Raw genomic sequence first — 57,671 nt, 5'->3', positions numbered from 1 at the left:
GGTTGGCGTCAAGGTCTGGGATGTGGAGGGCAAGACCGGGGTGGACACGGTGGACGTGGTCGTGTCGAACCCCCCGCCCCCTCCTCAGCCCAAGCTGGTCGTCACAGAACACAAGGCCACCCGGCTGGGGAACGGGCTCGTCGTGACGCTGACGGTGAAGAACGTCGGGGCGGCGGCGGCGAAGAACATCTATATCCAGGACTACATGCGGGCGTTTCAGCCCATCTCCCGTCAGACCACCACCCCCACCTTGATCAAGTACGAGGCCCGCTACAGCTCGACGAACAAACGCGCCGACTGCGCGATCCAGGACTATACGAGCCTTCCCCAGGGGGCTTCACGGGCGTACAGCTACGGCGTCGTCCCGGTGCTCATGTACCCCAATCCGCCCACTCCCTCCATCGGCGAGTCGGTGCGGATCTGGTATGAGGGGCCGGGCGGGATCCGGCACTACCAGGAGCTCAACCTGAAAATCCTGCAGACCACCAACGGCGAGGCGATCCCGGTCGCCCACCGAAACGCCACCGGGGCGGCGGACTATCTGCTGGTGACCAACCCGGCGCGGCTGTTCTCCCACTACCTGTCGAATGAGGTGGATGATCTGCTCTCCGATATGGCGCAACTGGCCGTCTACGAGCTGGGCGCGCTGGGATATCTGGACGTCTACAACGCCTCCACCCTCAAGAGCCTGATCAAGCCCGGCGGCGCCTGGGCGAAGCGCATGAGCGCCCGGTTCTCGCAGCCCATGAGCGGATATCTGCTGATCGTCGGCGAGACGGAGATCGTCCCCGCGTGGTCGGGCAGCGGGTTCAGGAGCAAGCTGCCGGTCGATTACAGCGATCATCCCTACGCCGACACGGGCGGCAGCCCGGCCCCGGACCTCATCGTGGGCCGGACCATCGGCGACAGCGCCGCGGTCCTGGCGAAGCCGATCAAGGCCAGCATCGGCGTGTACGCGCACGACTCAAACTACGCGTTCGACCGGAATCACGCGTTGCTGATCAGTGGCCCCGGGTTCGGATCGTTCGTCAAGGACGTGAACGACGTGGCGCAGATCCTGGCGCCCAAGTACGCCACCGTACAGAAGATGCACTGGGGCGAGTATTTCCGGGTCTCGAGCTTCTCCCGGACCTACGAGACCCGTGACGGCTTCGCCATAGGGGACGTGACGGGAGATGCCAAAGAGGAGATCGTGATCGGGGACATGGATCAGAACACGATCTCGATCTATACGGCGAATGGGACCGCGGCGGGCTCGTTCCAGCGGGACTTCGCCCAGGACGACCGCTTGGCGGTGGGGAACGTGACGGGCGGGAGCAAGGCGCAGATCATCATCGGCGACGCCAGCACGGGCAAGATCGCCGTCTATAAGGCCGATGGAACCCTGGTCCTCGAGTTCAACGCCTACTTCGCGAGCGGAGATGAGCTGGCGGCGGGCGACGTGTTGGGGCAGGGGACGGATCAGATCGTTCACGCGGATGCGAGCGCGGACGCCATTCACACCTGGGAGATTCGGAAGCTGATCTCCGGCAATTTCGTTGTCGTCCTCGTGGATTCGCTCGGCGCCTCCTTCGACGCATACGATCGCCTCGCCGTCGGCGATGTGATGGGGGATTCCAAGGAGGAGATCATCACCGCCGACATCAGCCTGGACAAGGTCTACGTCCGGCGCAGGGACAAGGGGAAGTGGTCATGGTTCCAGTATGGCAACAAGCTGGAGCCGGGCGACGGGTTGGCCGTCGGCAACGTGTATGGAAGGAATCAGCCGGCTAAGGATCAGATCCTCCTGGCTGATGTCTCCAGTCGCATCATGGTCTATGAGTGGAACGAGAATCAGAACAAGTGGATCGCGGGCAATCCCAGCATTCCCAGTACATTACATAAGTTCGATGGCATCGCGGCCGGCGATGTGGGGAATTTCGGGGGGAACAGGGACGAGGTGTGTGTGGCCAGTCCACAGTATGCGACGAATGGGGGCGTATCCTGCTTCGACTCCTGGAACTGGATCAAGCGGGTTCACGATGCGCTGCCGGGATTCACACGGAACAAGGACGTCATCTTCTGGTCCGGTCACGGCAACATCAACAAGTGGTCGGATGGCATCAATTCCCATCTACCATCCAACCATCCGTACTCTGTGTTCCCGCTCGATTTCAACAAGCATACCCCCTTCGTCCTGGCCATGTCCTGTCTGACGGGGAACTACGACGCCGGATATCTAGAGGAGAAGAACATCGCTGAATCCTTCCTGGCCAGCGGGGCGGCCATCTACATCGGCTCCACCCAAGAATCGTACGGGTATGAGAATCGAGAGGCGGCTAAGAAGCTCTATCGGGACTGGCGCGCCTCTGAATCGGTGGGGGAAGCGTTCACCAAGCTGGAGCGAGATGCCTGGATCAGCGGCGGGAAGAACGTGAAGAGCGACTGGTGGTTCTGGGTGTGGGAATACAACCTGTACGGCGATCCCAAGTTCGGGGTTATTTCGCCGGCCGGGAGCGCGAGCCGCGGGGAGCGCACCCTGGCGGCGCAGGCGGAGCCACCTTCGTTCCTGGAGGTCGAGGTCCCCGACTACGTGGTGCACCGGGATGCCTTCGGGGAGGGTCTGGACGATGTCGAGATCCCCGGAGGCCAGCTATGGCTGGAGCCGGGCCAGTTGCGGGTGCCCTTCTACACCGTCTCCGTGGACTATCCACGGGGGTACCGGATCCAGGACGTGGGCCTGGCCGAGAGATCGGGGCTGGTGACGGATACCGGCCTGAACGTTCCCATGACGCCCATCACTCCTACCGTCTGCCAGTGCGAGCCGCAGACCTATGCGGGCCCCGTCGAGGGGTGGTTCCCCGGGAAGGACTACGCCTGGGAGGTGATGGAGAACCCGGACGGCACGAGCACTCTGAACATCACCGTGTACGCCTTCCAGTATAACCCCCTGACGACCGATGTCCGGTTCTATCGCCGCTACGGCTTCGACATCGCCTACACCGTCTCCCCGGCGACGGTGGCGGAGTTGACGACCGATAAGCAGGAATACGCTCCAGGCGAAACGGTGACCGTTGAGACACGATTGGATCAGACCGAGGGGGTTCAGGACGTGGTCGTCGGCGCGGTGATCCGGCGGTACGGCAGCGATGAGCTGGTGGATTCGCTGTTCCTGCGCACGCTGGCGGACCTGGCCGGGGCCGCCTCCTTCTCCACGAGCTGGAGCAGCGAGGGCGTGGCGCCGGGCGTCTACTATGTGGAAGTGACGCTGCGGGATCCGGAGGGACGCACGCTGGACAGGCGGACCAGCACGTTCACGCTGGGCGCTCCCTCCGGGGCGGTCACCCGCCTTACGGCCACGCCGGAGCGCTTCCGCGTCGGCGATCCCATCCAGATCTCGATGACGTTCGCCAACACGGGGCCGGTGGCGCTCGACGGCGTTGCCGTGATCCGGGTCCTGAACGAGTCCGACGAGATCGTCCGGGAGTTCCGGCACGAGATCTCCGATCTGGAGCCGGGCGGGACGATCCCCTTCGAGGATGTCTGGGACACGTCGGGTCTGCCGGAGGGCACGTACAGGATCATCGGGACCGTCGCGTACGAGAGCCAAACGGCCGATCCGGTGACCGTGGTGGTAGGCACCGGGCGGTCGCGAGGACGTCTCTACTTTCCCATCCTGTTGAGGGGTTCATCCTAGTGTGGCTTGTCCTCCACGGGGCGTGATCTGCGGCGGCGTACGCGCCGTATCGCCGTCGCGTGCATGTCTGGCGGGGGAGCCGAAGGAGGAAATGCTCATGGGCCGTCTCGGAAAGCACCGCCGGGTTGGTTGGCTTTTGGTGATCCTGCTGTTGGGGCTCTTCGTGCTCCTGCCCTACTGGGTGCAGGCGCTGGAGCGCACGGAAAGCCCGGCAGCTTCCCGATTCCAACACGCCCCCGCCGTGCCCGACCAGGCCTATACGTTCTACGGCCGGGTGTACGAGGGCGAGACCGGGGTGGAGCCCCCAAACAGCACCCCCATCGAGGGGGTGACCGTCAGCCTGTACTGTTCCAACGACGCTATGGTGTGGGGCACCAAGCTGCGGGATGCCGTCACTGACTCCACGGGGCAATACAGGCTGGATGTGTACGATGGCGACGTGTGCGAGTACTACCATATCGTTGAGACGGATCCGCCGGGCTACACCTCCAATGGGGCCACCAGCGTCGGCGGAGATGTCGTAGACGCGAACTGGATCCGATATGACCTCCCCCTGGATGGCAAGACGCTGACGGGCAACAAGTTCTGGGATCTGGCTCCGGCGACGGATACGCCGACGGCGACGCCGAGCCCGACCTGGACGCCCACGCCCACCCCCGTCCCGACGGCTACCCCCACTCCCACCTCCACGCCGACCGGCGCCCCAACTCCCACGCCCACCCCCACACCCACCGGGACGACGCTGCCGACGGATACGCCTACCCCCACGCCGAGCGCGACCGCCTCGACGCTTCCATGGCGGTTCATGGGCCGCGTGAACACCCTAACCGACCCGTCGTTTCCGGAGCCCATACCGGCCGAGGGCGTGTTGGTGGCATTGTATGGCTCCGCTAACCCGGAGGAGATGGGGACGTTGCTGACCAGCGCCCGATCGGGAGAGGACGGGACGTACAGCTTGACCTCCGATGGTGGCGGCGGGACCGTCGCCTTGCAGGACTACGAGTACTGGCACATCGTGATCGCGGATCCACGCTACCGGGTGTTGGAGGCGGTCTCCGGCAGCGGCGGCCAGTCTACGGATCAGGGATGGATTCGGTTTCAGGATCCCCCGCCGGGGGACTATGCGGACAACGACTTCGTCGTGGAGCTGAAGGACACGGTCGAGCGGGTCTTCGTCGGATACGTGTATCGCAGCGAGCCCGGCGAGAGAAATCGGCCCTGGCCTCGGGTCCCTGTGGGCCTCTTCAAGGCGAACATCTCGTGCGAGGAAGGGATCCTGGTGGCCGAGGTCGAGACCGACGATTTGGGTCGGTTCACTATCCCGTACACCACCCCGGCGGAGGAGGATGCGCCCTACTACAACCTGATCGTGCGCGGCGACGATATCCACGTCATCGGCGCCCAGTCGGATAGCGGGGGATATGCGACGAATCAGGGCTGGCTGCAGTTCGAGCAGCCACCGCCCGGCGAGTTGGCAGGGAACGACATCTTCGCCCGTCCCGTGCTCGGGGAGCAGCTCATCCGCGACGCGAGCGCCGACGCCTACGTGAGCGCGCAGGCACCGACGGGCAACTTCGGTAAGGCGCCGGTCTTGCTCACGGGATTTAGCAGCGGTCCTGATCCCTCTCGCAGCCGGACGTTCATCCGCTTCGATCTCTCCTATATCCCCAAGGACGCCGTGGTGACCCAGGCCTCGCTGAACCTGTATCTGGAGCAGTCAGGAGGCCGGGAGAAGGTGTGTATCTCGGTGCATCGAGTGCGGAGCTCGTGGCGGGAGGCGCCGCCCTGGTACCCGAACATCACGTGGAGCAACCAACCGAGTTATCACTCCGTCCCCGCCGCCACCCATTATGTGGACAAGTCCACCGGGTACAAGAGCTGGGATATCACGACGTTGGTGCAAGGGTGGATCGATGGCAGCGTGCCGAACTACGGTGTGGCGGTGGTCGGCCCGGAGGAGGGGAGCGCGTGGGGCCGAGGCTTCTCCAGCCGGGAGGGAGGGCATGCCCCGCTCCTGGTGGTCCGTGTGGTGACGAGCAGCTCCTTCCAGACGCCCACACCGACGCCCACGCCGACGCCCACACCGACCCCGACGCCCACGACGCCCCCCATCAGCCGACATGTGCAGGTCACCGGCGTGGAGATCACCCAGGCCATCCAGTGGGCCAATGGGTTTGGGGTTCCCCTCATCGCCGGCAAGACGGCCGTCGTGCGCGTCCACCTGCGGGTGGCCGATGGCAAGGGGGATATCCCGAACGTGGGCGGCGAGATACGCTATCCCTACGGGGCGGGAGGGAGCATCTTCTACCCCCTGAGCACCGTGACGGTCCGCTCCAACCCTCAGCGGAGGGTGTTCAGCCATTCCCTGAACTTCGTGATCCCCGCGAAGTATGCTACGGGATCGGGCGGGATGCTCATACGTATATTCCCACCCCCGGGTGTATCCTTCTCGGCCATTGGCGAGCTGCAGGAGACCCGGATCGTGAATTTCCTGCAGATGCCGCCGCTGCGCGTGGTCTTCGTGCCCGTCACGTACAAGCTGGGGAAGACCGTGCGCATGCCGGACGCAAACGCCATGAATAACATCCGCAGCTGGCTGCGGCGGGCGTATCCGGTCCCCAACGTGGTCACCGCGCGACATCCGGTTACGCTGACGCTTCCTGTGAAACCTGCTGACTTGTGCGGTAGCGGCGGCTGGGCGAAGCTGGACAATCAGATCGCAAAGCTGCGAACTACTTCTACGACCACGCTGGGAGCCAACACGCTGTACTATGGGATGGTGCCTTATCACTACGAGTATAGCTGTAAAGGCACCCATGTCGTTGGTAAGGCGAATGGCATTCCTAGCAGCGAGGCGGCAGGGGTCGTGTTTCCAGCCAATGTCTGGATCAATAGCGTTCGTGGGGATGAGTGGACGGGGGCGCTGGCCGGGCATGAGTTGGGGCATTGCCTGAATCGCTATCACGCCGAGTTCTGCGACGCTAAGGGAGGGAAACCGTATCCCTATGCGCACGGCATGATCGGCGAATATGGGATGGACATTCAGAGCTTGCAGGTTTACCCTTATAACACGTACTATGACGTCATGACTTACTGTGATCCGCAGTGGATCTCGACCTTCACCTACAATGGATTGCGGGCTCGCATCGCTCAGTTCCCGCTGCTCCCGGCCCGGGCGGCCGCGCCGCAGGAGGTCCTGCTGGTCAGCGGGGTGATCAACAAGACGACCGGACAGGCGGAGCTGGATCCCCTCTATCGGATGACCTTGCCCGCCCCCGAGCAGCCGACGGGAGGTTCCTGCGCGATCGTGCTGTGGGACGCCGGGAACCGGCTGCTGGCCGAGTACCCCTTCACCCCAAGGGCGGACACCGATCCGGTCGAGGGCGAGGATGAGTACCAGACCATCTACGAGCTGGTGCCCGATCACCCGGATCTGGCGCGGGTCGAGGTGCGGTGTGAGGATCGTGTGCTGGCTTCCCGAGAGGTAAGCGCGCATCCGCCGTACGTGCGCGTCCTCTCGCCCAACGGCGGCGAGACCTGGGAGGGCGGCACGCGAGAGATCGTCTGGGAGGCTGGCGACGAGGACGGGGATCCGTTACGCTTCCTGGTGCAGGTCAGTGCGGATGGCGGCGAGACCTGGACGACCCTGGCCACCGACCTGGAGGGGACCCGCTTCAGATTCGATTCGGCGCTGTTGGCCGGGAGCGCTCAGGCGATGGTGCGCGTGGTGGCCAGCGATGGGCTGCTGACGGCGCAGGATGTCTCGGATGGGACGTTCAGCGTGGCGCGCAAGCCGCCACAGGTGGAGATCAGCTGGCCATCCGAGGGCGGCTTCCTGCGCCCGGGGCAGCCGGTGATGTTTGAGGGCTACGCGTACGACCCGGAGGACGGGCCCCTGACCGATGCCTCGTTGAGCTGGGCATCGGATCGGGATGGCGCCCTGGGCACCGGCGGGGAGGTGATGGCTACGCTCTCGGCGGGCGAGCACCGCATCACGCTGACCGCCGTCGATCAGGACGGCATGCGGGCCACCGCCAGCGTGCGGGTCTCCGTGCGGTATCCGACCTACATGCCGGTGTTCCTCCGACGTTAGCGTTGCGAAGCGGGTAGAGGCGATTCATGAGCCGCCTCTATCCGCCCAGGCAATGGATATCACAAGGAAGCGGCTTGCCATAGCCGCCCGACTCGAGGGGGCGGATATGAAAATCTGCCCTGTCGCTTGGGCTTTCCATCATGTACCGGGCGTGTTTGGAGTAGGCGGCCGGGGAAGGTCCCCTCTTTTCGTGTAGTGCATTAGGTGTGGTGCATCCCTGAAGGTTTCCGGAGGTTGGAGTGAGGGGATGGGGCGGCGTTATTGGGGCTTTCATCGTCGTGTGGGTCCTGTCGTTTGGCGTTCTCGCCATGGCCCGGTCGGCAGGCGATGTCGGGGGGAGCCTTCCCGGCGTGATCGCCCATGGGGGGCAGGGAACGGGCACGCACCGTTACCTGCCCTGGATCTTGCGAGGCGATGGATCCGCCCCGGGCCCCACACCTACCCCCGCCTTGACGCCCGTTGCACCCGGACACATCGCCCACGTCTGGGCCAACGAGGGCGGTGACAAAGTCTGGCGTGGTGAGCTGCGCGCCACGAACGACCCCGATTCGGTGCGCAACTCCGTGTGGGACGGCCGCACCATCTCCCTCTTCGGCGCTCGCAACGAGGTGGTGTCGTTCAACCTGATCCTGGAGGCCCCTACCGCCGAGGCCAGAGACGTCACCGTGGCCCTGACCTCGTTGGACGGGCCCGGCGGCGCCCGCATCGCCACCCGATCGGCCATCCGGGAGGATCTGTTCAACTATGTGGGGCGCAACATCGAGCTGTTCTACGTGCGCTATCTTCAGATTAGGGGCCTGAGCGTGGATCTGGCCTATGATGACTACGATGAGCGCCACATCCCGAAGCGATGTCGTCGCCCCTATGATGAGAATGGCATCGGCACCGGCACCTGGCAGGACCGGCCCTGCCACGATCAGTTCTATCCCGAGATCGCCGTGCCCCTGGAGCTTCACACTCCCTTCACCATCCCGGTGGGCACCAACCAGGCCATCTGGGGGGACATCTATATCCCCAAGACGGCCCCCGCCGGGGTGTACACCGGCACGCTCACCATCGCCGAGGGAGGCGTTGCCACCTGGCGTGTCCCTGTGCGTCTGCGCGTGCGAGACTTCACCCTGCCCGATCTCCCCTCCGCCCGCACGATGGTCTTCTACAGCTTCGAGAACATCAACGATCGTTACCTGGGGGTGGCCTATCCTGATCCTGGCACGGAGGTCTACACGCGATCCCTTCGGTTGGCCGATCGACATTTCCTGCTCGCCCATCGTCACAAGATCTCCCTCATCGACGGCGGGGACACGGAGATCGCCCGGATGGGGGACGCGTGGACGGACCGGCTGAGCGGCGATCTGTTCACGCCCGCCCGGGGATATGACGGACCCGGCGTCGGGGTGGGAAACGGCGTCTACTCCATCGGCACCTACGGGGGATGGGCGTGGCGGGATGGCACCCGAGAGGATATGTGGGCGAACACCGATCCGTGGGTCGTCTGGTTCGAGGAGCAGGCGTTCGCCACGCCTACCGATGTCTTCCTCTATCTCATTGACGAATCGGATGACTACGCCCAGACCGAGCGGTGGGCCCGGTGGATGGATGAGAACCCCGGCCCCGGTCGGCGGCTCATGTCGCTGGCCACCCTGCCCCTGCCCGACGCGATAGCCCATGTGCCCAGCCTGGATATCCCGGCCAGCGGGGCGGACTTCGGCATCACCTCGGAGTGGGACAAGGCCCTGGCGACGCTGCGCGCCACCCCCGGCAAACGGTTTTTCATGTACAACGGCAGCCGGCCAGCCTCCGGCTCCTTCGCCACGGAGGACGAAGGGGTGGCGCTGCGCGAGCTGGCCTGGGGCCACTACAAGAAGGGGATCGATCGCTGGTTCTACTGGGAGTCCACCTACTACGTCAACTTTCAGTGCTACGGCTCTCGTGATCCTCGCAGCCAGACCAACGTCTTCCGACAGGCGCAGACCTTTGGCTGCTACGATCGGGATGATTCCTCGCTCGGGAGAGCGGGTTGGAACTATACCAACGGCGATGGGGTGCTGTTCTACCCGGGGACCGACACCCGCTTCCCCGCCGAAAGCTATGGCGTCTTTGGGCCCTTTGCCTCTTTGCGTTTGAAGCTGTGGCGCCGCGGCATCCAAGACGTGGACTATCTCACCCTGGCAGCTCAGGTGGATCCCGTCCGCACGCGCCAGATCGTGGATCGCATGATCCCCAAGGTGCTATGGGAGTATGGGGTATCGGACCCAAGCGATCCCACATGGGTTCGCACGGATATCAGTTGGCCCATCGATCCGGATGTGTGGGAGGCGGCGCGGGCGGAGCTGGCGGACATCATCGAGGGGGGGTGAGGGAGACCACCATCCTGCACTGCCGGACTGAGAGTGTGTCTGAAGAATGTCGTTGCTTCTGCTGTGGGGAGGCTCGGAGGGGCGGAGCCCCTCCGGAAAAAAGCCCTTCTTTTGCCCTCGACCTGCCTGGCCTCGGCCTGAGTTCTTCGGGAAGGGCCGAGAAAGGCAGATTCTGAGCTCGCCGGGCATCCTGTAGACATTCTGTAGCCACCCTTGTGGTATGTTTTCGCGTGGGGAGACCCTGGGGCCAGCCATCGAATTCCATCTGGACTCGTGCTACGGAGGTGGAAGCTATGTGGGGAGAATGTTGTTCCATCCGGAGGCGGTTGAGCTTCCTGATGTTGCTGTTCGGAGTCGTGTTGGTGGGTGCTACGGGGTGGCTCGCTTTGGGCAGGAGTCCTGCCGCGGCAAGTTCGGATCCGGTGGCTCCCGCTCAATACGTTCTGGAGGGTCGAGTCTATGACGGGAATGTGGGCGAGGAGCCGCCTCTCAGCTCGCCGATTCAGGGTGTAACGGTGAGCCTGTACTGCTCGAACAATGCGTGGGAGAAGGGCACTTTCCTGCGGAGTACGGTTACCAGCGCTACGGGATGGTATGGGCTGGAAGTGCGTGAGACGTGTGAGTACTACAACATCGTGGAAACCGATCCACCAGGGTATACTTCCATGGGGGCGAGCACGGTCGGCGGCAGCGTGATCGATGCCAACTGGATCCAGTATACCCAACCACTCGATGGACTGACGCTTACAGGCAATAAGTTCTGGGATCGTCGTGAAGCTACCGAGACGCCAACCCCTACGCCGACATCTACCTCCCCGCTGACGTCAACGGCCACGCCGACTCCTACGCCGGTATCCACGTTCACTCCCACACCGACACCTATCGGCACCTCTTCCCCTCAACTGGCCGATCTAGAACTGACTAAATCATCCTCACAATCAGAGCCGATCGCGCCGGGAGCGAAATTTTACTATGAGCTAAAGCTCTATAACAAGAGCTCCTCCGAGAGCATCGATCATCCCGTCGTCACCGACACCCTGCCATCTGAGGTGCAGTTTACAGGCTCCGATCCCCCGCTCATCTGCACTCAGATCGCCAGTCGTCCCCCCCATGACGTGGTACGTTGCGATATCCCTACCTGGATATCGCCGAACAGCGCCTATCTCATTGATCTCTACGTCCAGGTTGATCAGGATGCCTGCGGATTCATCCGCAATGAGGCTTTGGCAAGCTCCAAGACCCCAGATCCCGATCTGACGAACAACATAACCTTCCTGAACACCTTGGTGGGGCCTTGCGACAGGCCGGCGATCGCCGTGCGCAAGCAGATTGTGAGCCCGTCGAATCGCGTGGCGCAGACCGGGGATCTCGTGACCTTCGAGATCGAGATCAAGAACATCGGGAATGCTCCCCTGTCCCCGGTGACCCTGACGGACACGTTTGATGACCATTTTCTGAGCTATGTATCGGCCACTCCTCATCCAACGCACCTGGCCGCGCTTCCTGGCCAGGGCATCTTACACTGGGCCGACCTCACCGCTCCGCCCCCTATCGGTTTTGGGCACGCCCTCGCACCAGGTGACAGTTTCACGGTCACCGTGCGCCTGCGGGCGAAGCAGCCCGGCGTCGGCGACAATTGTGTCCTCGTCGCCGGGGAGGCGGGAAAGACGCAGGTGAAAGACAATGCGTGCGACTACGTGCGCGTCCAGGACCCGGATGTGGATCTGCAGATCTCCAAGAGGTTGATCCAGCCGGTCAGCGGAACGGCGGTGGTCAGCGATACTGTGCGCTTCGAGATTCGCTTGACCAATGTCGGCACGGAGCCGATCACCAGCCTGCGACTGCGGGATACTTATGACACGGCCTACCTCTCCTTCACAGGCGCCGATTACGATCCCGACGATCCGGCCGATGACGGCGTTCTGGACTGGTCGGATCTGACGTCGTCACCGCCCAAGGGCTTCGGCCATCCGCTGATGCCCGGCCAGACGGAGACGTTCATCGTCAGCTTCCACGCGAAGGCGCCTACCTCGCCCGGTCAGCCGACGCTGAACTGCATCCGGGCCTGGTATCGCTATGCGGAGAGCCCGGAGCATGGGACATCTCAGCACTGCGCCCGGGTGGGGATCCTGACGGAGCCGGGGCCGGCCGTCGACATCGAGAAGGTCCTCTATCAGCCGACCAGCGGTGTAGCGTATCCGGGCGATACGGTCCGGTTCAGCTTCGTGCTTGCCAACACAGGCACAACGACCTTCACTACCGTGTCCCTGATCGATACCTATGACACTTCCTGCCTGAGCTTTGTGTCCACCGGGTGGCCGCCGGGATCGCCCTTCCATCCGGATGATCCCACCGACGACGGGCGACTGGATTGGAGCAATTACACCGCCCTCTGGCCATCGATGCCGCCCGGGGGATGGCTGCAGGTTTGGCCTGGGGTGGAATTCCAGGCCAAAGCCGGCGCGGGCTGCGATCCCACCATCAACACTCTGGAGGCCTTGGCGACCGATCAGCAGGGGCTTCACGCCTATGATGTCGACCACGAGTCGGTGCGCATCGTGCTGACGCCCGAGGTGACGCCGACGCCCACGACCATCCCCACACCGACGCCCACTCGCGTCGGCGGTGGCTATCGGCTCTACTTCCCATTGATTTTGAAGAACTACCCGCTTCCGCTCATCTTCTCTGACGACTTCAGCGGCGGCGCGTTGATCGGGTGGAAATCGAACCATGGAACGTGGACGGTCTCGGGGGGACGGATGCGCGGGCAGTACGGGGCGGGCAACGCCTGGAATATGCGCTCGGAGGGGGGGACCAACTTTATCTACGAGGGCACCGTGAACCTGGTCAGCGGCAATGCCGTTGGGCTGACCTTCCGATCCTCCGCGGATGGCACGTCCTCCTATGATGTGATCCTGGATGCCGTGGACGGTGTGTTCAAGATCAGCAAGCGTCCGCCGTATCAGGTCCTGGCCAGCTACTCCATGTCCGTGCAGCGGAACCATCCCTATCGGGTTAAGGTCGTCGTGCGGGGTAACAAGATCGAGGCTTACCTGGATGGGGTGAAGCGACTGACGGCGGTGGATAGCACATACGGAAACGGCCGGTTTGGGGTGATGCTGTTCCGAGCGACGGCGACGTACGACGACCTGGAAGCGCGCAGATTGCCGTAGGCGATCAGCTCTCGCCCGGCCCTGTCCGGCCGGATCAGGCCGGGAGAGGGCCGGTTCCAGGCGGAAGAGGGAAGGGTGGTGTGGAGGGGCCTCCCTCCGCACCACCCTTCGAGCTTGTGATGGGGATCGTGGGTTGTTTCGCGGCATATCCCGTGGAGAAAAGCCTTGACAGGAGGTGTGAATTCATACTAGAATGGAGTGGACAAAGGAAGCGTTGGGGATGTGTTCTCCCTGACTAGGGCTCACTCTTGACATAGGCGTCAGGTACGGCTCTATGGTTCGGTGGCCCGGTTGGTCAGCAACCGGACTTTTTATTACTCTGCTCGGGGAACCTTCCTCTGAGGGCTGTCTGAGAAATACACCACGAAGCCACTAAGGCACCAAGGGGTGTATCAAAAGGAGCGTATTGAGGCTTCTTCTTACACTCGTAAGCTTCCCATAGCGCATTCTTGCCTTCTTTTTATCTTAGGATCTTAGTGCCTTGGTGGTTCCTATCGCACTTTTCAGACACACTCTGAGAGAGGTGCTCGATACGGCTGTTGAGGAACCCCCACGTTGCTCCCGGTTGCTGTGGTCTTCGCTTGGATGGGGAGGTTGGGGCGGCTCATGAGATCGCATCGACATGGCAAGTCTCGAGATCGTAATGATTGTAGCCGGCCGGGCAGAGGGAGCGTCTGGTTTGTAGAGATAGGGAGAGAAGAGGCTTGTTGCTTGCGTAAAGCACAGCGAGGGTAGTCAGAGGCTATGCCTTTGACTACCCTCTTTGTGTCATTGTGGCATGGAGCTCCTTGGCGGATCTTGGCCATTCATGAACCCCTGTGGCAAGGAGAACGGATGCATGAGGTCTGTACAGGCATTGCTCCCACATCGAGTGGCGGCTCTCATTCCTGGGTTATCCGGTGTGCCCCCACGGCGCAGACGGGAGTATCTGACGTTTCTGGCGTTCATCGCTCCCAATTTCATCCTCTTTGGCGTCTTCACCTTTTGGCCCTTGGTGTATAGCTTCTATCTCAGCCTCCATAAATGGAACATGATCGCTCCCACCAAGAAGTTTGTGGGGCTGAACAACTACGCCAAGATGATTCAAGATGATGTCTTCTGGCAGGTATCGCGCAACACGCTCTATCTGGCCGGTGGAACGGTCTTTGTGAAGCTGGCTCTCGCCCTGGGGCTGGCGCTCCTGCTCAACCAGCGCCTGACCGGGCGCTCGGTGTATCGGGCGATCATCTTCTCGCCCACGTTTACCACCAGCGTGGCCGTGGCCATGGTCTGGTCGTGGATCTTCGATCCGTTTTACGGGCTGCTGCGGGTCCCGTTGAACCTGGTAGGGTTGTCGTCGCCGCACTGGCTCAGCGATGTCCGCTGGACGATGCCGGCCATCATCATCGTCTCCATTTGGAGTGGGATGGGCTATGACATGGTGATCTTCCTGGCCGGGCTGCAGGGGATCCCCAGAGATCTCTACGAGGCGGCCCATGTGGACGGGGCTTCCGGCTGGCGACTGTTCTGGAACATCACCTTCCCGCTCCTCTCGCCCACGACCTTCTTCCTGCTCGTTACGTCGATCATCGGCGCCTTCAAGGCCTTCGACATCGTGGCCGTGATGACGGGGGGCGGTCCCATGAACAGTTCCAACGTCTATGTATACTACCTCTATCAGAACGCGTTCCGCTGGTTTAAGACGGGATATGCGTCGGCGTTGGCCGTCGTCTTCTTCATCGTGATCCTCCTCATCACGGTGTTCCAGGTTCGGCTCTCCCGCCGCTGGGTCCATTACTAGAGGATGGCGAGAGGGGGGATGTCGTGAGGAGCCTCAACATGTTCTCTGCGCATACCACTGCCGTGCTGTATCGAGGTCTGAAGGCGGTCGCCTCGCACGTGATCCTGATCGCCGTGTCCATTATCATCGGGTTGCCTTTCTTCTGGATGGTGACCACGGCGTTGAAGAGCTCGAATGAGGTGTATATCTTCCCACCGATCTGGCTGCCGAAGACGTTGCGATGGGATAATTTCGTCACCGCGTGGCAGGCGGCTCCGTTTGGGCGCTTTTACCTGAACAGCATCATCATCACGGTATCGGGCGTGGTATTGGAGGTGCTCATCGCCACCCTTTCGGCCTATGCATTCGCCCGGATCGAGTTCCCCTTCCGGGATGCCCTCTTCATGGTCGTCCTGGCGGCGATGATGATCCCCGCCCAGCTGGCACTGGTCCCGAATTACGTGACTCTGAAGCATCTGGGATGGATCAACTCCTACCCGGGGATCGTGGTCCCACACATCTCCAGCGTGTTCGGCGCCTTTCTGCTTCGACAGGCGTTTTTGTCTATGTCGGCGGAGATCTTCGACGCGGCGAAGATAGATGGGGCGAGCCATCTGCGCACGCTATTCTACGTGGCCCTGCCCATGGCCCGCCCGGTGGTGGCGACGCTGGCGCTCTATCTGTTCATCGCCAAGTGGAACGAGTATCTGTGGCCGCTCATCATCACCAACACGCAAAATATGCGCCCGCTGCCCGTCGGCCTGGTGATGGTGCGGAACGCCGAATATCAGATCGGTCCAGAACATCTCATGGCGGCCTCCCTGTTCGTCCTGATCCCCGTGCTGTTGGTGTTCTTCCTGGCCCAGAAGCAGCTGATCGAGGGGATCGCCGTGGGGGCGGTCAAAGGATAAAGTCGTGCGCCATGGTGTATGTAAACGAGGGTGGATAAGGAGGTGCCTTGGGAAAGGTTCTATGCGTGTTCTCTGTGGGGATCAGGTAGCATCTGTCCGAGATGGCGATGACCGGATCCAGACGAGGTGCCCGGCTCCGAGGGCGTTCGGTGATCGGGTAGATACCCAGAAGAGATGACAAGGAGGTCGATGTGAACCGACGGACTGTCACCCGGGTCATTGTGTTGACCGTGATCGTGGCGATGGCCAGCATGTTGGTGGCCTGCGCGGGGATGCCTGCGGCGCCTCAGGCGCCTGCCGCTCCCAAGGGGCCGGTGAAGATCGTCTACTGGCGCAGCCTGACCGGGGCCAAGGGAGAGGCCCAGGATGAGTTGGTCCGACGATTCAACGAATCGCAGAACGAGGTAGAGGTCGACGTTCAGTTCCAGGGTGCGTACGGTGAGCTGGTGCAGAAGTTGCAGGCTGCGCTGGCGGCCAACGAGGTGCCCGATGTGGTGCTGTTGGACTCGCCCTTCGTCGTTCTGTTCGCCAAGGATGGCGTCTTAGTCCCCCTGGACGACTTCGTGGCGGATCCGGATACGGGCTTGGATATCGACAACATGCTGTCCGGCCTGATCTCGGACTGCTACTATCAGGAGAAGCTCTACGCGTTGCCCCTCATGCGCAGCACACCCCTGCTGTACTATAACCGGGACATGTTCAAGGAAGTGGGATTGCCCGATCGGGTGCCCGACACCTGGGACGAGTTCCGAGAGTTCAGCAAGGTCCTGACCAAGGAGGAAGATGGCCAGATCGTCCGCCAGGGCGTCTCTTTCACGATGGGACGTACCTCGGCTCACTGGTACTTCCAGGCGGCCATCTATTCCTTTGGCGGCGAGGTGTCGGATGAGGACTTCAACATCCTGCTGGAGGAGCCCGAGGCGGTGGCGGCGGCTCAATTCTGGCAGGACCTGGTGTTCAAGGACAAGACAGCGAAGCCGGGCATCGACGAGGGCGGCTCTCACGGCGACTTCTTGAACCGCCGGGTGGGCATGGTCTTCGCCTCCACCGGCAGCATGTCCGGCCTCATGCGGAAGGCGGACTTCGAGGTGGGCGCCGGGATGATCCCGAAGCAGGTGCGGCGGATGGTCCCGGTGGGTGGCTCGGTCATCGCCATGATCTCCAAGGACGCGGCGAAGCAGAAGGCGGCGTGGGAGTTCATGAAGTTCATGGTGAGCCCGGAGAGCAACTACTACGTGGTTGAGCAGACGGGATATCTGCCGACCAGCCAGGCAACTCTCGAGTATCCGCCCATGGTGGAGTACTTTGAGAAGTATCCGGAGCGCAAGGTGGCTCTGGAACAGCTCAAGTATGCCCGGCCGCAGGCCAGCGTGATCTCACTGCCTAGGGGCACGGAGATCTTGCGCCAGGCGGTGGAGAAGCTGCTGGTGGGCGGTATCCCCGCGCCACAGGTGATGGCGGAGGCCGCGGAGGAGTTGCGGGTCGAGTACGAGGAGACATTCAAGTAATGTCGTGATGGAGGCGAGAGGAGGCGGGCCTCGGGAGGAGTGAGACGGTCGTCCCGCCCTGATCGGGCGTAAGATGCTATGCGGGTCTCCTGATGCGAAGAGGTAAGGCTTGTCCTTACCTCTTCGCAGTGCTTATGCCGTTTGCTATCCGTGTGCACAGGAGGTTGCTTGGTTGTGAGATATCGGTTATGGTTCGTGATGATCTTGCTGGGAAGCGTTGCGTTGGCGGCCTGTTCGTCGTCATCACAGGTGACGGGAGAGGAAAAGCCTATGGATATCCCTCCACCATTGGTGATCGCTCACCGGGGTGCGAGCAGCCTGGCTCCGGAGAACACCCTGGCTGCGGCTCGCAAGGCGTGGGAAATCGGCGCTGACCTGTGGGAGCTGGACGTCTCCGTCACCGCCGACGGCGAGCTCATCTTGATGCACGATGATACGTTAAAGCGCACCTGCAATGCGGAGATGGTCTTCCCCGGACGCTCGCCCTGGCAGGTGTGGGAGTTCACGCTGGAGGAGATCCAGAGGTTGGACTGCGGCTCCTGGTTCAACAGACGGGATCCCTTTGGGCAGATCGAGGCGGGAAACGTCTCCCGGGCCGATATGGACGCATACATCGGAGAGCGGGCGCCCACCTTGCGTCAGGCGTTGGAGTTTACCCGCGAGCATGATTGGCGAGTGAATGTTGAGCTCAAGCGGCAGCCCACCGACGAGCTCGGCCGGGTGATCGTGGAGAAGGCCGTCGCCCTGATCGAGGAGCTGGGCATGGATGACGGCCGGCAGGTCGTTATCTCGTCCTTCGAGCACGATTACCTGAGGATGGTCAAGGAGCTGAACGCTCGTATTCCCACGCAGGCGATCACCAGCAAACCCATTCGCGATCTCCCGGCGTATCTGGCGGCGCTGGGGGCGGATGCTTGCAACCCGAAGGTCACGGCCTGGAGTTATGAACGGCTGGCGGAGTTGCGAGAGCAGGGGGTTGTCTTCAACGTCTGGACGGTGGATGACGAGCTGACGATGAAAGCGTTGATCAACACGGGCGTACACGGCATCATTACCAACTACCCACAGATCCTGGTGCGCCTTTTAGAGCGCGTCTAAGGAATCCTGTTGCTCCTGCCATGAGGCTATGGGGAGGCCCGGAGGGGCGAAGTCTCTCCGGAAAAAGCCCTTCTCCCGCCTTCGACCTATGGGCACGCAGTTGAGGGATGGTCCCAGGCATATTGCCGGTGAGCTTTCAGATACGCTCTTTAGGCGATGATCGTGGCTGTCAGGTGGCCCATTGGGCGAGGATGGCGACGTCATACGGGGGAGCGATGCGCCGATCATGTGATTGGAGGATGTTTCTGGGGCTGGCGCTGGTCCTGGTGATCGGCCTATCCCTGGGATGTGCCGTGCCCGGCGAAAGCGCCGGCGATCGGGATCGCGTGGGGCTCTCGCCCGTGGTCCTGTACTCCACCGGGGAGGGGCCGGCCGCCACCCCAGGGGGACGACGCATCACCCTTCCTCTGCTTCTCGTGGGCGAACTGCGGCCCACCGCCACGCCGTCCCCGACGCTTGCGCCCACCCCTACACCGGGGCCGTCTCCTACCGTCCGGCCGGGGTGGGACAAGTGGAGCTTGTGGGTGGGGGGTACCCATCTGCGCGGTGCGAACATCTACCAGCGCCGGGTCTATCCGGAGCTGGATGGCCTGGAGTTCATGGGGCCGGGTCCCGTCGGCCCGCCTTACATCCAGGCGGATTTCGATCGGCTGGCCGCACTGGGCGCCAACTACGTGAATATCTCCCATCCGGGCCTGTTCACCGAGAAGCCGCCTTATACCGTGGACCCGGGCGTCCAGGCCAACCTGGACCGCCTGCTCTCCATGATCGCCCGGGCGGACATGTTCGCCGTCATCTCGTTTCGGACCGGGCCCGGACGGGCGGAGTTCAGCGTCTGCTGTTTGGAGGATGTGGGGACCTGGTATGACGCCAGCTACCTCAACGATTCCATGTGGCAGGACCAGGAGGCGCAGGACGCCTGGGTGGCCATGTGGCGTTATACGGCCCAGCGTTATAAGGACAATCCCATCGTCGTCGGCTATGACCTGATGGTCGAGCCGAACTCCAACGAGGTGGGCAGCGATGCCATCCACGACGCGCTGAACATCTGGGACCCCGAGGAGTTTTATGCGAAGTATGGGGGGACGCTGTATGACTGGAATCAGCTCTACCCCCGCATCGTGGCCGCTATCCGCCAGGTGGATCCCGATACGCCCATCCTGATCGGCGCCATGAGCTACAGCGCCATCGAGTGGCTGCCTTATCTGCAGCCCACAGGGGACCGGCGCACCATCTATACGGTGCATCAGTACGAGCCGTTCGTTTACACCCACCAGGAGCCCCCCCTTACGAACACGTATCCGGGGACGTTTGATGCCGATTGGGATGGCGAGCCCGAGCGGGTGGATCGGGACTGGCTGGATGGCCTGCTCTCGACGATCGACACGTTCACGAACACCCACGGCGTCCAGGTGGCGGTGAATGAGTTCGGCATCATGCGCTGGGAACCCGGCGCGGCCACCTTCATGGACGATCAGATGGGGTTGCTCGAACGGCGAGGGCTGAACCACGCGCTGTGGGTGTGGGATCCTTCGTGGAGACCGTGGGCGGAGGAGGTGGATGCCTTTAACTTCCGGCATGGCCCCGACCCCGGCCACCACGCCGACGTCCCTTCCAGCGACCTGATGGATGTGATCCTCAAATACTGGGGGTATAATGAGATCCGCCCGTCGCAATGGAGTGGAACGCCCCATCCTTAGTGTGTTCAATATCTAGTGGTGGTATGGCGGCGCGTGTCTATATATTGGGGTCTATGCTGAGGAAACGTGTGTGGGGAGGCCCCGGAGGGGGGAAGCCTCTCCGGAAGAAGCTCTTCTCCCGCCTTCGACTTGCTCGGCCTCGGCTCAAATCCCTGTGGAAAGGCCGAGGAAGGCAGGTGCAGGCCGGGAGGGTGAAGCTTCCGTGGAGGGGAGGTCCCTTCCACACCTTCCCCTGTGGAGCTGATGGCTGAGGGAGACTCTCAGGCACCTTGCCGGTAGATTTTCAGATGCGCTCTTAGCGAAACAAGGAGGCGACTGTGGCTGAGAAATTGCGGGTGGGAGTGTTGGGGATGACCCACGATCACGTCTGGGGGAACTTGCGGGATCTGAACGCCTCTCCCCTGGGCGAGCTGGTGGCGGCGGCCGATCCCGAGCCGGCGCTCCGGGAGAAGGCTGAGTCGGAGTATGGCTGTCCGCGGACGTTCGAGTCGTACGAGGTGATGCTGGATCAGGTGGCGCTGGATGCGGTGTATGTGTACGCTGACAACGCCACTTCGGTTGAGCTCGTGGAGATGGCGGCCGGGCGAGGGCTCCACGCGATGGTGGAGAAGCCCATGGCCGCCGATCTCGATGGGGCCGACCGCATGCTGGCGGCCGCCCGGTCGGCGGGAACGCTGTTGATGGTCAACTGGCCGTTTGCCTGGTTCCCCGCCCTGCAGCGGGCGATGGGCATGGCCCAGGCGGGCGAAATCGGCCAGCTGTTCGAGGTGAAGTATCGGGCGGCCCATGCCGGGCCCAAGGAGCTGGGATGCTCGCCGTATTTCTACAATTGGCTCTATGATGTCGATCTCAACGGCGCCGGCGCGCTCATGGACTACTGCTGCTACGGGGCGGCGCTGGCCCGGCATCTGTTGGGGCAGCCCAGCCGGGTGGTCGGCGTCGCCGGCCGATTGCAGAAGGATTACATCACCCTCGATGATAACGCCGTGATCATCATGCAGTGGCCGCGAGCCCTGGCCATCAGCGAGGCGTCCTGGACGCAGATCGGCCATCTCACCTCGTATGTGACGGTGATCTACGGCAGCGAGGGCACCCTGGTGGTGGAGCGGGAGCCCGGCGGTCGGGTGCTGCTGGCCACCCGTGAGCACGACGACGGCATCGAGATCGACGTGCCGCAGCCGCCGGAGGAGATGCGCGGCGTACTTCCTCAGCCACATCATCGAGGGCGCTCCCATCGAGGGGCTGTGTAGCGCCGAGGTGGGCCGTGATGCTCAGGAGATCCTGGAGGCGGGGCTGATCTCGGTGGCCAGCGGGTCCGTCGTATCCCTGCCGCTACCGCCAACATATGCATAACACGCAATACGCAACACGCAACACGCAATACGCACCACGCAATACGCACCACGCAATACGCACCACACAATACGCAATATCTCGTATTCCGTATTCCGTATTGCGTAATGAGGGAGGAGCGTGCCTATGATCCGCATCGGCATCGTGGGATGTGGACGTATTCTGAATGCGCATTTGCAGGGGTATAAGGCTCTTCGGGAGCGAGGGATCGACAACTTCCGCATCACGGCGCTGGTGGCCCGGCGAGAGGAGGACGCTCGCATGTTCCTCCGTCGAGGCGAGGGTCCGCCGCCGCGGCCGCCGGTGCTTCCCCCGGAGACGGGCGATCCCCTGGCGGCGCCGCACACCTACCTGAGCGACTTCCAGGACGATGTGGATGTTCAAATCTACACCGACTACCGGGAGATGATCGAGCGGGCGCCGGTGGACGCGGTGAACGATTTCACCACGCTGTCTATGCATCATCAGGTGGGCGAGGCGGCGCTGGCCGCGGGCAAGCATCTGTTGACCCAGAAGCCGCTGGCCATCTCTGTGCGGGCCGGTCGGCTTCTAGTGGACATGGCGCGAGAGCGAGGGCTGACGTTGGGCGTGTTCGAGAACGCCCGCCAAGGGCGGTTCACCCGGGCGGTGGGCTGGGCCGTGCGGAAGGGGTTGATCGGCCGCCCGCAGATGGCCGTGATCGGGTCGCTGGGCGGGCTGTGGTCGCCTGATCGCGTCGTGGCGGATACGCCGTGGCGTCATCGCAAGCTGGAGGCGGGCGGCGGCGGGTCAGTCGATATCGGCGTGCATCATTTCCACATCCTCCGCTACGCCTTTGGCGAGGTGGCGTGGGTCAGCGCCGTGACGCGCACCTTCGAGCCCGTGCGGTACCGCCGGAACGCGGCCGGAGAGGTGATCGAGGCCGTGGAGGCCGACGTGGATGACACTTATCTGGCCGTGGTCGGGTTCGAAGCCGGCGCGTTGGCCCAGATGCTCTGGTCATGGGCCATGCGGGGCGAGCCGTTGGAGATCCCCGGCACGCCCGCTTTCTACGGCAGCGAGGGGTGCATCAAGGGCGGCGAGCTGATCTATGATGATGGGCGGCGCGAGTCGCTTCTGGATCGGTTCGAGACGGAGATGACGCCCGAGGAGCGGGAGCAGTTCTTCCCCCTGGGCCTGACCGATTCCTTCGCCATCCAGCAGCTCGACTGGCTGCGGGCCATCGAGGAGGGGCGCGATCCGGAGACCAGCGGCGAGGAGGGGCTGCGCGACCTGGCATGTGCCTTCGCCCTGCTGGAATCGGCGACGCTGGGGCAACGCGTCACGCTGGAGGATGTGCTGTCGGGCGAGGTGGAGGCGTACCAGGAAGAGATTAACGAGCATTACGCAATACGCAACACGTAACACGCAACACGCAATACGCAACACGTAATACGTGATCCGTAATGCGTATTGCGTAGTGCGTGAGATATACTGCGTAGCAAGTGCGTCAGGTGGTGACCATGGCAGCGACGATGAAGGCTCTGCGAAAGACGGCTAGTGGTGTGGGGCACGTGGAGCTGTGCGAGGTGCCGGTTCCGGAGATCGGCCCCAAGGACGTGCTCATGAAGGTCTACGCCGCGGGCGTCTGCGGCAGCGACCTGTTGATCCAGGAGGATCGCCACTTCTATCGGGCGCCGGTGACGTTGGGACATGAGTTCTCCGGCATCGCTTACAAGGTGGGCCGGGAGGTCACCCGCGTCAAGGAAGGTGACAAGATCGTGGCCGATATTGAGTGTGGCGAGGGCCAGTGGCTGGGCGTTACTATCGACGGCGCCTATGCGCCGTACATGCAGGTGCCGGAGCACGTGATCTATCGGGTGCCCGATCACGTCTCGCTGGATCACGCCTGCCTGGCCGAGCCCATCGTCGCCACGCATCACCTGATCCAGGAGCGGGCGCAGGTCAAGGTGGGCGATGACGTGGTGGTGGTCGGCCCTGGCCCCATGGGCATCATGGCCGTGCAGTACGCCAAGGTATGTGGCGCTCGACGGGTGTTCCTGATCGGACTCAAGAGCGACCAGAAGCGGCTGGAGATCGGCAGGCAGGTCGGCGCCGATTACATCCTCTACTCGGAGGAGGGGCCGGAGAAGACCGTCATGGAGGTCACCGGCGGGAAGGGCGCCGAGTTCGTGCTGGAGTGCTCGGCTAGCGAGAAGGGCGTCCAGCATGCCATCGACTGCGCCCGCAAGGCGTACGAGGGCCCCGGCGGCAAGGGGGTGGTCGTCTTCATCAGCCTGTGGGGCCGCGAGGTCACGGTGAATCTGGATCAGGTGAGCCTGGGACAGCTCGATATCCGGGGCAGTTGGAGCTGGAATGGTTCGGAGACCTGGGAACACGCCATCGATCTGCTGGATCGTGGCGTCTTCGATCTGGACCCCATGATCACGAACCATTACGCGCTGGAGGAGTGGGAGACGGCCTTCGCCAATCTACGGGCCAAGCGGGATGTGAAAGCGCTGATCCATCCCAGCGGACGAGATTGGGCGAGTTGATCACATCATGTCTGAAAGCGGTGGTTGCGATCTCCCCCGTGCGGCCGGGTGGCGGTTGGAATCACCCCACGCGGCCGGTAACGGCTCTGGCATCGCGCTTTCAGTCGGTGTCGGCAGCGTAAGTCCATGAAACGCGCGCTAAGGAGGTTTTGTGATGAGTGGCCAACGTTTACGGATGGCAGGCGGTATCTTCGCCATCATCGCCGCGTTGCTGTGGGTCAGCGTGGCGAGTGCGGGCTCTATCAGCCTGGTATCCCCCACCTCAGTTTCAGCAGCCGCTTCGCTGCGGACACCGGATGACGTGCCTCTGATCCGCATCAACGAGGTCGCTCCGAACCCGTCGTCCGGGCAGCATGAATGGGTCGAGCTGTATCGCCCACGGGTGTCCTATGACATCTTCTTCCCACGGTTTCTGAACGCCGCGTCGGGTGGCGCCAGCGCTGGATCGGTGCGATCCTCCCGGGGCGTTGGATCCCCTCTCCGCACCGCTTTGGATATCAGCGGCTGGCAGATCAGCGATCAGGATGGGCACAGCTACACCATCCCCGACGCTCTCCCGCCGGTCCCTCAGGGGGCCTTCGTGCTCATCTACTTCGATGGCGCCGGCCCCGGCGCAGATGATTACAACTTTAGCGACGGCAAGGCCGTGCTACACACACCTTCTGGCCTGGTCGATATCTTCGAGGATAGCGCCGATCAGGTCGCGCTGTATACCGGCAGCAGCCACACACCCGATACGCTGGTCGACTTCGTCGCCTACGGCGGCGATCCGGGTGAGGAGGCGGCTGATGCCCTGGAGGCCGGCCTGTGGCCTGTTGAAGGCTATGCTGGCCCTACGGAGCAAATCCCCGGCGGCGATGTGCTCACCCAGGGCGGCTCCATCGGCGTCTACCCCGGCGAGATACTCCACTCGCCGGAGGCTTGGGTCATCTATGCTCCCTCACAGACGTCGCCCGGGGACGAGAACCCCGCCCCGGCCCCCTACTTCCGCAACCCACCCGATGGCATCGCCACCACCGATCATCAGATCACCTTCGGCTGGTCCAACGTGCCCGACGCGGTCGGCTACCGCCTGGAGGTGGATGACGACCCGAACTTCGGATCGCCCGAGCTCGCCGTGAATGTGAGCGTCTCCTGGTACAAACCGACCACGCCGCTCCCCGATGGGACCTTCTACTATCGGGTCAAGGCCCGGCGTAGCGATGGCAGCGAGAGCGGGTGGTCCGCCACGGGACAGGTCACCTTCATCACCGTGGTCGCCTCCGCCGCGCCATCCGACCAGGTCGTGCTCGGCGTCACGCCTCAGCTTCAGCACAAGGACTCCCGCATGATCTGTCTGGATGGGCATGACGAGACGGGACAGCACCGCTGGGATTCGGCGCATGAGGACGACGGCGACTGGACGGTCGGGAACGGCAACGCAGTGCGCGGCGAGCCGCACGATGACATGTACTGTACGCGTGCCGCCATCTCCATGATCGTGGACTACTTCGGCGGCCATCTTAGCCAGGATCGCATCTCCTACTTCCACTTCGGAGGCGGCGCGCCGGAAGATGATCTGGGTCATGGCACCGGGCTGTGGCCGTGTGAATCCGGCTCCTGGGGCACCGGCGATTGCGTCTTCGGCTGGGCGCTCAACGGCACGGCGCCTACGTCGAGTCGCGGCAAACCGAGCTTCAACCAGGTCCGGAACTGGATCGACGCCGGCCGGCCTATCCTCATCGTCGAGAACGGCGATTCGCATAGCGTTGTCATGGACGGATATGACACCAACGGCAACCTGGCCCATCGCGTCGACCCCTGGACGGGGACGGCGTCGTGGGTCTCCTGGAATACATGGAACGTCACCGAGTATCACGTGCCGCCGGCGGGCGCCTCGGTCCGCTCCGATGAGGCATCCCTCTCCGCGGACACCGACGGTGACGGCATCGTGGACTTCGACGAGAGCAATCGCTTCCACACGAGTCCTACCTCGCCCGATAGCGATGGGGACTGGGTGCCGGACAAGGCGGACCTTCGGGAGTACATCTTCACCAATGCCGGCGCCTACAACCTGCGCAACGCCGACATGGACGGAGACGGGCTGCGCAAGGAGGTGGACCCTGACAACGACGACGACGGCTCCGTGGACGGCTGCGAGGACACCAACTACAACGGGAAGTACGAGGCGGCGCTGGGCGAGACGGACAACTTCAACGCGGCCAGCCACCAGGATTGCGTCCCGCAGTTTGAAATCCTCCAGCCCACGCAGGCGAGTCCCACCAACGCGGGCGCTCACGATAGCCCGGATAAGATCCTGGTCCAGGTGAAGACGGCCACCCCGCCCGCCTCGCCGGTGACCTACACGCCCGGTGATTTCGACGTCGAGATCGGCGGCCGGACGGGCACCGTCGTGGCTGTGTACCGGGTCGCGGATACGCACTTCCTGGTGGTGAGCCCGCCGACGCAGTCATCGGCCGACTACTACGATCTGAAGGTGACCTTACAGGGATCGCAGAGCGACACGGAGACCCGGGCGGTCTACTATCTGCCCAAGCTGCGGGCCGACCAGGTGCTGATCATCGACCGGTCGGGCAGCATGAATGATTACGACAAGATAGACGCGGCCAAGAACGCGGCGCGTGCCTTCATTGATCACGCCAATGTGGGAGACATGATCGGTGTCGCCTCCTTCGCCTCCTCGGCCGGCGTCAACTACGCGTTGACCACGATCACCGGTGATCCGGAGTGGAACGCGGCGAAGACGGCGGTGAATGGCCTCTCGGCCAGCGGGTCGACCGCCCTGGGGCAGGGGGCGCAGGCTGGCTACAACGAGCTCAGCAGCAAGGGGCAGAGCGATCATGACTGGGCCATGGTGCTGCTGAGCGACGGTATGGAGAACGTGGCGCCTTACTGGTCCGATTCGTCGGTGAGCGGGGTGATCGTCCCCTCTCGCGTCGTGGTGCACACGGTCGCGCTGGGTTATGATGCGGACGAGACGTTGCTCTCGTCCATCGCCGGGCAGACGGGCGGCACCTTCTACGCGGCGGGGACGGACGTCTTGCCTTCATCGGCATCAGGCGCAACGGTGGCATCGTCGCCGGAGGCGCCGCTCGTGCCGGAGATACCCAGCACGCTTCCCAACCGTTTGGCCGATATCTACAAGTCCATCGCCGAGCAGATCGGGCATCAGCAGCGGTTGTGGGAGCGGACGGGGACGCTCATCGGGAGGGAGACCTTTGAGGTGACGGTGGAGAAGGGGGTGCCAGAGGCGATCTTCACCGTCAACTGGGACAGCGATCGGCTGCCAGTCACCATGGAACTTCAAGATCCAGATGGGGATCTGGTGAAGCCGGGGTACCCGGACATGACCCATCAGACGGATGCCACCCACGATCAGTATCGGATCCGGCGCCCCAAGCCGGGGGTTTGGGTGGTGACCCTGACCGCTCAGGAGAAGGTGTCGAACTACCTGTTCATGCTCTCCGCCTGGTCGCCGACGACGATGCATCTGGCCTTTGGCGTGCCGGCGAGCGAGATGAGCACCGGGGTCCCCATCCCGATCCTGGTCGTCCTGACCGACCGCAAGCCGATCATCGGGGCGGAGGTGACGGCGCTCGTACAGGGGCCGGATGCGGACCTGATCGAGGTGCTGCGGCTGTATGATGACGGCGCGCATGGGGATGGCAAGCCGAAGGATGGCGTTTATGGGAACCTGTTCACTCAAGCGCAGCAGCCGGGGGCTTACGTGGTCAAGGCCGCGGCGCGAGGCGTGAACAACCAAGGGGAGCGCTTCGAGCGGTATCGCACGGGGAGCTTCTATGTGCGGCCGCGAGCGGCCTACATCTGGCGGGAGGACCTGGCCACGGCCAAAGCGTACAAACAGCTGCTGGAGTCCGACGCCTTCGTCGTCGACCTGATCCCACAGGGGGATGCCATCTTCAAGACCTTGTGGAGGAGGTACAGCCTGATCGTGATCGGGCCGGACACAGGGGAGGGCCGTGAGTGGGGAACCCAGGACATGGTCAATACGCTTTTGGAGTACAGGATCCCGGTGTTGGGCGTGGGCGAGGGGGGATACGCCTTCTTCGGCAAGGCCCAGCTGACCATCGGCTTCCCCAACGGCTGGCATGGAGGCGAGCGCCGCACGCTGGCCGTGGACGCCGCGCATCAGGTGTGGCATAGCCCTTATGCCATTCCTCTGGGCAAGGGCCGCTTGGCTGAGGTGTACGAGAAGACGGGCCATATCGGGATCTATATCCCACGGCCGTCTAAGGACATCACGCTGATCGGCCGGGAGCCCGGGAACGAGACGCACTACAACATCGTGCAGCAGGCGGGTCGCTTCCTGCTGTGGGGATTCAAGGCGGGCCCGTCGAGTATGACGGAGGATGGGCGACATCTGTTCATCAACATCGCCCGCTATCTGGCGGGCATGTAGTCCCGCGTGTGGAGATAAGGGACTCCGGGCCGGGCGTTTTCCCTCCGGCCCGGAGTCCTCGCGAGGCCGTGGATAGGAATCGGCGGTGATCGGGGGCATCCGTCGGTCGTCATATCTGGCCAAGGGCGAAGGAGGAGGCTGGTATGCCCAAGATCACAATCATCGGGGCGGGGAGCGTCGTGTTCACGCGCAATCTGACCAGCGATATCCTGCTGGTCCCCGCGCTGCAGGACAGCACCATCAGCCTGATGGACATCGATCCCGTGCGGTTGGGGCTGGCCCGGGACCTGGTGCAGCGGATGATCGACGAGCGGAAATTACCCGCCCGGGTGGAGGCCACGCTGGATCGCCGGGAGGCCATCCAGGGCGCCGACTTCGTGATCATCACCATCCAGGTGGGAGGGCTGGACGCGTACAGACTGGACATCGAGATCCCCAGGAAGTACGGCGTGGGCCAGTGTGTGGGGGATACGTTGGGGCCGGGCGGCGTCTTTCGGGGCCTGCGCACCATCCCCGTCCTGCTGGACATCGCCCGGGAGATGGACGAGCTGTGCCGGCCGGATGCGCTGCTCATCAATTACTCCAACCCCATGTCCATCAACTGCTGGGCCTTCGCCGAGGGGAGTGGCCGGCCTCATGTGGGGCTCTGTCACAGCGTGCAGGGCACCACGGAGATGTTGGCTCGCTGGATCGGCGCGCCGTACGAGGAGGTCACGTACAAGTGTGCCGGGATCAATCATCAGGCATGGATCCTGGAGTTCAGGTGGCGGGGCGAGGATGCCTATCCGCTGATCCGCAAGGCCGCCGAGGATCCGGAGCGGCAGGGGGAGGAACCGGTGCGCATCGAGCTGATGCAGCAGTTCGGTTACTTCGTCACCGAGTCCAGCGGCCACGCCTCGGAGTACGTGCCCTATTTCCGCAAGAGCGAGAGGATGGTGGACGAGGAGCTCTCGCCGCGTTTCAAGTCGGAGGCCGATCACTGGTTCCGATGGGGGCGTACGGGCGGCTACTACGACCACTGCGTCGAGCTGTTGCCCACGTACCTGGACGACGTGAAGGAGCAGATCGCAGGCGAGCGGCCGTTGCCCACGGAGCGCACCCACGAGTACGGCTCGTACATCGTCGAGGCCATGGTGACCAACCGGCCGACGGTGATCCACGGCAACGTGCCCAACACGGGGCTCATCACGAACCTGCCGGAGGGATGCTGCGTGGAGGTGCCCTGTCTGGTGGATGGCAACGGCATCCGGCCGTGCTACGTGGGCGACCTGCCCTCGCAACTGGCCGGGCTGAACCGCTGCATGATCAACGTGCAGGAGTTGGCGGTGCAGGGGGCCCTGACCGGCGATCGAGAGGCCATCGTCCACGCGGTGATGTTGGACCCGTTGACCGCGGCCGTGTGCACGCTGCCGCAGATCCGGGCCATGGTGGACGAGATGTTCGAGGCGCAGGCGCAGTGGCTGCCGCAGTTCCCATAACGTGGCGGCGGAGAGCGGAGATGAAAGATCGGAGGCTGAGAGGAGGTTCAAATGGCGGGAAAGCTCTCTGGGAAGAAGGTCGTCATCATCGTGGCCAACGAGTTCGAGGACATCGAGCTGCTGTACCCCATCCTGCGATTGAGTGAGGAAGGGGCAGAGGTCGCCGTTGTGCCGGTGAACGAGGGTCTGCATCCCCGTCCGCAGGTCGATTGCAAGCCCGTGACGGGTCGCTTCGGCCATACCGTGCCCATCCCGGTTATGTCGGAAGGGCGGCGATATATCATCAAAGGGATCGACGAGGTGCGTGCTGACGAGGTTGACTGCCTGCTCTTCCCCGGCGGATACTCGCCGGACGTGTTGCGGCTGCACGAGCCCACGTTAAACCTGGTGCGTGCGTGCCATGAGCAGGGCAAGATCATCGCCGCCATCTGCCATGGGCCCTGGGTGCTGATCTCGGCGGGGATCCTGAAGGGAAGGCGGGCCACCGGATATGCGGCCGTGCGGGACGACTCGATCAACGCCGGGGCGGAGTGGGTGGACGTCCCGGCCGTGCGAGATGGCAACGTGATCACCGGCCGGGTCCCGGACGACCTGCCGGAGTTCTGCCAGGAGATCATCAAAGCGCTGTCGGAGTAGTCCGGGCGGGCGATGTATGGAAGAGGCGGGCCGTTCAAGCCCGCCTTTTTTGGTCCTCCGAGGGATGCGGGAGGGGGGAGGCTTGCCGGGCCTTCTCAGGGGACAGGGTTTTGCCAGCGGGACCGGACTTAAGTCATGTAGGCATCGGGGCGAGAAGAGGATAGAATGAGCGTGTGAGCGGAATTTGGCCGGCTTTGGATGGTTTTGGTGGCGGCTTGCGCATTGAGGCTCAAAAAATAGACAAATTTCTCGTTTTTGAGTATAATAGCAGCGCCTCGGCTTGTTCGCTATTTCACACCACGTCGACGAAAGGAGGGATATGACGAGACGTTAACGGGGATGTATCCTCCTTGGCTATCCGCCCACGTTCTCTTTCCTCAGGCGATCTTTTGACCCTGTCGGATCTACCTTGATCTATCCAACCCTATATACAGGAGGAGGCGAATGGGACAAGACACACAAGGCGGTTGGTTTCGTTCTGCGCGTGTGTTGATCCTCGGTTTGGTGGCGGTGATCGTCGTGCTGGGCGTGGCCCTCATCGCGGTCACCGTGGGAGGCTCGCTCACCCAGGTAGAGCCCGAGCGTGTGAACGCCCTGGCGGAAAGCGATGACGAGTGTGTGACGTGCCACCGTCGGACGACGCCAGGCATCATCGAGCAGTATGGCTATAGCTCCATGGCCGCCGCCGAGATCACCTGTCGAGATTGCCATGAGGTGGAGGCCGACTACCCCGGCGCGGAGGAGCACGAGGGCACCTACGTGTTGGGCAGCCCCACCACGGCCATCTGCGAGCGCTGTCACTCCGTGGAGGTGGCCCAGTTCAACCAGAGCCGTCATGGGCTTCCGGCCTATGTCGCCTACGCGGGCACGGAGGACTTGACGCCCGAGCTGCTCTCGGTCTATGAGTCGGTCCCGGAGGGCGGCTTCAACCCCGATCGGATGCGGAACGCCCTGTACGCCATGGAGGGCCCCGACATCACCCGCTTCGCCTGTGAGAGTTGCCATAACATCGGCAAGCCGGCCGCCGACGGCTCGGTGGGCCAGTGTCAGAAGTGCCACCTGCGGCATGAGTTCAGCCTGGAGCAGGCTCGCAAGCCGGAGACGTGCAACGCCTGCCACATCGGGCCAGATCATCCGCAGTGGGAGATCTACCAGGAGTCGCCACATGGGATCGCCTATATGACCGGTGGGGACCGCTGGAACTGGGATGCCGAGCCTGGCACGTTGACGGTGAGCGACTTCCCGGCTCCGACGTGTGCAACGTGTCATATGAGCGGCTTCGGCGCCAGCGGCACGACGCATGACGTGGGCGATCGCCTGACCTGGTACCTGTTCGCCCCCATCAGCAAGCGTCGGCCGAGCTGGCAGGATAACCAGACACGCATGCAGAACGTGTGTCGGGAGTGCCACAACGAGAACTTCATCAAGGACTTCTTCGACGCGGCCGACCGGGCCACCGAGGCGGTGAACGCCTGGGTGGAGGAGAGCAACGAGATCGTGGCACCCCTCAAGGAGCGTGGCCTGCTGACGGCTGAGCCGTTCGACGAACCGATCGACTTCACCTACTTCAACCTGTGGCATCACTGGGGACGCACGGCCAAGTTCGGCGTCTGGATGCAAGGCCCCGACTACGTGCAGTGGCATGGCGTCTATGAGATCCTGAACGATCTGGCCGAGCTGCGCGAGATGGCCGAGGAGAAGCTGCAGGAGGCAGGGCAGTAGCTATGTACCATCTGGCGACCGTCTTCCCGATATTCCGAGGTGCCCGGAGGCTGCTCTTCACCCGCGATCAGTGGATGCTGCTGATGGCGGCCATCAACGAGATCTTCCTGGGCATCGATACGTATCTGGCGCACAAGATCAGCGGAACCATCCGCCCGTATGAATGGATCCCCATCATCTTCGGCCCGGTCGCCGGCGTGCTGCTGCTGCTGGCTGGGCTCATCGCGCTGCGTCGACGGCCTCAGGCGACGGTGATCGCCACGTTGACGCTGCTGGCCAGCATCGTGGTGGGGATCCTGGGCGCTTACTTCCATCTGGTGCGCATCGCCCTGCCGAACGCCCCGCCGGGCCAGCGCGTCTTCCTGAGCCTGTTCGTGTGGGGGCCGCCCATCCTGGGCCCGCTGACCTTCACCCTGGTGGGGATCTTGGGCATCAGCGCCGCCTGGGTGGAGGATCCGCCGGATAGCGGCGTGCTCATCCTGCCACGTGGCTGGCGCCTGCGCATGCCGTACAGCAAGACCCGGGCTTACATGTTCTGGGTGAGCCTGGGCACGCTGGCGACGGTCATCAGCAGTGTGTTGGATCACGCCCGCACCGGCTTTGAGAATCCGTGGCTGTGGGTCCCGACGGCGGCCGGCGTGTTCGCCACCGTCGTGGCCTTGGCCGTGGGAGCGATCGATCATCCCACCCGGGCCGATCTGTCGGTATACGTCGGGGCCATGGTGCTGCTCATCGTGGTCGGCGTGGTGGGCGCGGTGCTGCATATCCAGGCGAACCTGGTGGGGGGGAACGCCATCGTGCCCGAACGGTTCATCCGAGGAGCTCCCTTCCTGGCGCCGCTGCTCTTTTCCAACATGGGAATGCTGGGGTTGCTCACGTTGCTCCATCCCGGCGAGGCGTGAACGGAGGGACCTGAGCCGCATCAGGCATAGCCGAGGTATCCATAGGGGCTGGCAGCGAACCGCTGCCGGCCCCTTCGCGTTCGAAGGGGGCACGCCCCTTCTGTGGGGGACACGGTCTCGCCGGGCGCTTCACCTGCTCGGGGAAGGCATCTTGTGGTGAGCGTTGGCCATCTGTCCATGGAGCGTCGTCATGGCACCAAGCAATGGACAGTCGCGAAAGGTTAATGTATAATCCTGGATGTTATGGTGAGCTGCCATCTCCTACTGACAAAGGAAGCGTGCTATGCCTCGACCTTTGCGTGATTCGCCTTATATCTTCGGAATCCACGAGGAGGGTGGCGAGCGGTACATGCTTGCCAAGGGAAAGCCCGGCTGGATCGTGTTCACGGAGGAGCTGGGGGCGGACCCCAACAATCACTCCGGGCGGGACTATCGGCCGTGGTCCGACCAGGATTTGGGGATCATCGTCCGGCTGAATCATGGCTATGAGCCCAACGGCACGATCCCGTATTCCAGCCAGTATGAGGCATTCGCGCAGCGATGTGCCAACTTCGTGGCGGCCTCGCGCGGCGCGCACATCTGGATCATCGGCAACGAGCCCAATCACGCCGTGGAGCGGCCGGGGGTCCAGATCGACTACAGCGTCTCCCCGCCGAGGGTGGTGAACCCGGGCGAGATCATCACGCCGCAACTCTACGTGCGATGCTACCGGCTGTGCCGGGAGGCGATCAAGCGCGTGCCGGGGCATGAGCAGGATCAAGTATGTGTGGCGGGCCCGGCCCCGTGGAACAACGCGACCGCCTATCCCGGCAACGAGAGCGGCGACTGGGTCGTCTACCTGGAGGATGTGCTGCGGCTGTTGGGGCCGGACGAATGTGACGGCATCACCCTGCATACCTACACCCATGGCTCCGATCCGAACCTGATCTACAGCGAGGCGAGGATGGGGCCGCCGTTCGAGAACCGGTACTACAACTTCTACGCGTACCGCGATTTCATGAACGCCATCCCCGCGTCGATGCGGCATCTGCCCGTGTACATCACGGAGACGGACCAGAACGTGCCGTGGGCCGATGTGAACAGCGGGTGGGTCCGGAACGCGTACGCGGAGATCAACTGGTGGAACCAGCAGCCGGGACACCAGCAGATCCGTTTGCTGGCGTTGTACCGGTGGCCGCCCCGGGATCAGTGGGTGATCGAGGGGAAGCAGAAGGTGATCGAGGACTTCCTGATGGCGCTGGACAACGACTATCGTTGGCGAGAGGCGCCGGTGCAGGAGCCCTATCGGGTCGCCTTCCTCTCGCACGACACGCCGGAGGAGATGTGGACGGGGCAGGTCTACACGGTTCACCTGCGCCTTCAGAATCAGGGATCTCGCACCTGGCGGCACGACGGGGCCAATCCCGTGCACGTCGGCTTCCATTGGTTCGACTCGGACGGCCAGTTGGTGCTGCTGCCGCCCGAACATGATTTCCGCAGCGAGCTGCCCAGGGATGTGGCCTCCGGGGAGATCGTCGAGGTGACGGCGAAGGTGGCGGCTCCTCCCCAGCGAGGTACCTTCTCGTTGGAGTGGGACCTGGTGGAGGAGGGGGTGACCTGGTTCCGGGATCAGGGCAGCGACCCGCTGAAAGTCGAGGTGAAGGTGACGCCCCTGGATGAGGAGTACTTCGAGGAGACGGGGCAGTGGGTACGCGGCCCCTTCCTGGCCTTCCTCCGTGAGAAAGGCGTGGATGTGGTGGGGATGCCCGTATCCCCGCAGTTCACCGATGAGCAAACGGGATATGAGACCCAGTACTTTGAATACATGATCCTGGAGCTGGTCGACGGGCAGATTCGGCTGCGGCCGGCCGGCAGCGAGGCATACCAGGCTCGTCAGCAGGTCCAGGAGCTGAAGCAACGCATCGATGAGCTGACCCAGGAGATCGAGCGGCTGCGCCATCAGCTGGAGCAGGGGCTACCGGTCGCTCAGGTCCCCCGGCCGGAGATCACCGACGTCGTCGATCAGCTCGATCGAGATCCGGACGGCTTCACGAAGCGCTCGCTGGATCGGATCCGGTACCTGGTGTTCAATCATACCGCCACGTCGCCTTCGGTCCCGGTGGAGCAGCTGGCCTCCGAGCACCGTCAGCGGGGGTTGCCGGGCTTCGCCGGCCAGTTCCTGATCACGGGAGATGGCCGGATCCTGCAGACGGAGCCGCTGGACGAGGTGGTGGACGGGCAGCAGACCTGGTCGGTGGAGGGCGTGAACATCTATATCGCCGGGAACTTCATGGGCGATGTGCCCTCGTCAAAGCAATTGGAGGCGGCCGCCTGGCTGAGCGCCTGGCTCTTGCAGGAGCTACATCTCCCCGAGGCATCGATCGTGGGCCTGTCCGAGCTGATCTCCACTCAGTCGCCCGGGGATCAATGGCTGGACGGGGCGCGCTGGAAGGATACGCTCCTCCAGAAGGTGCGCGAGCTGCGATACCCCTCTGCGCCCCCTTCAGAACTGGAAGAGGAGCTGGCCCAGCTCCGAGAGGCGCTGGCGGAGGCGGAGCAGCGAGCTGAACGCGCCGAGGCTCGGGTTGAGGAGCTGGAGCGCGAGGTGGAGGCCCTGCGTCGGCGCCTGAACGAGATCTCGTCGGGGCCGATCCCCAAGCCCGCCTTCCGGGTCATCGTGGACGAGCTGCCCAAGAGCGACGATCCCGAGAACGTCTATGACACGCGAGATCGCTCGGAGATCACCGCCATCGTCGTGCACCATACGGCCGTCTCGCCCGGCATCAACGCCTATCAGGTGGCCAAGGCGCACGTGGAGCTCAACGGCTGGCCGGGCATCGGATATCACTTCTTCATCAATCCGGACGGCACCATCGAGCAGACCAACTGGTTGGAGACGGTGTCGGCGCACGTAAAGGGGCAGAACCGATACAGCGTCGGGGTGGCCTTCGCCGGGGATTTCACGGAGGTGACGCCGACGCCCGCCCAGATCGAGCGGGGCGGGCATCTGATCGCCTGGCTGATGCAGGAGCTGGACATTCCGCTGGAGTGGGTACGGGGCCACAAGGAGATGCCGGATCAGAACACGGCCTGCCCGGGAGATCAGTGGGCGGACGGGGCGCACTGGCGGGAGATGCTGGTGCGGCGCATTCAGGCGGTGCAGGCCGGGCAGCTGAGCGCGCAGAAGACCATCGGGCATTACATGTTGTTCTGGTGGCGCAGCCCGGATTACTGGGCGAAGGCGGACTGGGTGAACGCCCAGAATTACATCCGGCACTTCCGGCCGACCTGCGGCTTCCTGGTGGAGGACGCCATGCAGGCCGAGTACGTCACCATCGTGGGCGGGGTGGCGGGCGTCTCCTGGCAGGATGAGGAGCGCCTGCGGCTGGCCGGCTGCAAGGTCGAGCGGTTGGCCGGCGCCAACGAGGAGGAGACCAAGGCCATGTTGGATGAACTGGTCGCCTCCGGACGTCGCTTCCGGACCTTTGACGTATGACGATCCCACATCCTTTCGGCCCGGGGGCGTAGACATCATGCCGCCTGTCTGGAACCTGCCGTCTTATGAGATCGAGCTGCCCGTGTTTCACGGGCCTTTGGACCTGCTCCTCCACCTGATCGAGCGGGAGGAGCTGGACATCTCGGCTGTCTCGCTGGCCCAGGTGACGGAGCAATACCTGGATTACCTCTCGCGCCTGGAGGAGCTGGAGGCCGGGGTGCTGGCCGATTTCCTCGTGATCGCAGCGCGATTGATCCTGATCAAGTCTCGCTTTTTGCTCCCCAGGCCGGAGGTTCCGGAGGATGAGGAGGAAGAGGAGGATCCGGGCGAGGCGCTGGCGCGTCAGCTGCGGGAGTACAAGTGCTTCAAGATGGTGGCCGAGCAGCTGCGGGATCGGGAGCGACAGGGCCTGCGGGCGTATGTGCGGGTGGCTTCGGCCCCCGTCGTGGAGCGGCGACTGGACCTGGGGAACGTCTCCCTGCAAGACCTCCTGATCGCCATGCAGGAGGTGTTGGCGGAGAAACCCCCCGCTCCGGCCGATCCCGTCGTCCAGCCGTTGACCATCACCATCCACGACAAGATCATGCTCGCCGGGCGGCTATTGCGGGAGCGCTCCGTCGTGCGCTTCCGGGATCTGTTGGATCGTGCGACCCATCGCGTGGAGGTCGCCGTGACGCTGTTGGCCGTCCTGGAGCTGATCAAGCGTCAGAGGATCGTCGTCGAGCAGCCTCAGTTGTTTGGGGATATCCTGATTCGGCCGGTGCCGGGCGTCGATTGGTCGTCCTTTGCCGACGTATCCACCAATGGCGCAGACCCAGAACCAGCAACGCTCCCGTGACATCCACAACCCAGTCGACCGGGTCCGCGTGGCGGCCGGGCACGAATTTCTGATGCCATTCGTCGCTGGCCGCGTACAGCATGACGACCCCGATCGTCCATAGGTGCGTTCTGTTGACATAACGGCCATAGTCGAGGGCGCGGGCCAGCAGGTAGGCCAGGATGCCGTACTCGGTCATGTGGGCAAGCACGTTCTGCAGATCGGGGAGGCCGGGAGTCAGGTTGGGCAGATCCGGCCTGGAGGAAAGCAGAAAGATCACTCCCATCCAGGCGATGGGGGGAAGCCAATGCCCCCACTTGCTGGATAGCCATCGACGTATGCGGGATGGATAGGTCGTCATCGCGTTCGTGTCTCCTCGTGTGTGGATATCGGGCGTGCTCATGATGGATTAGGGCTGGACGCTGTCGCCTTTACCTCTCCTGGATCCCCTCGCCGTCAGGCAGGGCAATGGGTCTCGCTTGGTGGCGTCTCTTCGCGCCATTGTAGATATCTTCCACGGTTTCCACCAGCCGTTCCCACGTGAAGCGCGTCATCATGCGCCGCCGGCCGGCCTCTCCCATGCGCTGGGCCTGCGGGCGATCCCGCAGGAGGGCGATCGCGGCATCGGCCAGCGCTTGGTCGTCCCCCGGCGGGACGAGTAGTCCGGTCTCCCCGTGGCGCACGTATGTCTCATGTTCCCCGATCCGGGCGGCCACGACGGCCAGCCCGGCGGCCATCACATCCGCCAGGCGCGCCGGGCATTTGGCCCGATTGATCCGGTGGGCCCCGGCCGGGAAGAGTGCCACGTCTGCCTGGGCGCACAGCGATGGGATATCGGCGAAGGGGACGAGGCCTCGCCATTGGACGTGCGCCCGGGGCAGTGCGGCAGCCATCATGCGCCTGGCGATCCTGCCCGGGTCCCCGGTCGTGTCCCCGGCCACGATGAGGCGCGCTGTGGGCAGCCGGGCGTGCACGGGACTCCAGATGTCCACCAGCTGGGCGGGCGTGAACTCCACGAACCGGGTGAGCAGGAGTGCTGTGGGCTCATCGGGCGCGCGGCTCGGCCGCTTCGAATACATGGCCGGGTCCACGCCGTTGGGCACGTGGGCCACGCGCTGGGCTCCCAGTGCGTGGGCTTGAGCCGCCAGCCACTTCGATGCGACGGTCAGCGCGTCGGCGTGCCGGAATCCCCAGCGCTCTTGCCAGGCGAACAGCCAGCGCGCCGGGGCCGGATAGCCCAGGCGCTCGTTCCATCCTCCCGATCCCTCCCAATCGTCCGCGTCCAGGATCAGTCGCCCATGCCACAGGCCGAGCTGCCGGGCGTGCCACAGGAGCTGGAGGACGAAGCCGGCGTATGCCTTGGGCTTGAAGATGTGCACCACGTCGGGATGGCCGTCGAGCACCTCCCACAGCATCCAGCCCAGGATCCGGGCCGGATGGCCGATGGGCGTGTTCACAATGCGCACGCCGTCGTCCTCCCAGATCCGGCCCGCGTCCCTGGGGCTGTCCCAGGGGGGCACGACCACGGTAACCTGATGGTCGCGCCGGGCCAGGGCGCGAGCGATCGGTGCGGCGCGGCGCCACATCGTGCCCCGGGTGCGCATTCCAAACGGCCCGACCATGGTCACGCGCACGATCGCTCTCCCTCAGAAAGGAACGGACCTGGGTAGCTCCAGGTTCCGGTGTGCTCGGGGTGGATTCCCTCGCCCATTCTATGTGAGAACTCGGCTGGGGGCAAAGCGGCTGCGCCGCCGCAATCAACTCGTGGTTGAGCCGCCTGCTCCCAGGATCGAGGGAAGGCGGCCGGGAGAGAGGAAGTTCGCTGACCCGGCCTTGAGTTGCCCTGGGGCGTTTGCTATAATGCGCAGGGCGGCATGCGCGCCGGCCGTTTCGTCTAAAAGCGTGCCTGAGCGATCCTGTTGCTCCTGTCATGGGGAGGCCCGGGGGGGCGAAGCCCCTTCGGAAGAGGCCCATCTCTCGCCTTTGACCTGCCCGGCCTCGGCCTGGGTCCTTCGGGAAGGGCCGAGAGGGGCAGGTGCGAGCTGGAGTGGGGCACGCAGCTGAGGATGTCCTCAGACACCTGTCGCTCAGAGTGTGTCTGAAAGATGCTGTTGCTTCTGCTGTGGGGGGAGGCCCGGAGGGGCGAAGCCTCTCCGGAAAAAGCCCTTCTTTTGCCCTCGACCTGCCTGGCCTCGGCCTGAGTCCTGCGGAAAGGGCCGAGAAAGGCAGGTACAGGCCGGAAAAATAGGGTTCCCGGAGCGATGCGCTCGGGATACGAAGGAGGCGAAGGATGATCGAACGCGTGGAGTACGCCGGCTGGCCGAATTGCTATCGGCTGACCGATGGCCGGATCGAGGTGGTGGCCACCAGCGATGTAGGCCCTCGTATCGTGCGGTTGGCCTTTGTGGGGGGAGCGAACCTCTTTGGCGGGCTGGAGGAGGAGATGGGGCTCACCGGGGGCGATGAGTGGCATCTGTACGGCGGGCATCGCTTCTGGCACGCACCCGAGGCCATGCCGCGCTCCTATTACCCGGACAACGAGCCGGTGACCGTGAAGGCCGATGGGGATACCCTGATCCTGATCCCGCCCCTGGAGAAGACCACATATATCCAGAAGACCCTGACTGTGTCCCTGGCCTCCGGGCGGTTCGAGGTCACCCATACGTTGCGCAACGAGGGGCTGTGGACGATCCAGATCGCCCCATGGGCGCTGAGCGTGATGGCCCTCAACGGCGTGGCGATCGTCCCGCAGCCGCAGGCGCCGGATCCCACGGCGTTGCTGCCCAACCGGACGATCATGTTGTGGCCGTATACGGACATGGCCGACCCTCGCTGGCACTGGGGCACCAAGTTCGTGACCTTGCGGCAGGATCCGAACGGGGCGGGCCCGACGAAGTTCGGCATCAGCGCGACGGACGGCTGGTGCGCCTATTGGAATGACGGACAGCTCTTCCTCAAGCGATTCGACTATCAGCCCGGGGCGACCTATCCGGACAACGGCTGTACGGTGGAGTGCTACACCAACGAGCGTTTCCTGGAGCTGGAGACGTTGGGGCCGCTGGTCTGGCTGGAGCCGGGAGCTTCGGTCACCCATGTCGAGCGATGGTACCTGTTCTCGGACGTGGCGTGTGACGTGACGGACGAGGCGGCCATCGAATCAGCGCTGGCGCCGATCCTGGCTCAGACGGAGTGAGCGCCTTTTCGTGTGTTCGTGCAGACGAAGAAACCCGGCATCTGCCAGATGCCGGGTTTTGGATTCCCTAGGTGGGCTAGAGGACCCCTTTCTTTCTGCCTCTTGCCTGCCTGGTCCCGACATGGATCACCTTCGGGACCGGGCGTAGCAGGCCAAAGGCAGGAAAGGAGCTTCTATCTCATCAGCGATCGAGCGGCCTCGGCCACGCGTTCGGGTGTGAACCCGAGCTTCTCCGCCAGGATCTTGTACGGGGCGGAGGCGCCGAAGCGGTCCAGTCCGATGAAGATCCCCTCGGGCCCGATGTAGCGGTCCCATCCCAGACGCACGGCCGCCTCCACGCCTACCCGTCGGGTGATGTCCGGCGGAAGCACCTCATCCCGATAGCTCTGTGGCTGTTCCTCGAACAGCTCCCAGCTCGGCAGGTTCACGACGCGGGCCTGGATCCCGTCGGCGGCCAGCAGATCACGGGCCTGCAACGCCAGCGCCACCTCGGATCCGGTAGCGATCAGGATCACGTCCGGCTGGCCGTTGGGCGCGTCGACCAGGGTGTAGCCGCCCTTGCGCAACTCGGTGGCGGGGGCCAGTTGGGAACGGTCCAGGATGGGCAGCTTCTGGCGCGTGAGGGCCAGCGCGGTGGGGCCGCTGCGGGTCAGCGCGACCTTCCACGCCTCCACCGTCTCGTTGGCGTCGGCCGGGCGGATGACCACCAGGTTGGGGATGGAGCGCAGCGCGGCCAAGTGCTCCACGGGCTGGTGGGTGGGGCCATCCTCGCCGACGAAGATGGAATCGTGGGTGAAGATGAAGATCACGCGTATCCCCATCATGGCCGCCAGGCGTACGGGGGGACGCATGTAGTCGGAGAAGACCATGAACGTGCCGCCGTAGGGGATCAGCCCGCCGTGAAGCGCGATGCCGTTGAGGAGGCTGCCCATGCCGTGCTCTCGCACGCCGAAGTGAATGTAGCGGCCGCTGAAGTCGCCGGGCTTGACCTCCTGCATCCCCTTGGCGCGCGTGTTGTTCGACGGTGTGAGATCGGCGGAGCCACCGATCAGCTCCGGGATGGCGGGGACCAGCGCGTTGAGGGCCGCTCCAGAGGCCGCCCGGGTGGCGATGTCCGGATCCCCGGCGGAGAAAGCGGGCAGGTCGGCGTCCCAGCCCTCGGGCAGCTCGCCTGCCATCACGCGCTCAAACTCGGCGGCCAGATCAGGATGCTCCGCCTTATAGCGGGCGAACAGCTCATTCCATGCCTGCTCCCGCTGAGCTCCCTCGTCCACGGCCTGGCGGAAGACGGCCAGCGCCTCCTCGGGGATGTAGAACTCCGCATCCTCCGGCCACCCCAGATTGCGCTTAGTCAGCTTGACCTCCTCCTCGCCAAGGGGGGCGCCGTGGGATGCGGCGGTGTCCTGCTTGTTGGGGCTGCCGTAGGCGATGTGGGTGCGACACATGATGAGGGAGGGGCGCTCCGTCTCCTCCTGGGCGGCCCGGATCGCCTCCTCGACCGCCTTACGATCGTGTCCATCCACCCGCTGCACGTGCCAGTGGTAGGCCTCGAACCGCTTGGCCACGTCGTCGCTGTACGCCAGGCTGGTGGGGCCGTCAATGGAGATCCCGTTGTCGTCGTACAGATAGATGATCTTGCCCAGTCGGAGGTGCCCTGCCAGCGCGGCCGCCTCGTGGGAGATCCCCTCCATCAGGTCGCCGTCGCTGACGATGGCGTATGTGTAGTGATCGACGATGTCGAACCCGGGGCGGTTGAATCGGGTGGCCAGCAGTCGCTCGGCCAGCGCCATACCGACCCCGTTGGCGAAGCCCTGGCCCAGTGGCCCGGTGGTGGTCTCCACGCCCGGCGTCAGGCCGTATTCGGGGTGGCCGGGCGTCTTGCTCTCCCACTGGCGAAAGCGCTTCAGCTCCTCCAGGGGGAGGTCGTAGCCGGTGAGGTGGAGCAGGCTATAGAGCAGCATAGAGCCATGCCCGGCCGAGAGGATGAAGCGATCCCGGTTCACCCATTGCGGATTCCTGGGGTTGTGGCGCAGGAATTTGACCCACAGGACGAATGCCGCGTCGGCCATTCCCATGGGCATGCCGGGGTGGCCGGAATTCGCCTTCTGAACGGCGTCTATGGCCAGGGTACGGATCGTATTCACGCACAGGTTTTCGAGTTCGGGTGTCCATCTCTGCATATGCCAGACTCCTTGGTCTCGTAATGGCGTTGCACGCAGCCATGGTCGTGGGGGAAGCTTGTCCCCCGGTCTCTAGGGAGACGCGCCAGGAGGGATTCCCCGCTTGCAGGCGGAGCAAGGGCAAGCCCCTTCCCACGGCCTGCGCTTCGATGTGCTGCGCCGGTCTCGTGGATGGAAAATGGAATGGGTTGAGTTTTGAAAGGCGAGCGCATGATAGCACGAGTAGAGGACAAAGACAACTGGAGGAGAGGAACCCGCCAAAGGATGGGCGTCCAGGAGATGGAGATCGGGGCGCGACGCGATTCCCTGGCGAAAGGATCTGCCAATGATCGGGAGAGCGTCAACGTGCGCTGGAGGGGGGTGGGCATGAAGCCGTATGCCCCATGATGGGATACCTGCGGCGCTCACCTGGCTCCGGCTATCCTGGCGGGGAGCGGGGACCTCTCTTCCTCGTGAGGGCGTGAGCGGAATCCTGGGGATTTCGTCGTTCGTCGCGGGACGATCGTCGTCCCCATTTCGATTGCTATGCCGAGAAGGGGCTTTTATGGCCCTTATGATCCGATAGGGATGTCGTTCACTTCACTTCGATACGACGCGAAACCTGACGACGGGATCTCGAGTGCGCTTGTATTCCAGGGTGATGCCGAGCTCTTTCGCCGCACGATTGAGTCGATTCCTGACCGTGACCTTTTTCTCGTTTTCGCCCAGTACCAATTCTCCCCCTTCGCCTACCTCGAGTTGAGATAGATATTGCTTGTATTCTTCCCGGATCCTTGCCCGTTCTTCGGCAACCTTGCTTCGCTTTGGTTTTTCGAAGAGGGCGGCTGTTGTCTCCTTATCAAGCTTCCGAAACTCGACCATGTGTGTACCTCCTGCTTGCTCGTGATGTTAAAACATTATAATGCACTTTACGATATTTTGACAACTCTCGGGAAGTGACGGTTACCCATGGATATTACATGTAAGCGTTGTATGTGTGCTTAACATGCCTTTTCTTACCATAGAGAGATGCTAAGAGTGTGTCTGGGTGCCGTTGCTTCTGTGCGCCTGCAGGGACGAGGCAAGGTGTCGTGTCTGTATACGCATCTTCTCGGTTTCCCCCAGCACACGACGTGGCCAGACGTACCCCACCCACCGTTGAGCCCCCTTCCCCGGGCTCGGGAGAAGGGGGTTTGGGGGATGAGGGCCGTTTTCTCTCGGTCGATGATCAGGGGAATGTCTTGCGTCGGGCGACACGCGGGGTGTTCCTACCATCCCGATTTCCATCACTGACTTTGAAAAAGCCCTGACCCCAGGCGCCGCCATCCTTACCAAATTCACGGTTTTGGGGTAAAATGTCGGGCGGTGGTGATGAACCCTCGTTTGCCCCGCGCCGTTCCGCCGTCGGGCAAATCCACCGCACATCATCCAGTGTCTCCCAACGCGCCCTCTTCAGCAAGGGAGCCCACAGACGACACGGGAGGGGACGATCGTGGAAGCGGCACAGGAGAGGCGACCCTTTGATGTGATCTGTCTGGGCATCATGGTAGCCGACGTGCTGGCCCGGCCGGTCCGCCGTCTGCCGGAGCGCGGCAAACTGGACCTGGTGGACCGGATGGAGCTGCACACGGGCGGATGCGCGGTGAACACCGGCATCGCCCTGGCCAAGCTGGGCATCCGCACCGCGGTCATGGGAAAGGTCGGCGTGGACGGATTCGGCGATTACATCATCCACACGCTCCAGGACCACGGGATCGACACGACGGGCGTCGTGCGAGATCAGGTGGCCAACACCTCGGCGACCATGGTGATGATCGGCCCCGACGGGGAACGCAGCTTCATCCATTACCTCGGGGCGAACGCGGAACTGCGTCAAGCGGACGTCGACCTGGACGTGGTGAAACAGGGGCGCATCCTGCACATCGCCGGGCACAACCTGATGTCCAAATTCGATGGCCCCGACGCCGCGGCGGTGCTGGAGGCCGCCCATCGGCTCGGGGTGGCAACCTCGCTGGACACGGCGTGGGACGCCACGGGGCGCTGGCTGCGCCTGATCGAGCCGTGTCTCCCCCACATCGACTACTTCGTGCCCAGCTTTGAAGAGGCGCGTTTGATCGCCGATCGCGAGGACCCGGCCGATGTCGCTCGATTCTTCCTGGATTACGGCATCCAGATCGTGGCCTTGAAGATGGGAGAGGCGGGCTGCTACGTGACAGACGGCGAGCAGACGGTTCGACTGCCCGTCTACCCGGTGCAGCCGGTGGACACCACCGGGGCAGGCGATTGCTTCGCAGCGGGCTTCCTCGCAGGGCTCGTGCAGGGCTGGGACCTGGAGCGGACGGCGCGCTTTGCCAACGCCGTGGGCGCGATGTGCGTAACCGCCATCGGGGCGACCAGCGGCGTGCGTGACATGGAGGAGACGTGGGCGTTCATTCAGGAGATGGAATCCCGGGGAGACCAGTAGGAGGAGACCATGATCTCGCGTGAGGAATATCGCGCCGCGCAGAAGCGGGCAAAGGAATACCTGGATCGTGCGGGCATCGTGATCACCCCGGAGGAGGAGGCCCACATTGAGGTGGCGGACTTCGGGCTGGGAGACCTGGAACACACCGGTTTGCAACTGGTGGTGTATGTGAACACCGATCGGGTGTGTGCCAAAGAGCTGGTGCTATTCCCACGGCAGACGTGCCCCGAGCATCGGCATCCGCCGGTGGAAGGAGAGCCTGGGAAGGAGGAGACCTTCCGCTGCCGCTGGGGGCAGGTGTTCCTCTACGTCCCTGGGGAGCCCACACCCAATCCCAAAGCGCGTCCACCCAAGGGTCGGGAGCACACCTACACCGTCTGGCACGAGATCGTGCTGAACCCCGGTGACCAGTACACGCTGCCCCCGGACACGCTCCATTGGTTCCAGGCCGGGGATGAAGGAGCGGTGGTATCCGAGTTCTCCACCCGCAGCCGGGACGAGGCGGACATCTTCACGGATCCGGAGATCCAGCGCGCCACCATCGTCCAGTAGAGGGCTCCAGGCACCTTCGCGCGTTCCGGCCACCGGAGATCGCCGGGAGCGGCAAGGGGCGAATCAGGGACACCTCCGAGGGGCAAGCGCCTCCAGGGAGGACCTGAGGGCGCGAGGGTGTTTGTCGCATCCTTTTTCACATCATCACGGTTGCGCACAGCGCGATCAACAGCCGGTGCGTGAGCACAAACGGAGAGAGAGAATGTGTTAACCGTCCGGTCGGGAAGCATCCGCAAGCCACCGCCGGCCTTCGGGCTGGCGGTTTGCGTCTGGAGAAGATAAGGTGATGACCATGGCCACCACATGCCCTAAATGCGGCGCCGATCAGCCCTATCCCACGGACTTCTGTCTATCCTGTGGGCTCCCGCTGCAAACGCGATGCCCACGCTGCGGCGCGCCCGTCCGCCCGGGCGCCCAGCGCTGCCCACAATGCGGCTCTCGCCTCACGGATCCCCTCTCCTTTGAGGAGCTTTTCGGCGCGCCGACGACCCTGCAAGGGCGCTACACCATCGAAAAACGGCTGAAGCGCGGGCATGCCACCGCCGTCTATCTGGCGCGTGATCAGGCTCTGGGAAGGCGCTGCGTGATCAAGGAGTTCCATCCGCGCCGCCTGCCCGACGACTTCGAGCGCGACGAGGCGCAGCGATCGTTCCACGCGGAGGCGGCCCGCTGGGCCCAGGTGCGCCATCCACGTCTGGCCCGCATCCAGGACATGTTCATCCAGGCCGGCCGCTCGTACCTGGTCATGGAGTGGGTACGCGGGCACAGCCTGCGACGCCTGATCGCGGATCCCCGAATGGAGATCGACGAACTTACCGCGGTGGCCTGGGCGCTGCAAATCTGCGACGCGCTGGCCTTCCTCCACGGCCAGACGCCACCGCTCATCTTCGGCGACCTGAACCCCAGGCATGTGATGATCACCACGGAGGGCCGGGTCAAGCTGATCGACTTCGGGCTGAGCGCGTGGTTCACCCCATGGGACCAGGGCCCTCCACGCTATCGCGGCAGCCCAGGGTACGCCGCGCCGGAGCAACGAGAGCGATGGGAGGCCGACGCCCGCAGCGATCTCTATGCGCTGGGCGGCCTGCTCTACCACATGCTCACCCGACAGGCTCCCAATCAGCCGCCCATCCGGCTGAACGAATTGCCACCGGCCCTGGCCCAGATCATCCGCCGGGCGCGCCAACGCGCGCCCGAACGTCGCTTCCCCTCCGCCCAGGCCATGCGACGCGCCCTGGCGAAGGCGGCGCCCGGCGTCCCGTCCCGTCCAAAGGAGGAAGCCCCGCAGGAGCCCATCGAGCCCTCCTCCTTCGCCGCGCCAACCCGGCCAGCCGCGAGCGCCATCGTCGCGCACCCGACCCTGGATCCCTGGGCCGACCTGCGATCCCATCTGGCGGAGCAGGCCCGAAGCGATTGGCTGCGCGCCGTGCGACGGTTCTACGGGGGGCAAACCCTGGACCAGCTGCAACGTGAGATCGCCCGGCTGGCGGAGGGCGAGCAGGATCACATCGCGCAGCAGATCCAGGCCGCCCTGGAGAGGGCGGAAGAGCTACTCGACCGGGGAGAGATGGAGGACGCGCTGGGACGCCAGGTTCTCTTCGCCCGCTGGCTGGCGGAGATCAAGGCCACGCCGCCCGATCCGGAGTTCATCGTCCGCCCACAGCGGTTCACCTTCGGCGGGCTGACCCGCCGCGTGGCCAAACGCACAGCTTTGCGCATCCGGAACACGGGACAGGGCGTGCTCGTGGGCGAGGTGGAAAGCACGTTGCCCTGGCTGGAGGTGCGAGACGCCCGCTTCAGCTGTCGGCCCGGCGAGGAGGCGCGTGTGATCGTCGTGGCCCACGGCAAACAGCTCCCATTGGAAGGGGAGCGCGCCCCCCGGGCGCTGCGCATCATCACGAACCGGGGAGCGACCTGGATCCCGGCCCTGGCCAGCCTGATCGTGCCCTCTCTGGCCGTCCAGCCGACATCGATCGACTTCGGGCAGGTCCGACACGGGCAGGAAGCCCAGGCCGAGATCGTGATCGCCAATCAGGGGGGCGGCGAGATCCAGGGGGCGGTGAGGAGCACGGTCACCTGGCTCTCGGTCACCCCTCGCCAGTTTCAAATCGGCGCGGAGGAAGGGCAAAAGATCCACGTGAGGTTCCATGGGGATCTGGCCCCGCCGGGCGTCGAGGAGGCCGCCGACGTGCTGGTGGTGGACAGCGACTATGGGCAGGCCCGGCTCTCCGTGCGCTGGCGCTGGGCCGAGCCGGAAATGGTCCTCGCGCCAGAGAAGCTGGCGTGGGGTGCGCGGGAGCGAGGATCGGAGGCGGAGATCACCCTCACCATCACGAACTCGGGCACGGCGCCGCTGGAGGGACGCCTGCTGTCCCGCTGCGACTGGATCGACGTATCGCCGGAACGCTTCTCCTGCGCGCCCGGCGAGTCGCAATCCATTCGCGTACACGCCCATCTGGAGGGGCTCCCAGCCGGGGTCACCGCCCTGGGTGAGGCGCTGGTCATCGAGAGCAACGCCGGGCGCAAGATCCTGGCCACCTCCGTGGAGATCCTGGCCCCCGTGCTGCAGGTCAAACCGATCTCCCTGGATCTGGGCGAAGCGGAGTGGGGCGAGGTGCGCCGCGGCAGCCTGCGGATATCCAACCAGGGCACGATCCCACTAAGGGCCAACCTGAAGGCGCTCCTCCCCTGGCTCCACCTGGAGCCCACCGAGATCGAGTGCGCGCCGGGGAAATCCGCGCGCGTCGTCGTCGAGGCACGCACCGAGGAGATGCTGCAGGGCGGAGACTGGCAGGCGGCCCCGGGCATCCACATCGAGAGCAACGCCGGGGCGCGAGACGTCCCGATCTCGCTCCTGGTGTACAAACCCGAGATGCAGGTAGAGCCGGAGTTCCTGAACTTCGGTGTGATCCCCCGGGAGGGGGTCGGAGAGCTGACCCTGTATATCAGCAACCCGGGCACAGCCCCGCTGGCCTGGTCCCTCTCCAGCGAGGCGCTCTGGCTGGAGGTGACGATGCCCCAGGGGACCACCCCGCCGGGTGAGACGTCCCAGGTGCACCTGTATGCTTACGGGCTGGCCGTCCCCGCGGATCAGGACGAGGCGCAGATGGCCCTGATCATCGAGAGCAACGCGGGCGAGCGAACCGTCCAGGGCGCCGTGGCCATCGCACGTCCTCAGCTGTGGGTGACGCCCCCGCTGCTGGACCTGGGCACCAGCGCGAACTACGTCCCGGTGGAGGACATCCTCAGCCTGTTCAATCGCGGGGTAGGCGAGCTCTCGGGCACGATCCGGGCCTCCGTCCCCTGGCTGACGGTGGAGCCCGACACCTTCCAGATCCCCACCGGCGGCCAACAACCCATCACGGTGAGGGCCACGCCGGAGGGCCTGCGCGAAGGGGAGAACGTCATCGAGGGGGCCCTGGAAGTCATCAGCAACGCGGGACAGGAGCAGGTGGACATCCGCATCAAGATCCAGCTCAGCGGGCAGCTGGTGGTAGGATCCAGCCGGCTGACATGGACATTGGGAGAAACACCGCCTATCCTGCGGCTGAAGAACACGGGCTACGCGCCGATCTCCGTGACGGTTCATCCACAGGCGGAGTGGCTGCGCGTCAACCGGGATCGGCTGGTCGTGAAGCGAGGGAGGGGAGCTCGGGTCGAGCTGGCGATCCGGGAGGAGGCGCTGCCCGCGAACGACGTCCTGGAGACGGAGATCGTGCTGGAACAGCCCGATCAGACCACCCGCATCCCGGTGGTCGTCACACGCGGTGAATGATGCACAAGGGTTAAAGAAAAGAGAGCGGGGGAGGAAATCCCCGCTCTCCGATCACGCTCCTGCAGGGCGATCCGGCCTCATCACACCTGCGGCAGGCTACGCCGCATCAAATCGTAATTCTCCAGCGCCCGGCCGGCCCCCAACGCCACGCAGGCCATCGGATTCTCCGCGATGTAACACGGCACGCCCGTCTCCTGCGTCAGCAACTGATCGAGGTACCGCAGCTGAGCGCTGCCCCCCGTCAACACCATGCCACGATCGATGATGTCGGCCGCCAACTCCGGCGGCGTCTTCTCCAGCGTCGCCCGCACCGTGCTCACGATCGCGTTCAACGGCTCGGCGATGGCCTCCGTCACCTCTCCGGCCGTGATCCCGATGGTCTTGGGCAAACCCGACACCTGGTCTCGTCCCTTGACCTCCAGGGAGAGATCGGGGTCGATGGGCAGGGCGCTGCCGATCTTGATCTTGATCTCCTCGGCCGTCTGCTCGCCGATCATCAGATTGTACTTCTTGCGGATGTAGGTCTGGATCGCCTCATCGATGCGGTTGCCGCCCACGCGCACCGAACTCCACACCACGATGTCATACATGGATACCACGGCCGCCTCGGTCGTGCCCCCGCCGACATCGACGACCATGTTGCCGGTGGGCGTGCCGATGGGCAGCCCGGCCCCAAACGCGGCCGCCAGCGGCTCCGGGATCAGGTGCGCCTCACGCGCGCCCGCCTCCAGGGCCGCATCCCGCACGGCCCTGGCCTCCACGCTGGTGACCCCCTTGGGCGTGCTCACCATCACGCGCGGCTTGAACAGCGGGTTACGGCCGCACACCTTGCGGATGAAATACCGCAGCATGGCCTCGGTGACCACGTAGTCCGCCACCACGCCGTTGCGCAGGGGACGAGCCACCTCGATGGAGTCCGGAGACCGCCCCAACATATCACGAGCCTCATGCCCGACCGCTACGATCTTATTGTCCCGCGTGGAGATCGCGACAACAGACGGCTCCTGCATGATGATGCCACGGCCCTGAACGTATACCAGGACGTTCACCGTCCCCAGATCAATGCCGATGAGCTTTTCAAACATACCGGTTCACTCTTTAACGCAGGATAGTTGCAAGAGCCCGAGGCGATACGTCTCCAGCCCTAGTGTTGTGCCCCCGGCGGCGAGGTGGATCGCTCCCGGCGACGGCGGACCTTCTCGGCGACACGCAATCGAACCAGCGAGCGCCGCAAGGCGGCCTCCGCCCGGGCGAAGTCGATATTCTCCTGGTGACGCTGCCGCAGCCGCTCCTCCGCCCGACGACGCGCCGCCTCCGCGCGGGAGATGTCGATCTCCTCCGCCCGCTCGGCCGAGTCGGCCAGAATGGTCACCCGATTCCCGTTCACCTCCATGAAACCGCCGCCGATGGCGATCAGGACATCCTCCTCGCCCTCCTTGCGGATGACCAGCTCGCCATAGGTGAGCGCCGTCATCAACGGCGCGTGGTTCGGCAGGATCCCCATCTCGCCCTCCACGCCGGGCGCGATGACCATATCCGCCTCCCCGGAGTAGACGACGCGCTCAGCAGTCACGACCTCACAATGCAAGGTAGCCATACACGTCCCCTGACCCGGCTATGCCTCTCCCTCCTGCTGGAGCCGCTTCGCGTTCTCGACGACCTCATCGATCGTGCCCGCCATGTAGAACGCCTGCTCGGGCAGATCGTCGTGCTTCCCCTCCAGGATCTCCTTGAAGCCACGCACCGTCTCCCGGATGGGCACGTAGCGACCCTCCCGACCGGTGAACTGAGCCGCGACGAACATCGGCTGCGTCAGGAAACGCTGGATCTTGCGCGCTCGCGCCACCGTCAGCTTGTCCTCATCGGAGAGCTCGTCAATACCCAGGATGGCGATGATGTCCTGGAGATCCTTGTAGCGCTGCAACACCCGCTGCACCTCTCGGGCGACCTCGTAGTGCTCCTCCCCGACGATGCGCGGGTCCAAGATGCGCGATGTGGAGGCCAGCGGGTCCACCGCCGGGTAAAGCCCCTGCGCCGCCAGGGAGCGCTCCAGGGAGATCGTCGCATCCAGGTGGGCGAACGTGGTCACCGGGGCGGGATCGGTGTAGTCGTCAGCGGGCACGTAAACGGCCTGCATGGACGTGATGGATCCCCGCCGGGTGGAGGTGATCCGCTCCTGCAGATCGCCCATCTCCGTGCCCAGGGTCGGCTGATACCCCACCGCGCTGGGCATGCGCCCCAACAGCGCCGAGACCTCGGAGCCGGACATCACGAATCGGAAGATGTTGTCAATGAAGAGGAGGACGTCCATGCCCTGGTCCCGGAAGTACTCCGCCATGGTCAGACCGGTCAGGCCGACCCGCAAGCGCACGCCCGGCGGCTCATTCATCTGCCCGAAGACCATCACCGTCTTGTCGATGACGCCGGACTCCTGCATCTCCATCCAGAGCTGGGTCCCCTCACGGGTGCGCTCCCCCACACCGGCGAACACGGAGACGCCACCGTGCTCCATCGCGATGTTGCGGATCAGCTCCATGATGATCACGGTCTTCCCCACACCGGCGCCGCCGAAGATGCCGGTCTTGCCGCCTTTCGTGAAGGGAGCGATCAGATCGATCACCTTCAGGCCGGTCTCAAAGACCTGCACCTCGGTGATCTGCTCCTCAAAGGACGGCGCCGGCCGATGGATGGGGTAGTAATCATCCGCCTCGACCTCGCCCGCCATATCCACCGGCTGCCCCAGCACGTTGAAGATGCGCCCCAGCGTCCCCTTGCCCACGGGCACGGTGATCGGCGCGCCGGTATCCACGACCTGCATCCCCCGACGCAGGCCGTCCGTGCTTCCCATGGCCACGCAGCGCACCCATTCGTTCCCCAGGTGCTGCTGCACCTCCAGGACCAGCGTCTCAGACTCGCCGGATCCGTCACCGCTGGCGCCATTGGCACGCTCAATGGTAAGCGCGTGATAGATCTCGGGCAGCTCGCCGAAGGGAAACGCCACGTCCACCACGGCGCCCATAACCTGCACGACCCTACCGATAGACCCCTTTGCCATCCATCCCTCCCAACCCTAAGGCCTGATCGACGGCTATCGCTTCCGTCCCATCGCCTCCACGCCACCCGCGATGTCCAGCATCTCCCGGGTGATCGCGTCCTGACGCGCTCGGTTGTAGCTCAGCGTCAGCGAGGCGAGCAATTCATTCGCGTTCTCCGTCGCCGAACGCATCGCCACCATGCGAGCCGAGTGCTCGCTGGCCAGCGCCTCCAGCACCGCCTGATAGATCTGGATCTCCGTGAACCGTGGCAGGACGATGTCCAAAATGCTCTGCGGGTCCGGCTCGTAGATGTATTCCCCCACCCTCTCCGGGGGTTCCTCCTCCTGCACCACGGTACTGGCCACGCCGATCCGGCGATGCGCACGCGACGTGGGCAGCGGCAGAAGCCGCCGGATCACAGGCCGCTGTACGAGCGTATTGACGAACTGCGTATACCCCAAATAGACCTCGTCCACATCGCCCTTGAGGAAGACTTCGATGACCGTGCGGGCGATGGGGGTGATATCCAAGATGCCGGGCTGCGGCGGAAGATCGCTGAACTCGGCCAACAGGTTCTGGCGGTGACGCGCCATGAAGGACGCCCCCCGTCTGCCCACGGCGATCACCTGCACCGGCTGCTCCGCATCCAGGATAAAGCGGGAGGCCACGCGCAACATGTTCGCGTTGTAGGCGCCGCACAGCCCTTTATCCGCCGTGATCAACACCAGGGCCACGGCATTGATCGAATCCCGCACCTCCAGAAGCGGATGCAGGGTGCCCGCGGCCACCTGCTGCGCCGCCAGATGCTTCAAGATCTGCCAGGCCCGATCGGAGTAGGGGCGGGTCCCCAACACCTGGGCCTGGGCACGCCGCATCTTGGACGCGGCGACCATCTGCATCGCCCGGGTTACCTGGGAGACGTTCCGGATCCCCCGTATGCGGCGCCGAATCTCACGCAGACTTGCCACGATCCTCTCCCTCGCTCACCTGCACATCTCACACCGTTGCCTGGCCGGCTCCGCCCATCCCCGGCCGCAGCGTCGCACCCCTTTAGACGTCCCGACGAACCGCCTTAAATCTGGACCGTCGCCTTGAACTCCTCGATGGCCGCCCGCAGCAGGGTGATGGTATCCTCGGTCAGCTCCTTGTCCCGCATGATGGCCCGCCCGATCTCGGGATGCTGGGTATCCATGAACTTGTGGAACGCGCTCTCCCAGTCCCGGATCTTCTCGATGGGCACATCGTCCAGGTAGTTATTGACGGCGGCGAAGATGATCATCACCTCGTGGTCGAGCGACATCGGCTCGTACTGAGGCTGCTTGAGGATCTCGCTGAGCCGCTGGCCTCGCTCCAGCTGGCGGCGGGTGGCCGGGTCCAAATCGGAGCTGAACAGGGCGAAGGCGGCCAGCTCCCGATACTGGGCGAGCTCCAGTCGCATCCGCCCGGCGACCTGCTTCATCGCCTTCGTCTGGGCATCACCGCCGACGCGCGAGACCGAGATACCGACGTTCAAAGCGGGCCGCTGACCGGCGTAGAACAGGTCCGGCTCCAGGTAGATCTGCCCATCGGTGATGGAGATCACGTTGGTGGGGATGTAGGCCGACACATCGCCCGCCTGGGTCTCGATGATGGGCAGAGCGGTGAGGGAGCCGCCACCATACTTGGGGTGCATGCGCGCCGCCCGCTCCAGGAGACGGGAGTGCAAGTAGAAGATGTCGCCCGGGTATGCCTCACGGCCCGGGGGACGGCGCAACAGAAGCGAGATCTGCCGATAGGCCCAGGCGTGCTTGGTCAGATCGTCGTAGACGACCAGCGCATCCTGTCCCTGCTCCATGAAGTATTCCCCGATGGCACAGCCGGCATACGGGGCGATGTATTGCAGCGCGGCCGGATCCGAGGCCGAGGCCACCACGACCGTGGTGTACTCCATCGCGCCGTACCGCTCCAGTGTGGCCACGACCTGCGCCACGCTGGCCCGCTTCTGGCCGATGGCGACGTAGATGCAGAACAGGTCCTGCCCCTTCTGATTGATGATGGTATCGATGGCGATGGCCGTCTTCCCGGTCTGCCGGTCCCCGATGATCAGCTCACGCTGGCCGCGACCGATCGGGATCATGGCGTCGATGGCCTTGATCCCCGTCTGGACCGGCGTATCCACGTTCGCCCGGTAGATAACGCCCGGGGCGATCCGCTCGATGGGGCGGTACTCCCGAGCTTCGATGGGTCCCTTCCCATCGATGGGTTCACCCAACGCGTTCACCACGCGCCCCAACAGGGCCTCGCCGACGGGCACCGAGGCGATGCGCCCCGTGGAGCGCACCTCGTCCCCCTCCTCGATGCCGATGTAGTCTCCCATGATGACGATACCCACCTGCTCGGCCTCCAGGTTGAGGACCATCCCCGTCACACTATGAGGCCGGGTGGCCGTCGGAGGGAACTCCACCAACTCGCTGGCCATCACGCCGGCCAGCCCCGAGGCGCGCGCAATCCCATCCCCCACGTCCAGCACGTATCCGACATCGACCGTCTCTACCGGCGCCTCGAAAGTCTCGATCTGACGCTTGATCTGTTCCGTGAAATCTTCCAGCCGGATCGCCATCTACACCTCCTCCGCCCGAGCAGCCAGGTCGCCTAGAGCGCGCGGGTCAGCTGCGCTCGCATAGCAGCCAACTTGCTGGCCAGGCTGCCGTCGATCACTTCATCGCCCACTTTCACGATCACCCCGCCCAGGATCTGAGGATCCACGCGGAAGTCGAACTCCAGATCGCCGCCGAACCGCTTGATCAGCCGCTCCCGCAGCTGTTCCTTCTCCTCCTCCGTGAGCGGGACGGCACTGATGACGCGGGCGATCCGGGCCTCCGGCCCCCTCCGGGCCATGTGCTCGAACTCGATGATCACCTCGTCCAACAGGTCGATCCGCCCGTCCTTCAGAAGCACATACAGGAAGTTCCGCACATCCTCTCCGACATCGTCGGGCAGGATCTCGTCCAGCGCCTTCCGACGCTCCGTGAAGGACGCGCTGGAGTTGAGCTTCTCGCGCACGTCCGGATGCGTCGTCAGGGCCTGCCTGACCGCGCTGAGCCGACGCAGCCAGGAGCTCAACGCGGATTCATAGGCGGCCTGCGCGTACTTGCGGGCGATCTCCGTCCGCTCCATCGTTGCGCTGCTCACGATGCGACCTCAAGCTCATTCAAGAACTCGTGGACCAGCTTGCGCTGGGCCTGCTCATCCACCGTCTGGCTGATCAACCTCTCGGTAGCCAGGATCACCAGCTCAGCGACCTGCTCCCGGGCCTGCTCCAGGATCCGCTCACGCTCACGCTCCGCCTCCTCCCGTGCTCGCGCCCGGATCTCCTCCGCCTCCTGGCGGGCCTGCTGCAGGATCTCCTCCCGCAGGCGCTCGCTGGCCTGCATGGCCTTCTGGATAGCCTCCTGGCTCTCACGCCGGGCTGCCTCCAGCTCCTGCTGATAGCGCTCCCGTTCCGCCGCGGCCTCCTGCCTCACCCGATCCGCCTCGGCCAGGCTCTCCCGAATCCGCTCCTTGCGGGTCTCCAGCATGTTGAGCACGGGCTGATACAGGAACTGCTTTAGCAGGAACAGCATGATCCCGAAGTTGACGATCTGGGCAATCAGGTAATTGAGATTGATGCCTAACTTCTCCACTCGCGACCTCCTCCACCTTACGTCATGCTGCACACGGCGGCGCGCAGCAAATGCCCATCTCGTCTACACGAACTTGAGGATCAGAGCCATCACCAAAGCGTAGATCGCCACCGCCTCAGCGAACACGATACCGAGGATCATGTTGGTGCGGATCTCGCCGGCCGCCTCGGGGTTGCGACCGATCGCCTGCATGGCCCCCATCACCAGAAGGCCAATCCCGATGCCAGGACCGATAGCGCCCAAGCCGATCGCAAGACCTGCAGGTAGGAACTCCATGTTCTCCATACCTCCTCTAAAGGGATCTGATGCCTGAATACGGGGTCACGAATGTATCTATACCAAAGTTCAATGAGAAGCTTCCTGGTGCTCTTCGTGGCCATCATGGGGAACCACAGCCATGGAGGCGAAGACGACGAGCAGGATGGCGAACACGAAGGCCTGCATGAACCCGACGAAAAGCTCCAGCCCGTAGAAGGGCAACACGGCCAACATCGGGATCAGGAACGGGATCACGAATAGCAAGACCTGCCCCGCGAAGATATTGCCGAAAAGTCGGAAGCTGAAGGAGATGATCTTGGCGAACTCGCTGATCAACTCCAGGATCCCCACGAATGCCTCGATGAAGCCGCTGAAGTTAAAGAATTTACGGAAATAGGAGAGCCCCAGCGCCTGAATGCCGACCACCTGGACATACACCATCACGATCAGCGCCAGCGCCAGCGGCAGATTCAGGTCTGAGGCCGCCACCCGCAGGAAGGAGACGAGCACGTACCCGTGCTCCGACTCCTCCGGGGTCAGGATGGCGATAGGCCCCAGATCCTTGATCGCATAGGCGCGCATCCCCTCCTTATGCGCCGGCTCGATGATGCCGATGCTGTCAAACCCGGGGGCCAGCTCCCACCAGTTCGCGATGAGCAGGAACGAGAGGATCGTCATAAAGAGGGGGAAGAAACGGCGCGCATTGTCCCCCGCGATCTCCTCGACCATGTTGTAGAAGGACTCAATGAACCACTCCACCAGGTTCTGCAGCCCCGAGGGGACCAACTTCATCTGGCGGTTCACGGCTATCACGATGGCCAACAGCGTGATGTCCGCCAGCAGGGTGGCCAGCAACGTGTTGGTCACGGGGAATCCAAAGATCGTGAACCCAGGGATGTGCTCAGCGGGGAGTTGAATCGTGGGCAACGGCACCGGAAACAGGATGCGGCTGCCAATGATCAGAACGAGCGTTCCCACAACA

Annotated in this window: 34 protein-coding genes and 3 pseudogenes (2 of these 37 cut by a window edge); 24 read left to right on the top strand and 13 right to left on the bottom strand. The window is 64.0% G+C overall.

All coding sequences use genetic code 11. The features are described from left to right. The 20 genes and pseudogenes from GXP39_08715 to GXP39_08620 all read left to right on the top strand — a co-directional run. Window positions 1-3,676 carry the 3' portion of a hypothetical protein gene (locus GXP39_08715; protein NOZ28117.1) on the top strand. The gene continues 1,739 nt to the left of window position 1, outside the view, so 3,676 of the gene's 5,415 nt are visible here — the last part of the coding sequence; its start codon lies off the left edge, out of view; its stop codon occupies window positions 3,674-3,676. A 604-nt stretch (window positions 3,677-4,280) separates the two neighbouring features. Next, a pseudogene (locus tag GXP39_08710) lies at window positions 4,281-4,463 on the top strand (hypothetical protein). Between the two features lie 18 nt (window positions 4,464-4,481). Then, window positions 4,482-5,699, top strand: a pseudogene (locus GXP39_08705) (DNRLRE domain-containing protein). A gap of 2,309 nt (window positions 5,700-8,008) precedes the next feature. Then, the gene (locus GXP39_08700) at window positions 8,009-10,126 is read left to right on the top strand and encodes a DUF4091 domain-containing protein (protein NOZ28116.1); all 2,118 of its coding nucleotides are present in this window, start codon (window positions 8,009-8,011) and stop codon (window positions 10,124-10,126) included. A gap of 338 nt (window positions 10,127-10,464) precedes the next feature. Next, window positions 10,465-13,299 carry a hypothetical protein gene (locus tag GXP39_08695; protein NOZ28115.1) on the top strand — a complete coding sequence of 945 codons (2,835 nt, stop codon included), beginning with the start codon at window positions 10,465-10,467 and terminating at the stop codon, window positions 13,297-13,299. An 838-nt stretch (window positions 13,300-14,137) separates the two neighbouring features. Next, window positions 14,138-15,079, top strand: a complete 942-nt coding sequence (locus GXP39_08690; protein NOZ28114.1) for a sugar ABC transporter permease — start codon at window positions 14,138-14,140, stop codon at window positions 15,077-15,079. Window positions 15,080-15,117: 38 nt separating this feature from the next. Then, window positions 15,118-15,969 carry a carbohydrate ABC transporter permease gene (locus GXP39_08685; GenBank protein ID NOZ28113.1) on the top strand — a complete coding sequence of 284 codons (852 nt, stop codon included), beginning with the start codon at window positions 15,118-15,120 and terminating at the stop codon, window positions 15,967-15,969. A 191-nt stretch (window positions 15,970-16,160) separates the two neighbouring features. Continuing rightward, window positions 16,161-17,477 carry an ABC transporter substrate-binding protein gene (locus GXP39_08680; GenBank protein ID NOZ28112.1) on the top strand — a complete coding sequence of 439 codons (1,317 nt, stop codon included), beginning with the start codon at window positions 16,161-16,163 and terminating at the stop codon, window positions 17,475-17,477. Window positions 17,478-17,747: 270 nt separating this feature from the next. Then, on the top strand, window positions 17,748-18,575 hold the full coding sequence (locus GXP39_08675) for a glycerophosphodiester phosphodiesterase (GenBank protein ID NOZ28111.1): 828 nt from the start codon (window positions 17,748-17,750) through the stop codon (window positions 18,573-18,575). A gap of 239 nt (window positions 18,576-18,814) precedes the next feature. Further along, the gene (locus GXP39_08670; GenBank protein NOZ28110.1) at window positions 18,815-20,275 is read left to right on the top strand and encodes a glycoside hydrolase family 5 protein; all 1,461 of its coding nucleotides are present in this window, start codon (window positions 18,815-18,817) and stop codon (window positions 20,273-20,275) included. 317 nt (window positions 20,276-20,592) lie between these two features. Further along, window positions 20,593-21,628: pseudogene (locus tag GXP39_08665) on the top strand (Gfo/Idh/MocA family oxidoreductase). A 126-nt stretch (window positions 21,629-21,754) separates the two neighbouring features. Next, window positions 21,755-23,011 carry a Gfo/Idh/MocA family oxidoreductase gene (locus GXP39_08660; protein ID NOZ28109.1) on the top strand — a complete coding sequence of 419 codons (1,257 nt, stop codon included), beginning with the start codon at window positions 21,755-21,757 and terminating at the stop codon, window positions 23,009-23,011. A gap of 98 nt (window positions 23,012-23,109) precedes the next feature. Beyond that, window positions 23,110-24,141, top strand: coding sequence for a zinc-binding dehydrogenase (locus GXP39_08655; protein NOZ28108.1), 1,032 nt, complete (start codon window positions 23,110-23,112; stop codon window positions 24,139-24,141). 154 nt (window positions 24,142-24,295) lie between these two features. After that, window positions 24,296-28,561 carry a VWA domain-containing protein gene (locus GXP39_08650; protein ID NOZ28107.1) on the top strand — a complete coding sequence of 1,422 codons (4,266 nt, stop codon included), beginning with the start codon at window positions 24,296-24,298 and terminating at the stop codon, window positions 28,559-28,561. A 143-nt stretch (window positions 28,562-28,704) separates the two neighbouring features. Continuing rightward, window positions 28,705-30,039 (top strand): alpha-glucosidase/alpha-galactosidase, encoded by a 1,335-nt coding sequence (locus GXP39_08645; GenBank protein NOZ28106.1) that lies wholly within the window; start codon window positions 28,705-28,707, stop codon window positions 30,037-30,039. Window positions 30,040-30,090: 51 nt separating this feature from the next. Further along, window positions 30,091-30,675, top strand: coding sequence for a type 1 glutamine amidotransferase (locus GXP39_08640; GenBank protein NOZ28105.1), 585 nt, complete (start codon window positions 30,091-30,093; stop codon window positions 30,673-30,675). A 444-nt stretch (window positions 30,676-31,119) separates the two neighbouring features. After that, on the top strand, window positions 31,120-32,397 hold the full coding sequence (locus GXP39_08635; GenBank protein ID NOZ28104.1) for a nitrate reductase: 1,278 nt from the start codon (window positions 31,120-31,122) through the stop codon (window positions 32,395-32,397). 2 nt (window positions 32,398-32,399) lie between these two features. Continuing rightward, the gene (locus GXP39_08630) at window positions 32,400-33,299 is read left to right on the top strand and encodes a hypothetical protein (protein NOZ28103.1); all 900 of its coding nucleotides are present in this window, start codon (window positions 32,400-32,402) and stop codon (window positions 33,297-33,299) included. Window positions 33,300-33,582: 283 nt separating this feature from the next. Further along, complete coding sequence (locus GXP39_08625) at window positions 33,583-36,774, top strand: hypothetical protein (GenBank protein ID NOZ28102.1); 3,192 nt, start codon at window positions 33,583-33,585, stop codon at window positions 36,772-36,774. A gap of 37 nt (window positions 36,775-36,811) precedes the next feature. Then, complete coding sequence (locus GXP39_08620) at window positions 36,812-37,612, top strand: segregation/condensation protein A (GenBank protein ID NOZ28101.1); 801 nt, start codon at window positions 36,812-36,814, stop codon at window positions 37,610-37,612. Here the strand turns inward: GXP39_08620 and GXP39_08615 are convergent. Further along, window positions 37,473-37,952 (bottom strand): VanZ family protein, encoded by a 480-nt coding sequence (locus GXP39_08615; protein NOZ28100.1) that lies wholly within the window; start codon window positions 37,950-37,952, stop codon window positions 37,473-37,475. The two genes, GXP39_08620 and GXP39_08615, sit on opposite strands and share 140 nt — an antisense overlap. A gap of 70 nt (window positions 37,953-38,022) precedes the next feature. Next, on the bottom strand, window positions 38,023-39,225 hold the full coding sequence (locus GXP39_08610) for a glycosyltransferase family 4 protein (protein NOZ28099.1): 1,203 nt from the start codon (window positions 39,223-39,225) through the stop codon (window positions 38,023-38,025). A gap of 656 nt (window positions 39,226-39,881) precedes the next feature. On the opposite strand from GXP39_08610, the gene GXP39_08605 reads away from it, so the two are divergent. After that, on the top strand, window positions 39,882-40,784 hold the full coding sequence (locus tag GXP39_08605; protein NOZ28098.1) for a hypothetical protein: 903 nt from the start codon (window positions 39,882-39,884) through the stop codon (window positions 40,782-40,784). Window positions 40,785-40,957: 173 nt separating this feature from the next. Here GXP39_08605 and tkt read toward each other — a convergent pair whose 3' ends face one another. Together tkt and GXP39_08595 are read right to left on the bottom strand one after the other, a co-directional pair. Beyond that, window positions 40,958-42,964 carry a transketolase gene (gene tkt, locus GXP39_08600; protein ID NOZ28097.1) on the bottom strand — a complete coding sequence of 669 codons (2,007 nt, stop codon included), beginning with the start codon at window positions 42,962-42,964 and terminating at the stop codon, window positions 40,958-40,960. Between the two features lie 579 nt (window positions 42,965-43,543). After that, on the bottom strand, window positions 43,544-43,825 hold the full coding sequence (locus GXP39_08595) for a hypothetical protein (GenBank protein ID NOZ28096.1): 282 nt from the start codon (window positions 43,823-43,825) through the stop codon (window positions 43,544-43,546). Between the two features lie 661 nt (window positions 43,826-44,486). Here GXP39_08595 and GXP39_08590 point away from each other — a divergent pair. The 3 genes from GXP39_08590 (at window position 44,487) to GXP39_08580 (ending at window position 49,734) form a co-directional block, all read left to right on the top strand. Next, window positions 44,487-45,407, top strand: a complete 921-nt coding sequence (locus GXP39_08590; GenBank protein ID NOZ28095.1) for a sugar kinase — start codon at window positions 44,487-44,489, stop codon at window positions 45,405-45,407. A gap of 12 nt (window positions 45,408-45,419) precedes the next feature. Continuing rightward, complete coding sequence (locus tag GXP39_08585; GenBank protein NOZ28094.1) at window positions 45,420-45,959, top strand: D-lyxose/D-mannose family sugar isomerase; 540 nt, start codon at window positions 45,420-45,422, stop codon at window positions 45,957-45,959. Between the two features lie 292 nt (window positions 45,960-46,251). Beyond that, window positions 46,252-49,734, top strand: a complete 3,483-nt coding sequence (locus GXP39_08580) for a protein kinase (protein NOZ28093.1) — start codon at window positions 46,252-46,254, stop codon at window positions 49,732-49,734. A gap of 80 nt (window positions 49,735-49,814) precedes the next feature. On the opposite strand, the gene GXP39_08575 is transcribed toward GXP39_08580, so the two are convergent. The 9 genes from GXP39_08575 to atpB form a co-directional block, all read right to left on the bottom strand. After that, window positions 49,815-50,819: a rod shape-determining protein gene (locus GXP39_08575; protein ID NOZ28092.1), complete on the bottom strand. Its 1,005-nt coding sequence runs from the start codon at window positions 50,817-50,819 to the stop codon at window positions 49,815-49,817. A gap of 59 nt (window positions 50,820-50,878) precedes the next feature. Next, window positions 50,879-51,331 carry a F0F1 ATP synthase subunit epsilon gene (locus tag GXP39_08570; GenBank protein ID NOZ28091.1) on the bottom strand — a complete coding sequence of 151 codons (453 nt, stop codon included), beginning with the start codon at window positions 51,329-51,331 and terminating at the stop codon, window positions 50,879-50,881. A gap of 18 nt (window positions 51,332-51,349) precedes the next feature. Beyond that, window positions 51,350-52,789 carry a F0F1 ATP synthase subunit beta gene (atpD, locus tag GXP39_08565; protein ID NOZ28090.1) on the bottom strand — a complete coding sequence of 480 codons (1,440 nt, stop codon included), beginning with the start codon at window positions 52,787-52,789 and terminating at the stop codon, window positions 51,350-51,352. Window positions 52,790-52,822: 33 nt separating this feature from the next. After that, a complete protein-coding gene (gene atpG / locus GXP39_08560; GenBank protein NOZ28089.1) occupies window positions 52,823-53,737 on the bottom strand; it encodes an ATP synthase F1 subunit gamma in 915 nt (304 codons plus the stop codon). A gap of 104 nt (window positions 53,738-53,841) precedes the next feature. After that, window positions 53,842-55,368, bottom strand: a complete 1,527-nt coding sequence (locus GXP39_08555; GenBank protein ID NOZ28088.1) for a F0F1 ATP synthase subunit alpha — start codon at window positions 55,366-55,368, stop codon at window positions 53,842-53,844. Between the two features lie 32 nt (window positions 55,369-55,400). Further along, a complete protein-coding gene (gene atpH / locus GXP39_08550) occupies window positions 55,401-55,940 on the bottom strand; it encodes an ATP synthase F1 subunit delta (protein ID NOZ28087.1) in 540 nt (179 codons plus the stop codon). Continuing rightward, window positions 55,937-56,431: a F0F1 ATP synthase subunit B gene (atpF, locus tag GXP39_08545; protein ID NOZ28086.1), complete on the bottom strand. Its 495-nt coding sequence runs from the start codon at window positions 56,429-56,431 to the stop codon at window positions 55,937-55,939. The genes atpH and atpF overlap by 4 nt, the downstream gene beginning before the upstream one ends. A 63-nt stretch (window positions 56,432-56,494) precedes the next feature. Further along, on the bottom strand, window positions 56,495-56,716 hold the full coding sequence (atpE, locus tag GXP39_08540; protein ID NOZ28085.1) for an ATP synthase F0 subunit C: 222 nt from the start codon (window positions 56,714-56,716) through the stop codon (window positions 56,495-56,497). Between the two features lie 60 nt (window positions 56,717-56,776). Then, window positions 56,777-57,671, bottom strand: the 3' portion of a protein-coding gene (gene atpB, locus GXP39_08535; protein NOZ28084.1) for a F0F1 ATP synthase subunit A. It continues 56 nt past the right edge of the window; the window shows 895 of its 951 coding nt (coding positions 57-951); its start codon lies off the right edge, out of view — the gene reads right to left on this strand; it ends in the stop codon at window positions 56,777-56,779.

Source organism: Chloroflexota bacterium, assembly GCA_013152435.1.
Lineage (GTDB): Bacteria > Chloroflexota > Anaerolineae > DUEN01 > DUEN01 > DUEN01.
The sequence above is the reverse complement of the archived record's forward strand: the minus strand, read 5'-3'. Positions and strand labels throughout refer to the sequence as shown.

Coding starts and splice junctions, on each gene's coding strand:
- GXP39_08695 (NOZ28115.1), top strand. CDS start 10,465: ATGTTGCTGTTCGGAGTCGTGTTGGTGGGTGCTACGGGGTGGCTCGCT.
- GXP39_08690 (NOZ28114.1), top strand. CDS start 14,138: ATGAGGTCTGTACAGGCATTGCTCCCACATCGAGTGGCGGCTCTCATT.
- GXP39_08685 (NOZ28113.1), top strand. CDS start 15,118: ATGTTCTCTGCGCATACCACTGCCGTGCTGTATCGAGGTCTGAAGGCG.
- GXP39_08675 (NOZ28111.1), top strand. CDS start 17,748: ATGGATATCCCTCCACCATTGGTGATCGCTCACCGGGGTGCGAGCAGC.
- GXP39_08670 (NOZ28110.1), top strand. CDS start 18,815: ATGTTTCTGGGGCTGGCGCTGGTCCTGGTGATCGGCCTATCCCTGGGA.
- GXP39_08660 (NOZ28109.1), top strand. CDS start 21,755: ATGATCCGCATCGGCATCGTGGGATGTGGACGTATTCTGAATGCGCAT.
- GXP39_08655 (NOZ28108.1), top strand. CDS start 23,110: ATGGCAGCGACGATGAAGGCTCTGCGAAAGACGGCTAGTGGTGTGGGG.
- GXP39_08650 (NOZ28107.1), top strand. CDS start 24,296: ATGAGTGGCCAACGTTTACGGATGGCAGGCGGTATCTTCGCCATCATC.
- GXP39_08645 (NOZ28106.1), top strand. CDS start 28,705: ATGCCCAAGATCACAATCATCGGGGCGGGGAGCGTCGTGTTCACGCGC.
- GXP39_08640 (NOZ28105.1), top strand. CDS start 30,091: ATGGCGGGAAAGCTCTCTGGGAAGAAGGTCGTCATCATCGTGGCCAAC.
- GXP39_08635 (NOZ28104.1), top strand. CDS start 31,120: ATGGGACAAGACACACAAGGCGGTTGGTTTCGTTCTGCGCGTGTGTTG.
- GXP39_08630 (NOZ28103.1), top strand. CDS start 32,400: ATGTACCATCTGGCGACCGTCTTCCCGATATTCCGAGGTGCCCGGAGG.
- GXP39_08625 (NOZ28102.1), top strand. CDS start 33,583: ATGCCTCGACCTTTGCGTGATTCGCCTTATATCTTCGGAATCCACGAG.
- GXP39_08620 (NOZ28101.1), top strand. CDS start 36,812: ATGCCGCCTGTCTGGAACCTGCCGTCTTATGAGATCGAGCTGCCCGTG.
- GXP39_08615 (NOZ28100.1), bottom strand. CDS start 37,952: ATGACGACCTATCCATCCCGCATACGTCGATGGCTATCCAGCAAGTGG.
- GXP39_08605 (NOZ28098.1), top strand. CDS start 39,882: ATGATCGAACGCGTGGAGTACGCCGGCTGGCCGAATTGCTATCGGCTG.
- tkt (NOZ28097.1), bottom strand. CDS start 42,964: ATGCAGAGATGGACACCCGAACTCGAAAACCTGTGCGTGAATACGATC.
- GXP39_08595 (NOZ28096.1), bottom strand. CDS start 43,825: ATGGTCGAGTTTCGGAAGCTTGATAAGGAGACAACAGCCGCCCTCTTC.
- GXP39_08590 (NOZ28095.1), top strand. CDS start 44,487: ATGGTAGCCGACGTGCTGGCCCGGCCGGTCCGCCGTCTGCCGGAGCGC.
- GXP39_08580 (NOZ28093.1), top strand. CDS start 46,252: ATGGCCACCACATGCCCTAAATGCGGCGCCGATCAGCCCTATCCCACG.
- GXP39_08575 (NOZ28092.1), bottom strand. CDS start 50,819: ATGTTTGAAAAGCTCATCGGCATTGATCTGGGGACGGTGAACGTCCTG.
- GXP39_08570 (NOZ28091.1), bottom strand. CDS start 51,331: ATGGCTACCTTGCATTGTGAGGTCGTGACTGCTGAGCGCGTCGTCTAC.
- atpD (NOZ28090.1), bottom strand. CDS start 52,789: ATGGCAAAGGGGTCTATCGGTAGGGTCGTGCAGGTTATGGGCGCCGTG.
- GXP39_08555 (NOZ28088.1), bottom strand. CDS start 55,368: ATGGCGATCCGGCTGGAAGATTTCACGGAACAGATCAAGCGTCAGATC.
- atpE (NOZ28085.1), bottom strand. CDS start 56,716: ATGGAGAACATGGAGTTCCTACCTGCAGGTCTTGCGATCGGCTTGGGC.